Genomic DNA, 57671 nt, shown 5'->3' on the forward strand with positions numbered 1-57671 from the left:
GACGGTGTCGATCCGGTCGCCAGATGCTGGTCGTCGACGGTAAGGCTGATCGGGGCACCGGCTGTCGGCTCTGCCCCGTCCGCAAGGCGGATCTGCTGCAGCGCCGAGGACTGGTCGCCATCGCCATCGGTGATCGTGTAAGTGAAATCGGCCGCGATGGGGAACTGGCTCGTCCGGGTAACGGGATCGAAAGTCCACGCGCCATCGGCCTTGAACGTATAGGTGCCGTTCGCGTTGGTATAGCTCGTCGTTCCGCTCGCCGCGACTGTCACCGCCACGCCGCCGATCGTCACTCCGGTCACCACCGCGCCGTCAGCGCCCCGCGTGTCGTTCGCGAGCAGATTGCCCGAAATCGGCGGCGCATCCTCGGCGACCGTGATCGACGGCGCCGACCGCGCGACCGGATTGTCGTCGAGCACGCGAACGTCGAGGCTGGCCGTCGACGTCGTTCCGTCGCTGTCGGTGATCGCCACCGCGAAGCTATCGGTCAGCGATGCCCCGTTGGCGCCGCTGTGCAGCAGGCTGTTGTCGACCAGTTCGTAACTGTAGCCGATCGTCCCGCCGATGATGTCGCCGGCATTGTCATAGACGGGTTCGAAATCGGTGATCGTCAGGATACCGAGCGCAGTGCCGATCGACGTGCCGACGATGATGTCGCCGTCGAAGAGCGGCTCGCCGCCGACGGTCAGCCCCGCGATGCCGTCGGGCGCGTCGAAGCTGAAGCTGCCGGTGCGGACCAGGGCATCGCCGTTCGGGTCAGACCCGTCGGCGAGATTGGCCTCCGACACGGTGACTTCGCCGCCATCGGCATTCAGGCCGGTGAAGCTGATCCCGTCGTCGCGGCCGCGGATCGTGATCGTCAGCGTCGCGGTCGCTTCGTCGCCATCGCTGTCGGTGATGACATAGTCGAAGGTTTCGGTAAGTTCTTCGTTTCCGCCCAGCCCCGCGACATCGGCGTTTTCGGGATCGACGACATAAAGGTAGCTGCCGTCGGACGCGATCTCGAGCGTGCCATAGGCGCCAAGGGTCTGGCCGTCGACCGCGCCGGTCTCGCCGCCGAACGATACCGCCGTGACGGTCGCACCATCGGCGCCCTGCACGTCGGCGGCGCCATCGGTGGTATTCGCATCGTCGCCGCCGAAGCCCGTGAGCACATTGCCGTCGGCACCCTGTTCGCTGCCCGCATCGACCGCATCGACATCGTCGATCGCGGTCGGGACATCGTCGACGATCGCGATTTCGAGCGACGCATTCGCGCTGTCGCCGTCGCTGTCGCTGACGGTGATGCCGAAGCTGTCGGTCGCATCGTCGCCATAGCTCGCCGTGGTCAGCGCATAGGTATAGCCGATCGCCGTCGGGCTCAGGCTCGTGATGGTGAGCGTCCCGAAACTGCCCTCGATCGCCTGCCCGACTGCCGTGACCTCGATCCCGTTGATCCGGATCGTCCCGAGCCCGTCGGGGGCCGAGATCGCGATCGAACCGCTGGTCGCGGCACCGCCGCTTTCGGGGGCCGATCCGCCGGGCAGCCCCGCCTCGGCAACCGTCAGGCCGTCGTCCGAGCCGCTCGGCACCCGAACCCGGACCCCGCTGTCGGCGATGTTGATCGTCAGCGTTGCGGTCGTGCTGTCGCCATCGCCATCGGTCAGACGATAGGTGAAGACATCGGCGACGCCGCCCGGCGCCTCGGGATCGCGGGCATAGCTGTAGCTGCCATCGGCATTGAGCGTCAGGATACCATAGAGGCCCGCCACGGGCGTTCCCGCGGGCACCGGATCGCCGGTGCCGGTCACGAACGACACCAGCGCGCCATCGGCGCCGACGGTGTCCCGGCCGCCGTCATTTTCGACGTCGGTGATCACATTGCCCGTCGCCGTGTCGCTGCCGCTGACGATCGTGTCGAAATCGGCGATCGCGATCGGCGCATCGTCGATGATGTCGATTTCGAAACTGGCCGAGACCGCATCGCCATCGATGTCGGTGATTCCGACCGTAATCGTCTGCGACGCCGGATCGCCGATCACATTGTCCTCGAGCGCGAAGGCATATTCGATCGAATCGGGGTTGATCGCGACAATGTAGAAGGTGCCCGTAGGCAGCGCGATCGCCTGTCCCTCTTCGATCACTGCAATCCCGTTGATCGTGATCGCCGCCGGCCCGTCGGCCGCCCCGAACTGGATCGTGCCGAAGCTGAAATAGGAATCGTCGCCGGTGCTCGATCCGGCCGGCTCGCCGGGCCGCTCGGGTAGCCCCGCCTCGTTAACGAAGGTGCCTTCACCCCCCGCGCCCGGAACCGCCAGCGTCGGCGTGCTGTCGGCGATGTTGATCGTCAACGTCGCGGTCGATGTGTCGCCGTCGCCGTCGGTCAGGCGATAGACGAATGTGTCGGAGACGCCACCCGGCGTCCCCGGATTTCGGACATAGACATAGCGGCCGTCGGTGGTGATCAACAGTCGGCCATATTGGCCCTCGATCGGTGCCCCGGGCGCCAGGAAGTCCGTCGCCGCCTCGGTCCGGATACCGGTGACGAGCCCCCCGTCGGCGCCCAGCGTGTCGGCGCCGGCCACGCCGCTGGTCGTGCCCTCGCCGGTGATGACATTACCGGCGGCCGGATTGCGGGTGCCGGCTTCGGTATCGTCGACGTCGGGACGCGCGATCGCCGCATCGTCGGCGATCGTCAGCGTCAGCGTTGCCGTGTCGACGTCGCCGTCGGCATCGGTCACCGTCACCGTCACGACATCACGCGCGTCGGGAACGGTCGCATTGTCGGTCAGCACGTAGCTGTAGCCGATCGCATCGGGCGTGATGCTGGTGATGGTGATCTGGCCGTAGGTCGTGGCGACGGTCTGGCCTACCGCGGTGATCACCGTACCGTTGACCGATACACTGCTCGGCTGGTCGAGGGCGGTGATCTGGATCGTGCCGGTGATAGTTTCCTGCCCCGACGCCTCGTCCGATCCCGGCGGTTCGGTGCCGCGCGCAGGCAGCGCAGCCTCCGACACCGTCGCGGTCGCGTCGGCGGCACCGGCCGGCTGATCGGGGGTAATGATGACGATATCGGGCTTGTTGTCGATCGCGTCGGGAATGATTTCGCGCGCCTGTCGATCGGGCAGGCCGAAGTCGGTGGGCGGCAGCAGGTTGCCGATCGCGAAGGGGTCGCCGATGTCACCAGGCGTCTGGGCGAAATTTCCGCCCGAGCTTTGCAGCGTTCCCGCCGCGGGCTCGGGCTCCTGCGTCGCGATCAGCGCCGCGATCGTCGGCGCGGGAATATTGATCGGTCCGATCCGGAACTGCGGGATATGCAGCGCGCCGTCGACGATCAGCAGAACCTGCCCGTCGGGCAGGGTGATCACAAGGTCGTTGCCCGAAAGCCTGATGGCGTCGAGCCGCGTTCCGGGTGGGAGCTGGACAACGTCATTGGCGGGCACAATACGCATCGCGCCCGCCGGAACGGCTCTTGCGGTACCAGCCACCTCCTCGGGTCGCTGAATTGCCTGTCGCTCCATCGCCTTTCGGCCCCCCTGCACTTCATCCCCCGCCCCGACGTCCGGCGAAGACCTGTACGGAGGTCACACCGGACTAAGGCGAGCGGCATCGCGTTCGCGCCAGATGGCCGTCCGAATGCGCAATGTTCGCTTTTGTGATCTGCTAGGTTCTCTTTGGCGACCGATGCCCGTGCGTCATCACTGACCCGGGAAATACAGACCCAGGTCACTGATTCTGCAATGGCAATTTCCGGTATGCGGCCCTATACTTTCGGATAGATCGAATAACTTAAGGGTTAAAACTTCCTTAAATTTCACAGATATGAGAATCAGGAAAAGTCAAAATCGGGACACGTCGTCTTCAAACCAAAATTTCTTGGACAATCTAAATCAAATTGGCGAAATGGATATGGTTTATTCTCCAATTCAATGAAGAAGATACTTGAATTTTCAAGTACGCCTCCACTTTATTCGATCACGCCTTCAACGTCGAACTCCGCGACGATATCCGGCCCGCGCCGCAGGATATAGCGCCCGCTATACTGCCCTGCCGGCCAGCCGCCGGGCGGTGCGCGCTTGCCGCTATAGGCGAACCAACTGAGGCCGCCCCCGGCCACGACGCTTTCCTGGCTGTGCACGATCCCGCGGTCGGGGCCCGCGATGGCGAACGTCTGGCGGTCGCCCGACTTCGCACCCATCGCGTCGACCCACAGGATCAGCGGCGCGTCGCGGCCCGCGAGCCGCGGGGACGGATCCCGGCCGGTGACGGCCTTTGCGGGCACGGCGGAGGCAAGGCCTGCGGCGATCACGGCCGTCGGCCGGTAACCGAGCTGCAGCGCGGCAGCGGGGGTCCAGAGGCCCGATGACGCGCCGGCAGCGGCGCAGGATGCGTCCGCGGCCCCGCCGGTGAAGGGGTCGATCGGCTGCCCGCGATGCCGGATCGCGAAATGCAGGTGCGGAAACTCGCTGTTCCCCGACAGCCCGATCAGGCCGATGCGTTCGCCCGCCGCGACGCGCTGCCCCGGGCGGACGGCGACGCTGCCGCGCTGCAAATGGCTGTACTGCGTTTCCCATCCGTTGCCATGGTCGATCACCAAGCCATTGCCCGCCTGTTTGTCGGCGGGCGCGGTACGTTCGGTCACGCTGATGTCGGACTCCCCGTCGCGGGTGCGGAGCACCAGCCCGTCGCGCGCCGCAAGCACCGCATAGCCCGCCCGCATGTCGGCCATCGTCCGAAGCCGGATATCGATCCCGTCGTGCCCATCGGTCGTCAGCGTCCCGCAGCGATAGTCGCTCCGCCCCGGCCCCGGATCATGATCGACCAGCTTCTGGATCAGGCAGGATTCGCCGATGCGGCAGTCGACGGGAAAGGCGAAGGCCGGCTGGTCGCCGGACGCCGACACCGCGAACAAAGCCATGGCGAAAGGAAAGGAGAGAATGGTCGCGATCATCGGTATGACATCTGCGTTGCGGCAGGGTGCCGAACCCCGCCTGCGGACGGCACGGAGGCCCGACGCCGGCCGCCGCCCGGGGGGTCTGGGCGGCGGACACGGCTAGCCGGCCGAGGGACCGACTGAACTCGGGAACCTGCCAGAAGCCAGAGAATAGTACGGAATTCCCTCGATTTGCCGGCAGAAATGCCGTTGACGTTTGCTCTGCAAACTCGCTTGGCCAAAGCGAGCATCTTGTGGATGATTCTGTCCGCCACCCTGCAACCGGAATGGCGGAAACCCACGTTTCCCGCCATTCCCAGATGGGGACATCAGGAAATTCGATGAAAAAAAGATGGCGCCGACGCCGCGCAAGAGGGGCCGGCGCCGCGCATAAAAAGGAGGGCAGGCCGCGGCCTGCCCTCCAGTCTGCAGAGGTCCGTCGAGGAAACGGGCTCCCCGTACGAAGCCTTGTCCTCAGACGAACGTGATCATGTCATAGGACGCATTGCCCTGGCTGTACGCGTTGATCGCGGCAACCGAGTCATAGGCACCGAGCGCCGCGAGGGCCTGGATCGGAGCCGAAGCGCCTTCCCAGAAATCCTCGAGAACGACCACGCCGGCCGCCGTGAAGACGAGCACGTCGAGGCCATCACCCTGGCCGTCCCAGTCGGTGGTGAAGACGCCCATGTCGTTCGCCGGGTCGAAGCCCGCATCGACGTCGAACACCAGCGTGTCACGGTTCGCGAGGTTGAAGTCGCGGCCGTCACCAAGGTTGAACGGCGCCCCGATCACGTCGAAGCCGAAGCCCGGCGAGCTGTCGGTCGAGTCGAACTTGAACAGGTCCTTGCCTGCGCCGCCCGACATATGATCGTCGCCTTCGCCACCGGTGATGGTGTCGTTGCCCGATTCACCTTCGAGGTTGTCATCGCCCACGCCACCATTGATGGTGTCGTTGCCGGTGTCGCCGCGAATGGTGTCGTCGCCTTCATCGCCGTTCATGTTGTCGTTGCCGAAGCCGCCCGACATATAGTCGTTGCCTTCGCCACCGAACATGGTGTCGTTGCCGCCACCCGGGTTGCCCAGGTTTTCGTACAGCGTGTCACCATACATGATGTCGTCACCGTCACCACCGTACATGGTGTCGTTGCCGGCATCGCCAGCGAGCTGGTCATCCCCGTCGTTGCCGCTGACGACATCGTTTCCGGCACCACCATAGATCAGGTCGTTGCCGTCATCGCCCGACAGATTGTCGGCACCGTTGTTGCCCTGGATCAGGTCGTCGTCGTCGCCACCCGAAACAACGTCGTTGCCGTTGCCGCCGGTGATGTTGTCGAAGCCCGAGCCACCCGAGATGACGTCGTTGCCGTCGTCGCCCGACAGGGTGTCGTTGTCGTCATTACCTTCGATGACGTCGTCGCCTTCGTCACCGTTGATGATGTCGTCGCCGTTGCCGCCCGAGATGAAGTCGGCATCGGTGTTCGACGGATCGAGCGGATCGAAGAAGGGATCCCCGTTGCCGCGGATCACGTCGTCGCCGTCGTCGCCATACAGGTCGTCGTCGCCACCTTCGCCCCAGATCACGTCGTTGCCGCCGTCACCATGGACCAGGTCGTTGCCGTCGTTGCCGTTCAGCGTGTCATCCTCGGCACCGCCGCCGATGTCGTCGTCGTCGGCGCCGCCCTGGACGAAGTCGAGACCCGCGCCACCACGGATGTAGTCGGCCCCGGCATCGCCGTCGATTTCATCGTCGCCGTCTTCACCGAGCAAGACGTCGTCGCCTTCACCGCCGTCGAGCTGGTCGAAGCCGGTGCCGCCGAGAACAACGTCGTTGCCGTCATCGCCCCAGAGCAGGTCGTCGCCCGTGCCGCCGAGGATGGTGTCGCCGCCGCCCTGGCCAAAGACCTGGTCATCGCCATCACCGCCCTCGATGTAATCGGCGTGGCCGTTACCCGGATTGTAGCCACTCTGGTTGTAGGCATAGTCGGGGTCGGCCTTGCGGTTGACACCATTGTCGCCGAAAATGACGTCGTTGCCGTCGCCACCGTACAGCTGGTCGACACCGTTGCTGTTGGTGCCGCCTTCAATATAGTCGTCGCCCGTCCCACCGAGGACCACGTCGGTTTCGGTGCCGCCATAGAGGTTGTCCTGGCCGCTGCCGCCGTCGATATAGTCGTTGCCGGCATTGCCTTCGACGCGGTCATCGCCCGACTGACCATAGAGCGTGTCGTTGCCGGCATCGCCACGGATGTAGTCGTTGCCGCCACCGCCGTAGCCGGTGTCGTCACCCGCGCCGCCGAGCAGCGTGTCATTGCCGTCGGCCACACCATTGTCGATGCCGACATATTGGACGTTTCCGGGGCCGATGACGACGAAATCGGCCTGGTCACCGATCAGCGTGTCGTTGCCGGTACCGCCGTCGATACGGTCGTTGCCATAACGGCCGATGACAGCGTCATTGCCGGCGTCGCCATAAAGGTCGTTGTCGAGGTTGTTGCCGTAGACGGTGTCGTTGCCGCCGTTGCCACGTGCGTTGTACGGCAGCGTGGCGGTCGAGACGATCGCGTTCAGATCGATGAAGTCGACCGCATTGGTGCCCAGAACCTGACCGCGGGCGGTCGGATTCTTGGCCGCAGTCGGTGCGTTCGAAGGAGTCACAGTTGGCATTTCGCTATCCTCTTCATTGTTGGGTCGCAAAGATGCGGTCTCACCGACTCGGGCGAAATCACACCCCCATGGCCCGATCCAAAGCCGAGCCATGAAGCTTGGATATGGCGGGGGCGGAGGGGGGCATATTCCTGCTTGGGGACATGGCCGAAGATTTTCCGAACTGCTTCATTTTGGGGCAGTTCTTGTGGCTGAAGTGTCACGGGCACAGCACGCTCCGCGCCGTCCCGAAGGGCGGCCCGCCGCGCTGTTTCGACGCGATCCGGTACTATTTGACGCGGCGTCCGAGTGCGGATGCCGACGGCCTGCCGCCAAGCGACGCGGCCGGCGTCGCCGCCTCGCCGCCAGAAGATGGAACAGCGGGCGCCGACGCGACGGGCGCACTGCCAAGCGTCGACTGTCCAGGCCGCACAGGAGTGGCGGAGGCCTTGGCGGACGCGTCCCCGCTGGCGATGCTTTCGCCCGCAGCCGGACGCCCCAGCGCCGATGCGCCCGGCCGCGACACGGTGCCCGCCGCGCCAGCCGTGCAGCACCGCCCCTCGAGGATCGCATCGCCGTCGAGCCGGCCGATCGCCGCCAGCAACCCTGCGCGCGCGACGAATTCGTTCCGGTTGGCGCGTTCGAGCGTCACCCGCGCGGTCAGCAACTCGTTCTGCGCATCGAGCACGTCGGTGAGCGTCCGGTTGCCGCCGAGCGCCTCCTTCTTGAGGCCCTCGGCCGCTTGTTCGATCGCGGCGACCGCGGCGGTTGCGGTGACGATCGTGCTCTTCGCCGACTGCCACCGCGTCCAATAGCTCGCCACTTCCTCCGCGGCCGCACGGGTCGCGATGTCGGTCTGCGACAGGCGCTGGTCGCGGACAGCGCGTGCGCGGCCGATTTCGGCATGGTCGCGCGGCACGAAGATCGGCACCCGAACCTCGAGTCCGCCATAGAGCGAGGAGCGATCGTCGGGCAGCTTGCCGGTGAACAGGTTCGCGACCCCGCCGGCCAGATACTCATAGCCGCCGACCGCGTCGACCTGCGGAAACAGCGCTCCCGCCGCGAACTGGACGCCGGCCTTTCCGGCCTCCGCATTAAGTCGCGCGGCGCGCAGTCGCGGCGCGTTCTCGAGCGCGATCTTCTGGGCCAAGGCAAGCGAGTCGGGCACGGGCGCGAGCGCCGGAAGCGCCGGAAGCGTCGTCGCCGACTGCCCGCTCACGGTCCGGAACTCATAGCCGTTCACGTTGAGCTCCTCGGTCGCGGCGAGGACGCCGGCCTGCGCCGTTGCGAGCCGGGCCTTCGCCAGCTCTTCATCGGTACGCGTCGCCTCTCCGAATTCCAGCTTGCGCGACGTCGCGCGCAGCTGCTCGCCGATCGCGTCGCTTTGCTGCTGCGAATATTCGAGCACCTTGCGCTGGAGATGGACGTCGGCGGCGGAGGTGAGCAGGTCGAGCAGCGTGTCCGAAATGGTCGCATCGAGCCCAGCTTCGGCCGCCGCCATCTCGGCGGTCGCGATCTGCACCGAATTATAGGTGCGATTGCCGTCGTAGAAGCGCAGGCGCGCCTCGATCGCTCCGTTGGCCGACGTATATTTCGAATCGCCGCGGCCGCCATTCTTGACGTCGATCTCGCGCCGCTGGACGGTTCCGTTCGCCTCGACCGTCGGGAAGTAGCCCGCCTCGGCGGTGGCGAGTCGCGCCTTGGTGATTCGCACCTGCTGACGCTGCGCTTCGATGTCGGGATTGGTTTCGATGACAGTCTTGGCGAGCGAGGCCATCGTGCTCGACGGCGCGCGTCCCGGTGCCGGGGCCTGGGCCTGCAAAAGCGCGGGAATCGCCGCGATCGCGAGTGCGCAGGACGCGCATAGCAGGCGCGCGCTTTTGGTCGATGGTCCCTGCATTTGCCCCCTCCTGAGACATCGTCGATGCGAGCGGCGACCCCGGCTATCTCGATGGCGTGAGGATAGGCTGCGGCGGAAGGGCGGGAAACTACCCATACGGATATGTCCGAGTGGGTAATAGACTCGATCCGCCGAATCGAAATAGACAAACCCCGCTTCCTGCAGCCGTCACGGCAGGAGCGCTGTCGGCGGGTGTCCGTCCACCGACAGCCGCTGAGTAAGATGCCCAAGGCATACCGGCAAGGCGCGCGGTCCCATCCGTACGGGGCCGGCGTGCCGGACAATATGGTCGCGCGTGCATGTCCTGTTGCGGGATTTTCAACCCCCGCTCCGGGTCCAATGTCTCATGGGGGGCCATAATGTCTTCGGATGCCGAACTTTCGACTCTCTATGCCGATGCAGGCGGCGACGCTTTCCATTCCTGCGATCTCCCGTTCGAACCCGACCATGGAGAGACGATTTCGGGGCTCCGGCATGGCGTCGACGCGATGGCGAACACGCGCAAGGTCTGGCACGACTTCCTCGGCCAGTTCGACATCAGTTCGGCGATCCTGACGGTCACGCTTTCGGGTAGCGGCGCACAGCGGCACGCCTATCTGCTCGGCTTCGACCATGTCCGCGACGACGCCGATGCGACGCAGCGGCTCCTCGCTATGATGGACGACCTCTGGTCGCGCATCGGCGAGCAGCCCGTCCACCATTTCCAGATCGCGGGAACCGGCTTCGGCGCCGAACTCGGTGCGCACGGCGACCCGGCGACGGGGCTCTACGACTGCGGCGTCGCGCTCCAGATGAAGCGCGGCGGCACCTGTATCCACGCGCTGTTTTTCCGGCAGGGCGGATCGGCCCGCTTCAGCGACCGCGACATCGCCTCGCTGCAGATGGTCGCGCCATTGCTCGCCGATTCGGCGACGCATGCTGCGCAGCTCGCACGCCAGTCGCAGCGGTCGGCGATGCTCGAAGGGATGTTCGACCGCGTCTCGCTGGCGATGGCGCTGCTCTCGGCCGACGGACGCCCGCTGTTCATCAACAGCGCCGCGACCGCGCTTCTCGGCCAGCGCAAATGGCTGATCCGGGCCGCCGACGGCGCGATCGTCGCCGCGAACCCGCAGCAGGCGAAGGAATTGCGCGAAAGCATCCGCCGCGCTGCGACCGCGTCGCAGCCGGTCGAGGATGTGTTCCGGCTCGATTGCAGCAACGGCGACTGGCGCCTCGCCTATGTCGTTTCGGCGAAATCGCGGTCGGGCGACGTCACCGCGCGCTGCGCGATGCTGATCCTCATGGGCCCGGGAAAGGTCGACGCACCGACGTCGCTGCTCGAGGCGCTGGGGCTGCTCCCGTCCGAACAGCGTTTCCTCGGCCAGTTCCTGAAATCGAGCAGCCTCGGCAACGCCGCCGAAGGGTGCGGGCTGTCGGAAGAGACCGCGCGCACCTACTTGAAGCGCGTCCGCGCCAAGCTGGGCGTGCATCGCCAGATGGAGCTTGCGGGTCTGATCTCGGGGCTCGTCCTGCCTCTTCACGCGGGCGACGGCCCGGCGCTCCGGGACTTCTGACGTGGCCTTCAATGCCCTGACCGCCGCGTTCGGCCGCGAACGCTCCGGCAACCTGTTGACCGACAGCCTGCTTCCGCAGCGCGCGATCGCCGGCAAGCTCATCTTCTTCTCGATGATCACCAACCTGGCGGCGCTCGCCATGTCGTTGTTCATGATGCAGATTTTCGATCGCGTGCTGTCGAGCCAGAGCAAGGATACCCTGTTCTTCCTCGTCCTCGCGGTGACGATGGTGATCGGGCTCGGTTCGATGCTCGACGGCATCCGCCAGCAGGTCGCGAACAGGGTCGGAACCTGGCTCGCGCAGCGGCTCGGCCCATCGCTCCTCGTCCGCTCGCTCGAACAGCGGCTGATCGCGCCGAACACGCGGCTCGAGGCGCTCCGCGAACTGGCGCAGGTCAAGAATTTCATCTCGACCCCGACGGTCTTCAGCGTCGTCGATATGCTGTGGGTGCCGCTCTACCTGTTCATCGTCTTTTTGCTGCACCCGCTTTTCGGCCTGATCTCGGCGGTGGGCGCGATCACGCTGTTCGGGCTGACCTGGTACAACGAGCGCATGACCCGAAACGCGATCAGCGAGGCGCAGGCGCTTGGCGCGCGCAACATGCAATATGCCGAATCGCTCGTCCGCAACAGCGAAGCGATCGACGCCATGGGGATGGCCGACGACACCGTCGCCCACTGGGCGCACCGCTATCATGAAGAGACCAATTCGGTCGATCGCACCCAATTCCAGTCGAGCAAGATCCTCGCCTGGATGAAGTTCATCCGCAATTTCGTGCAGATCGCGCTGCTCGCCACCGGCGCGCTGCTCGTCCTCGACCAGCAGATCACCGGCGGCGCGATGATCGCCGGCTCGATCCTCATCGCACGCCTGCTCGCGCCGATCGAAGCCGCGATGAGCTATTGGAAGCAGTTCGTGCTCGCGCGCGAAAGCCTGCGCCGCCTGTCGCGCTTTTGCGACCTGCCGCGCCCGCGCCCCTCGCAAATGTCGCTTCCCAAGCCGACCGGGGCGATGGCGGTCGAACGGCTGAGCTATGCCGCGCCGGGGATGAAGGGCGCGATCCTCAAGAATGTCAGCTTCGCGATCGATGCGGGCACCGCGCTGGCGATCGTCGGTCCGTCGGCGTCGGGCAAGACGACGCTGTCGCGGCTGCTCGTCGGGGTCCTCAAGCCGAGCGCGGGGCATGTCCGCCTCGACGGGGCCGACACGTTCGACTGGATGCGCAGCGACTTCGGTCCGAACGTCGGCTACCTCCCGCAGGACGTCGAGCTGCTGCCTGGAAGCATCCGCCAGAACATCGGCCGCTTCCGTCCCGGCGCGAGTGACGCCGACGTGATCGCGGCAGCGAAGCTCGCCGATTGCCACGACATGATCCTGCAACTCGATGGCGGCTATGACTGCGTGCTGACCGACGGCGGCTACCAGCTTTCGGGCGGCCAGCGCCAGCGCGTCGGCCTGGCCCGCGCGCTGTTCGGCATGCCGCCGCTCGTCGTGCTCGACGAACCCAACGCCAGCCTCGACGCGCGCGGCGACGCGGCGCTGCTCGGCACGATCAAGAAACTGAAGGCGATGAACGTGACGACGATCATCGTCTCGCACCGATCGAACCTGCTCGAGCTTGCCGACAAGATCCTGCTGATGATCGACGGGCAGGCCGCGAAATTCGGCGACGCGCGCACCGTCGTCGAGGAAATGGCCGGGAAGCGGCGGGTGATCCAGCCGGGCGGCGCACCGGGCGGTCCGAAGGCGCCGCCGGCGATGGCAAACGAAAAGGGGATGGGGGCGTGAACATTCCGGTACGTCTCGAGGCCGGCAGCGAGGCCGGACCGCTCGCCCTCCCTGCACCGGCGGCGGATTTCAGCGCGCCGAAGGTCGGGCGGTCGATGCGCCTTGCGATGATCGCGATCGGGCTGTTCGTCGCCGCCTTCGGCATCTGGAGCTGGGCGGCACCGCTCAACAGCGCCGCCATCGCCTCGGGCTTCCTCGAAGCGGCGGGCGGCGGGCGCCGCACCGTGCAGCATCTGGAAGGCGGCATCGTCAGCAAATTCCTGGTCGTCGAGGGGCAGCAGGTCCGCGCCGGCCAGCCGCTGGTGCTGCTCGACGCGACGCAGAACGACGCGTCCGACGCCGCGCTGCGTTCGGGCTACTACGGCCTCCTCGCGCAGGACGCGCGGCTTACCGCCGAACGGCTGCGGCTCGACCGGATCAGTTACCCGGCCGAACTGCTCGCGGCCGCAAGCGATCCCGAGGTCAAGGAAATCATTGCGGCGTCGAACGCCGAATTCATTTCGCGCCGCCGCGGGCTGGCCGAGCAGTCGGCCATCCTGTCGCAGCGGATCAGCCAGGCGAACGCCGACATTCGCAGTTCGGGCGCGCAGATCGTGGCGCTTGGCGACCAGGCCAAATTGCTCGAAGAAGAGGAAATGGGCGTGAACATGCTCGTCGACGAAGGGCTGGAGCGCAAATCGCGCCTGCTCGCGCTGCAACGCCAGAAATCGGCGGTTGCCGGCGAACGCGGCAAACTGACCAACAATATGGACCGGCTGCGCGATGCTATCGGCGAAACGCAGGCGCAGATGACGTCGCTGCGCGGGCAGATGGTACTCGACGCGGCGCAGCAGCAGCGCGAGGTTCAGCTCAAGATCGCCGAGGCGCGAGAGCAGCTCAAGGTCAGCACCGACGTCCGCAGCCGCAAGCAGATCCTCGCCCCGATCGACGGACGGGTGGCGAACCTGCGGCTGATCACGCCAGGCGGCGTGCTGGGATCGGGGCAACCGATCCTCGACATCGTTCCATCGTCGGAAAAAATCGTCGTCTCGGCGCGGCTGCGCCCGACCGACATCGACATGGTTCATTCGGGGCTGAAGGCCGAGGTCCGGCTGACCCCCTATAAGGCGCGGGTTATCCCGAACCTGATCGGCACGGTGCGCGAGGTGAGCCCCGATGCGATCTACGACCAGGACGCGCACCAGCTATATTACAAGGTGATCGTCGAAATCTCTCCCGAGCAGCTTAAACGCTATCCCGACGTGCGGCTCATGTCGGGGATGCCTGCCGAAGTCTTCATCGATCTCGGGTCCAGTTCGCTGCTGCAATATCTCTTCCAGCCGATGATCGACAGCTTCAACCGATCGTTCCGGGAATCATGACCGGGGCGGCGGCAGCGGCCGGTGACTAGCCGGCCGCGAGAGGGGGGAAAAACAGTTGTGCGGTTACGGAATACTGTTCCGGGGCGTCGGCTACGCCGTGCAGGGGACTGCACTGGGAGTCGCGGCCGCGATCGGGATCGGCGATTCCGCACCGCTGGACCCGCCGCCGCGGTTCACGCCCGACCTTCCGCGTCCGTCGCCGGCGATCGATCGGCCTTCTGTCGATCCGCCCGATATCGGTGGGCTGGACGCGATTGCGCTATCGGCGACACCGACGCGCGTCGGCGCCTTCCTTTTCGAACCGGTCGGCGACCTGCAGCCGCCGCATCGCTGGCGTACTTCGGCCCCGGCCAGCCCGTCGGCGGATGCCCCGGCCGCGATAGCACCGGCGCCCGAATCCTTGGTCGACGCCTCGCGTCACGCCGCCCCGGCCTTGGTAGCACGCGATCTGCCGCTGCCTCCGGCCCCGGCCGCCACTTCCCCCGAACTCCCTGCCACGGCTTTTCTCCCCGCTGCTCTCCCTCTTCCCGCCGACATCGTCCTTGCCGCTCCGGCGGCGGCGGACAGCGTGCCTCCGGGCGCGGTGCCACCGGCCGATGCCCCCTTTGCAGCCGAACAGGAAGCGCACGCCATGGACGCGGGATTTCCGGCTTTTGACGCCGATATATCCGCCGTGTCCTGGCTCGGAGATCAGGGGGCACAGCGACAGGCGCTCGCCGCGCCACCCGACCTGGAGCGGCCCGGCGGCGAAGCCTGCCCTGAAACAGCCTGCGGGCCCGACGGCGGCCATGGCCCAAGCTCGCTGACCCCCGACAGCGCGGGCGGCGTCTCCCCGATGCATGCGCCGCTTCTCGATCTGCCGGCGGGGCATGGCGAGGGGGGCGTGACGCTCGCCGCCGCAGCGCCGCGGCCCGAGGCGTCCGAACTCGGTCAAAGCGCCCCTGCCGCCGACGCGCCGCCGCCCGAAATCGGCCCCGAGGGCAGCACGGTAGAAGGCGAGGCACAGGCCAAGGAAGTCGACCTGCTGAGCCCCGAACCGCTACCGCGTGGCGGGCTGGCGCTGTCGGGCGGCTATTCGTCGATCGAGGGGCCGGTCGGATCGATCAAGCTGTCGCGCACCAATATCAGCGGCCCCGGCCGCGACATCACCGCGCTGTTCCGCTATTCGGACATCCAGACACAGGCCGAGGTCGGTTATTCCGATGCCAATTTCATGGGCAGCCGCTTCGCCTTCGCGCCGACCCTGTTCTGGTCGCGCTCGTCGGCGATCGGTTTCGGCAGCGACAAGCAATCCTCCGAATTCCGGCAGGATGCGCGCGGCGCCAATATATTGATCGGCAAGGCGATCAAGGGCGGCTTTCGCGCGACCGCCAACTATCGATTCGCGAAAGAGAATTTCCGCATCAAGGACAAGGATACCGTCTGCGATCCGGCGCTGCTCGGCGGCGCTTTCTGCAACGCGCTCGGCCGCTCGCGCAGCTCGATCCTCAGCCTCGCGCTCAGCCTCGACCGGCGCAACAGCGCGGTCGACCCGACGCGCGGTTTCCAGGTCCGCATCGTACAGGATTTCGCCGGTCCGGGCGGCACATCGCGCTATGCCAAATGGCGCATTGGCGGCACCGCCTACGCGGGTTTGGGCAGCGATCTCGTCCTCTCGCTCGGGGTCGAGGGCGGGTTCCTGACCTCGCTGGGCGGGCGCGAGGTGCCGCTGTTCGACCGCTTCTACATCGGCGGCAACGCGATGCGCGGATTCGATCTGCGCGGTCTCGGGCCCAAGGTCGTGCCGACCGCCGCGGCGCCGGGCGAAACCACCGCGATCGGCGGCCGCGCCTATTATGTCGCGCGTTTCGAGGTGTCGGTCCGGCCGGGCGCGGGGACGAACCGCTTCGGAATCACCCCCAGCCTGTTCGTCGACGCGGGATCGGTGTTCGGCGCGCGCAAGTCCGACCTCGCGCCCGGCGAGGTGCTGATCGGCAATTCGGCGAAACCGCGCGTCGCGGTCGGCATCGGCGTGTCGCTCAACACGCCGGGCGGCAAGTTTCGCATCAATTTCGCCGAACCGGTCGTGCGGCAGGACGGCGACCGCTCGAAGCGCTTCTCGATTTCCTTCGGTACGGCTTTTTAGCGTCGCGACGACCAAAGGGGCGGCTACTAGCCCAGAGCGAGGGCGTTGCGCCAGGCCACCGGTATCATTAGCAAGGCGACCGCAACGGACAGGAGACGGAGATGCCTATCGCCAAACTTGCCGCGATGCTGCTGCTGACGCTGCAGGCCGGATCGACGCCCGCCCCGCCCGCGGCGGTACCCGACCCCCGCCGCCCGGCGCCGACCTTCGACACCGTCGCGCCGACCCTGCCCGAACTGAAACACCCCGCGGTGCTGATCGTCAGCAAGACCAACGGCTATCGCCACGACAGCATCGCCCAGGCGGTGCCCGCGATCGAAAAACTGGTGAAGGCGCGCGGCTGGAGCAGCTTCGCGACCGAGAACGCCGCGGTGTTCAATCCCGAGAGCCTTGCGAAGTTCGACGTTATCGTCTTCGCCAACGCCAGCGGCGACATCTATACCCCCGAGCAGCGCGCCGCCTTTCGGGCGTTCATCGCGCGCGGCGGCGGTTTCGTCGGCCTCCACAGCGCAGGCGACGGCAGCCACCCCGACTGGTTCGTACGGATGCGCGGCAACGGCAATTTCATCGGCCACCCAAGCGGCGCCGACCAGTTCCAGACGGCGTGGCTGAGCGTCAAGGGGCGCGGCCATCCCGCGACCTGGCACCTGCCCGAACGCTGGCGCTGGACCGACGAATATTACAGCTGGGACGCCCCGCCCGCCGCCGACGCGCATGTCGTGGCATGGCTCGACGAGGGCACGCTGCGGCTCGAGCAGAAGCTGCGGATGGGTGATGGTCATGCGCTGATCTGGTGGCGCTGCGAGGGCCGCGCGCGCATCTTCTACTCGGCGCTCGGCCACCGCGCCGAGGCATGGCGCGACCCGACGCACCTGCAGATGGTGAACGGCGCGATCGGCTGGGCGGCGCGCAAGGAAGGAACGGGCTGCAGCTAGGCTACGACCTCCGCCGTCGCCGCGCGCTCGATAACCCGGCGCCAGCCGGGTTCGGGGGTCAGCAGAAAGATCTCGCGCAGCGCCGCCTCGATCGCATCGGCCGACAGGTAGCGTTGATCGATGCCACCGTCCGCACGGCGGATCGTCAGCCGGTTGTCGCGCAGGCCGTACCGGGCCTCGTCCGTCGTCCGAGCCGCGATAAGCTGGTGGCGGAAGTGCGAGGCGGGATGCTGCGATGTGTACCAGTTGCCGACCTCGTAATCGATCGCGGGCGCCGGCGCATCTTCGAGGTCGTACAGCACGCGCCACTCGCCCGCGACTGCGGCCTCGACGCGGTGGCCGCCTCCGCGCGGCGTGAGGCGATAGGTTTCGTGCCGTGTCGGCTGCGCCGCGCCGGGCTGGTCCATTGCGAGCGGCTGCGGCGGTACCGTCGCGCCGAAACCGACGTCGACCAGCCAGGGCCGTCCGCCGAGCCGGACGCGGATGGTCATGTGGGTGCGCGGCGTCGCCGGAGCGTCGTCGGGCAGCATCCAGCGCACGCGCCCGATCAGCCCCTCGGCGTCGAAACCCAGTTCGGAGAGGACGCGAAGGAACAGCGCATTCTGCTCGAAGCAATAGCCGCCGCGCCCACGGTCGACCAGCTTCGCCTCGATCGCTTCCGGGGCAATATCGACCCCCGCGCCGGTGAGCGCGTCGAAGGATTCGAACGGAATCGCGGCCTGGTGCGCCGCCTGCAGCAGTGCGAGCCCCTCCAGCGTCGGCGCAGGCCGGCTGGCGAGCCCGATGCGTGCCAGATAGCGCGACAGGAAGGATGGCCGTCCCGCACCGTCTTCGGGGCGATCGTCGGCCGAAAGCGGCGGCTGGCTGTGGTGCAACATCGGCAAAGGCTCCTCGAAACGAATCATCTGCCGACGCTTATGAAAGCTCAACCAAAGTTGAGATCAAGACAAAGAGGACAAGTCCTAAAATCACCTAATCCGTCATTATATGAGGGGCTTACTCATTGCCATCGCGCATCGGCTGGGGCACAATATGCCCTACAACATAATCGTCAGGAGACCCCATGACCGCCCTACGCTTTGCCGCTGCGTTCGCCCCCGTTGCCCTGCTGTTCACCGCCACGCCCGCGAAGGCCGCGACCTGCGAGGAAGCCTTTGTGAAAAAGGGCAATGCAATCACCGGGCTCCGATTCACGGCCGCGGTAACCGTCGCCGACCTGCCGCCCGCGGTCGCGATCGGCCAGATGCGCGGGATCGCTGCGGGCAAGGGCTATGACATCATGGCCGATGAGGCCGAGTTCGGGTCGATGCTTATCGAACAGCCGATGACCGGCGGCGCGCGCGCCTTTCCGATCCAGATCACCGCCACGCAGACCGGCGGTGTCGGCACGGTCGTGATGGAGGCCAAGCTGCGCGCCGGCCAGTCGACGAAGACCGAGCTTGCGATGGCCGAAATGTGCGGCATGCTGAACGCGATCAAGGGCGGCAAGGCGGGTGCAGCCGCCGCGAAGAAGGGCGCGACCGCGACGACCGTCGCCGCCGCCCCGGTCAAGATCAGCGCGCTCGGCCTGTCGCAGCAAGTGTCGAAGGACACCGAGCGCAACGCCGCGGGCGTGCTGACGCGGTACAAGGGCAAGCAATTCACCGTCGACGGCACCGTCGCCTATGTCACCAAGGACGGCAATGCCTTTCGCATCGGCTACAAAGTTCCAGACCCCTGGGATCAGGCGATCCGCCTGCCCAACCAGGCGCCGTTCAAGACCGACATCGTCTGCTATATGGCACCGGGTCAGGCCGCCTATTCGCTCCAGCTCAAGCCCGACAAGGCGATCAAGCTGACGGGTACAGTCGAAGATTTCGACGAGTATAAGCATGTCCTCTGGCTCAAGGATTGCCGACCGGCGCAATAGCCGGCCGAAGGGGCGTTCGATGCCGATCTCCCCGCGGTGGCGCAGGGCGATGCTTCGCGCTGATCCCTACTTACGCCTTGGTGCGTGCAGGCTTCGCAAGATTCGCTTCGACCGCTCCGCGAACAAGCGCCCTGAACGCCGCTGCATCGACCCCGTCGCCTTCGAACAGATCGATCGCGCGGCGGACATTGCCGTCGAGGCTCGAATTGAACAGGCGCGCCGGATCGTCGATCGCCGCCCCCTTGGCGAAGGTCAGCTTGACCTTGTCCTTGTAGGTTTCGCCGGTGCACAGCACCCCCGCATGCTCCCATGTCGGCACCCCGCCGGGATTGGTCGGCTTGCGCCACTTGACCGTTTCGACGACGTCGGGATCGACCTCGCGGATCAGCGCGCGGAGCTTCGCCAGCGTCGCACTGCGCCAGTCGCCGAGCGACGCGATCTTGGCATCGATCAGCGCCGAGGGATCTTCGTCAGACACCCACATCTCTCCTCACATCTGCTCGCCCGACAGCAATGCCACCTTTTCCGTCATCGCCTCGGCCCGATAGCGTCCGAGCCGACGATGACATGGCGGGCGCAACGATGCTAGGCTGCGATTAGCGTACCGCCGTGTCCGCTCTCGGAAATTCGTGTTTCAGGGAGAAAGCCATGACCATCCGCCGTTCGACGATATGCCTGCCCGCCGTGGCGCTGATGCTGGGCGCCTGCGGCGAAAAGGCCGGGGAGACCCCCGCCGGCGCCGCCACGACGACAGCTCCGGCCGCGGAGGGAGCAACCCCCGCACCCGCCGCCGCTGCAAAGCCGGCCGAAGCGCCCTCGCCGCTGCCACCGACGGCCGGGTCGAAGCTCGCCTCTTATGTGGGCAAATATCCGTTCGACAAGGTCGACGGCGTCGCATGGAACGACCATGCGCTCGTCAAGGCGGGCATCGCCGCGAGCGTCAGGGACAAGGCCGCGCTGAAAGCAATCACGACGCTCGAAGGGCCCGCGGGCCCGATCGAGATGCGCGGCGACAAGGTCATGTCGTGGGCGTGCGAGGCGCATAATTGCGGCGCCCACCAATGGGCGGTGCTGGTCGACCCGCGCACCGGCGCGACCGACGTCTGCTATTATGACGAGGAAGCCGACGCCGCGAAATCGCGCTGGTTCCTGTCGACCGGCAAGGAAGAAAAACGCGACGGTAACTGCCAGTAGCGCGCGGTTCCTCGGGATGATTCGACTCGCGCGCCGATTGAGAACATAATAGGAACATTATCCGATTCGGAGGAAGACCGATGACGCCGATGTTCCGCTATTTTCTGGGCTTTCAGGTTCCGGCCGACCGCGCCGGCTGGCTGGCACGCCAATTGCCGCCCGTTTCGGGCGATCTGTTCGCGGGGCTGAAGCCGCAGAATTACCACGTGACGCTTTGCACGATCGACGAGGCGTCCGCCCCGCACCCGTTTCTGCGGCAACGGGTCGCGAAGGCGTTCGCAGCGGGATTGCCCGGCGCAGCCTGCATCCCGTTCGGCCGGATCGTCAGCAAGGGCGCGGGCGCCGAACTCGTCACCGCCGGGAGCGTCGCCGCCATTCGCCAACTCTATGAGGCGATCGTTGCGCTTCTCGCGCCGCATGGGATCGAACCCCTGTATCGCCATTCGGGCCTCCGCCCGCATGTGACGCTGGGGCATGGCAGGCATCCCTTCGATCCGGTGCCGGTCATGTGGAACTGGATCCCGCGCGATCTTGCCCTGATCGAAAGTCACGTCGGACACGGCCGCTACCGCGTCCTCCAAAGCTGGCGGCTGCTTGCTCCGGCGCAGGGCGCGTTCGACTTCATGGCCGACGAACTGCCGTCGCCGCTTCGCCGCGCGGCTTAGCCTTCCAGACTATGTTCGAGCGTGATCTCGCAGTTGAGCAGCTTCGACACCGGGCAATTCTTCTCGGCCTCCGCGGCGATCGCGGCGAACTCCTCGGCCGAAATCCCCGGCACCTTGCCCGTCAGCGTCAGCGCCGACTTGGTAATGGTGAAACCCCCATCCTGCTGCTCGAGCGTCACCGCCGCGCCGGTTTCGAGCGTGTCGCCCGAATAGCCCGCCCGCGCCAGCCCGAAGGACAGCGCCATGGTAAAGCAGGCGGCATGCGCCGCTGCGATCAGTTCCTCGGGATTCGTCCCGGGCTGACCTTCGAAGCGCGTCCCGAAGCCATAGGGCTGTGCATTCAGCACCCCCGATTTGGTCGTGATCGATCCCTTGCCTTCCTTGCCGAAGCCTTCGTAGCGGGCGGATGCGCGGTTGACGGTCATGTTGGTCTCCTTCGGTTGGGTCGGTAGGACTCGATGATGATCGGGGAGCGATCAGGCCGAAAGCAGCTTACGCCCTGACCCCAGTCGCTTCCACGCCTTTTCATGGAAGAAGAATGCGACGGCATTGATACAGGGCTCGATGATAGCGATCCCGCCGGCGAGCGTCGCCGAGCCCGTCATCACATAGGCGACGCTGAACCCGATGGTCAGATGGATCGACAAATAGGTGAAGGTCTTGATCAGGTCGGTCGGCATCGTCCGTCTCCAGTAACTGCGAACATCAAGAATTTAAGAATGATTCGCAATAACGGCCAGCGATGGCTTTCGGTCAGTCTGATCGAGTTTTGCGTTCTACCCCCGCGCGATCGAGCTCGGGGCCGAGCCGGCCGGTCAACCAGAGCCCCCACATCCGGAAATCGGCGGCGAGGCTCCACAGCGGATAGGTGAAGGTCGCCGGCCGGTTCTTCTCGACCCCGAAATGCGCGACCCACGCGAAGAAATAGCCCGCGACCGGCAAAGCGACGAGCCAGCCCCACCGCGCCGTCAGCAGCGCCGCCGCCGCGATCAGCACGACAAGGCTGGTCCCGACATAGTGGAGCGCCCGCGTCCGCGGCTTGCTATGCTCGCGCAGGTAAAAGGGCCAGAATTCGGCGAAGTTCGTGTAGAGCCGTGACATGGCGCCGAGGATGCGCTGCGGATGGCGGCTGGTCAAACGAAAGACACCCTGCCGTCGCAGCGCCAAATATTTCGGCATTCTGTGACAATGTGATAGGATCGCGGCCGGGTCGGACAGGGGAGGCGGTCATGAAGAAATCGGTTCGCGCGCTCATGGGGCTGGTCCTGCTCGACGCGATCATCATCGGCGGCGCCTGGTGGATGATCGGGCAGACGCAAAGCGGTGCCTGGAATTCGAACGACCCGGCCGAATCGATCCGGCTGGTCACGACCTCCGCAGGCGCGATGGTCGGCATCGTCACCGTCGTGTTGCTGCTGGCCTTCTTCCGTCATCGCAGCGCCGGCAACTGAACGAAGCCGCCCGACCGTCACCTTTCGGGAGGTCGGGCGGCGCCGGCGGTTCCGCCCGGTCCCCCTTCGGATAAACCGCCGCAACCCCGTGCCGGGAAATTGTGCCCTCCCGCCGGGGTCCTGCGTGGCGGGAGGGCTGGCCCCGTGCCGGCGTACGGGCCAGCACGGAACGGGAGGCTTATTAGCGCGCCGCCTCGCGGACCTTCTGCACCGCGGGAAGAAGAAGGCCGATCAGGATCTGGATCGGGCCGCTGCTGATCGTCATGCTCCCCTGCGCGGGCTGCGCCGACTGCGCCATCGCGGGGGTCGCCGACAGCGCGATCGTCAGGGCCATCACGGGGGCGATCATCTTGCTGGTCATCGTCTCTTCCTCTCGATCTGTCCGCCGGGGGGCGGTTGATGTTTCGATGAAAAGCTTTTGCCGCATGACGTCACATCTCGCGGTGATCGCGGTCACTCGCGCGAAGAAAAATGACAAGAGACTGAAAAGAAAGCGAAGAAACTTATCCTGCTCGCTTCAGCCGCACCAAAGCCGTGTCGAGCGCCTGCAGGAATTGCGACCGGTCGGCCTTGGAGAAGGGCGGCGGCCCGCCGAGTCCTTCGCCCATGCCGGCGCGCAGGTCGGCCATGATCGCGCGCGTCGCGATCGCCGGACCGATCGATGCGGCGGTGAAAGGCTTGCCGGTCGGCGCGAGCACCGTCGCCCCGGCCTTCAGCGCGCGATCGGCCAGCAATATGTCCGCAGTGATCACGACGCTCGTCGCACTGGCAGCCTCGGCAATCCAGTCGTCGGCGGCGTCGAAGCCGTCGGAGACCACGATGCGCTCGATCAATGGATGATCTGGCACGCGCAGCCGGCTGTTGCTGACGACTTTCACCGCAACCTCGTGCCGCCACGCGACCTTGTAGATCTCGTCCTTTACCGGACAGGCATCGGCATCGACGAGGATCTGGATGGTCACGGGCATCTATGGACGAAGTCAGCCGACCTCGACGCCCTTCCAGAAGGCGATGCGGCCCGCGATCGCCGCCGCCGCTTCCTTGGGTTCCGGATAATACCAGGCCGCGTCTTCGTTCACCCGCCCGTCGACCGTAACATGATGATAATGCGCGACGCCCTTCCACGGGCAAAAGCTCGTCGTCGCGCTGTCCGACAACAGCGCCGCATCGACCGCGGCGCGCGGGAAATAGGGATTGCCCTCGACGACGACGATGTCGTCGCTGTCGGCGATCACCGCACCGTTCCACACGGCCTTCACCATGACGGCCTCATGCTTTCCACCGCGGCATGCGCGGTTATTTCTTCATATTGTCGAGCCCGGCGACGACGCCCGGCTTGGTCGACGGATTGCTCGCGTTCGGCTTCTTTGGCTTTTCGGCCTTGGGTTTGCGGGCTTCCCGGCTCGATTTCTTCTGGCCTTTGGCCATGGTCATTACCTTTGCGGCGGCGAGCATGAACACCCGTCGCCGGACAGCCTAGGCGCTTTGCACGCCCGCGTCGCCCTATTCCGGCAATCATCCGTGCAGCCCGTCCCAGAGCAGCTTTGCGCCGAGGAAGACCATCAAGAGATAGATGAGGACATAGAAACGTTCGGGATTCATCCGCTTCATCCAGCGCACCGTCAGCAAGGTCGAGACGATCGCGAGCGGCATCAGCAGCAGCGCCGCGACGATCACCTCGTGCGGAAAGGCGCCGAGCGCGAGATAGGCGGGCACTTTCATCCAGTTGACGATCGCAAACAGGATCGCGCTCGTCCCGATGAAGGTCAGGTGCGGCAGCTTGCGCGGCGTCACCCACATCTGGAAAGGCGGTCCGCCCGCATGCGCGATCTGGCTCGTCAACCCCATGATCCCGCCGAAGATCGTCCCGACCCAGCCGGGCGAGGTCGACGCCGCGACGACGCGTCCGCCGCGCTCGACCCACAGGCGATAGACGCCGAACGCCAGCGTGATCGCGCCCAGCGCCATCATCAACTGCGCCTCGTTGACCCGCTCGGCATAGAACCAGCCCGCCGCGACACCGACGGCGGCGCCGGGCAGCATCCAGCCGATGATCCAGCCGTCCCATGTGTGACGAAAAGCCCAGACGCTGATTACGTCCTGCACGATCAGGATCGGCAGCAGCACCGCCGCGGCGGTCGCGGGCGGCAGGACGAGCGCCGCGAGCGGGGTTGCAAGTGCGCCGACTCCGGCCAGCCCGCCCTTCGCCATGCCGACGAGGATCACCGCCGCGACGAGCACCGCGAGCGTTACCGGGTCGGCCAACAGGCTCATGCGGCGGGCGCCTCTGGATTGTCGGGCAGGCGCCAGTCGATCGACCCGCGCCCGTGCGCCTCGAGGAACGCGTTCGCCTGGCTGAAGGGCTTCGACCCGAAAAAGCCGTTATGCGCCGACAGCGGCGACGGGTGCGGCGCGCGCAGGATCAGGTGCGGACTTCCCGCGCCCAGCCCCGGCACATTCGCCGCCTTGCGCTGCGCATGGCTGCCCCACAGGATGAACACTTTCGGCGCCGGATCGGCCGCGACCGCGGCAACTGCGGCGTCGGTGAATTTCTCCCACCCCTTGCCTTGGTGCGACGCCGCCATTCCGGCTTCGACCGTCAGGCAATTGTTGAGCAGCAGCACGCCCTGCTCGGCCCAATGCTTGAGGTATCCGTGCGACGCGGGCGCGATGCCGAGATCGGCCTTCATTTCCTTGTAGATGTTGACGAGGCTCGGCGGCGTTCGCACCCCCGGCTGGACCGAGAAACACAGCCCATGCGCCTGCCCGGGCCCGTGATACGGGTCCTGCCCCAATATCACGACGCGCACATCCTGCGGCGGCGTCGCATCAAGCGCGGCGAACCAGTCGCGCGGACGCGGATAGATCGCCTTTCCCTTGTCGCGCTCGCCCGCGAGAAACGCCTTCAGCGCCGCCATATAGGGCTGCTCGAACTCGCCGCCGATCGCTGCGAGCCAGTCGGGATGCAATTTGACCTCGGCCATGTCCGCGCTTCACCAGAGGCATCGCGGCTTGTCCAGCGCCTTTCCCGCCGCTAGGCACGGCGACGAACGAAAGGGCGGCTCCTATGGCGATCGGCGAGACATTGACGCAGCTCGAAGCGGTGGTGAACGACCGGCTCGCCGCCGGCGACGCGGGCGCATCCTATGTCGCGAGCCTCGCCGCGAAGGGCCGCGGCAAGATCGCGCAGAAGCTCGGCGAGGAAGCGACCGAAACCATCATCGCCGCGCTCACCGAGGACGATGCGGCGCTGACCGGGGAAGCGGCCGACCTTATCTTCCACCTCACCATCCTGCTCGCCGACCGCGGCCTTGGCTGGGACGCCGTCGCTGCCGAACTCGGTCGACGCCACGGCACCTCGGGCCACGCCGAAAAAGCCAGCCGCCCCCAATAGGAGCCTTCCATGCCGATCGACGCGACGCTTCCCTATGACGACGGCAATATCTTCGCGCGCATTCTGCGCGGCGAACTGCCGTCGAAGACCGTCTATGAGGACGAGTTCGCACTCGCCTTCCACGACATCAATCCGCAGGCCCCGCTGCATATCCTCGTGATCCCCAAGGGCCCTTACGTCAGCTGGGACGATTTTTCGGAGCACGGCAGCGACGCCGAAATCGCCGGCTTCGTCCGCGCCGTCGGCAAGGTCGCGCGCGATCAGGGCATCGTCGCCCCGGGTTATCGGCTGCTCGCCAACGTCGGCTTCGACAGTCATCAGGAGGTGCCGCACCTCCATGTCCATATCTTCGCGGGGCAGAAGCTGGGGCCGATGCTCGCAAGGTAAGGGGGCAACCGTCCAACCTCGTCATCCCGGACTTGATCCGGGATCCCAGCAACGTCGGCCGGATGGATCCCGGATCAAGTCCGGGATGACGAATGAAGTTAGGGTCAGGACCCATTTTCGAGTCTGTCTATGACGGCCGTCACAGCGCTTTCCCGCTTTGCGATTAACCGTGCGCGCTGCGCGGCGACGGGTGGACTCATGCACCCGTTTCCAGCAGGATAGCATTTCGGGTCAGACCGGGGAGACAAGGCATGCGGCACGGGTGGCGGGCGCTGGCGAAGCGCTATGCCGGCAGGATCAAGCTGGCGCTGATCGTTCCCCTCGGCCTCGCGCTCGTCGCCGCGGGCGGCGACACCGTCCCGCAGGTCACGCTCGCGACCCCCGGCTCGTCGGGCACCGGCGACGGCACGATCAGCCGCTTCACGCTGCGCTTCTCCGAGGACATGGTCCCGCTCGGCGATCCGCGTGCCAGGGCGCCCGCGACCCATGACTGCAAGGTCGATGCAACGAGCCGTTGGGTCGACACGCGCACCTGGGTGCTCGAATTCGAAAAATCGCTCCCCGGCGGCGTCAGCTGCCACGTCGAGCTCCGCAGCGACCTGACGACCGCGCGCGGTGTCGGTGTCGTCGGAAACAGCCGGTTCGAGATCGACACCGGAGGCCCCTCGGCGCGCGCGGTGCTGGCAGGCGGCACCTATGACGGGATCGAGGAGGACCAGATTTTCCTCGTCGCGACCAACGTCGCCGCCGACCGCGCCTCGGTCGGCCGTTTCGCCTATTGCGCGGTCGACGGCATCGGCGAGAAGATTCCCGTCGACGTGCTGCCGCGCGACACCGCGGTGAAGATCCTCGAAGGCCTTGGCAGCGACTGGTCGGCGCAGTCCTTCGCCTATGACGCCGGCCTGCCGCTGCGCCTGCCCGCCGCGGGCAGCGACCGCGATGCGCTGCTCGAGCGTGTCGTTCCGGTCAAATGCCGCCGTCCGCTGCCACCGGGCCGCGAGATGGCGCTCGTATGGGACGCGCGTATTTCACAGGCCGGCGTGCCCGGCCGCACCGCGGGCCGCGACCAGCGGTTCGACCATGACGTGCGCCCTGCCTTCACCGCGAAAATGTCGTGCAGCCGCGTCAATCCACAGGCAGGCTGCAACCCGCTGAAGGACGTCAATGTCATCTTCGCCGCGCCGGTGCCGCGCGAAACCGCGCTCGCCGCGACGCTCAGGACCGCCGATGGCAAGAGCTATGCTGCCAAATTCGACGACGACGACAAGAATGACAAATATCTCGAGCGCGTCCATTTCTCGGGCCCGCTGTCGCAGAATGTCGACGCGACACTCGTCCTGCCCGCCGACATCACCGACCAGAGCGGCCGGCGCTTGCAGAACCAGTCGAACTTCCCGCTGAAATTCCACATCGACCGCGCCCCGCCGCTGGTCAAATTCGCCGCCGAATTCGGCATCCTCGAGGCGTCCGAGGGCGGCATCCTGCCCGTCACCGTGCGCGGGGTCGAGGCGTCGATGGTCCAGTCGAACCTGAAAATGCCCGCGACGACGCTGAAGGTCGGCGACGACGATGCTGCGATCGCGCGCTGGCTGAAGCGCGTCGCCGATGCCGACGACACCGACTATCGCGAGGAAAAGAACGCGAAAGGCGAGGACGTCACGGTCAACTACACCGGCACCAAATCGGTGTTCGAGGACGCGCCCGCAGGCGGCGAACGCCGCGACATGCAGCTTTCGCCTGCCGCCGGCGGCAAGGAATTCGAGGTCGTCGGCATTCCGCTGACCGAAAAGGGATTCCATGTCGTCGAGATCGCGAGCCCCGAACTCGGCGCGGTGCTGCTCGGCCGCAAGGCGACGCGTTATGTCGCGACCGCAGCGCTCGTCACCAACATGGCGGTGCATTTCAAATGGGGCCGCGAAAGCTCGCTCGCCTGGGTGACGGCGCTCGACACCGGCCTGCCCGTCGCGGGCGCCGAGATCCGCGTCATCGACAGCTGCACCGGCCGCCTGCTCGCGCGCGGCACCGCCGACAAGTCGGGCCGCCTTGCCTTCGCGTCGACCCTGCCGCAGCCCGAAACCTATGCGAGCTGCGAGGACGACCCCGATCCCGCGAACAGCGAGGGCCACGCGCTGATGGTCAGCGCCCGCAGCGGCGACGATTTCAGCTTCACGCTCACCGACTGGGGCAATGGCATCCGTCCCTATGATTTCGACCTTCCCTATGGATGGTCCGAACGCGGCGATATCCTCCACACGCTCTTCGACCGCGCGCTCGTCAAGGCGGGCGAGACGGTCCACATGAAGCATATCCTGCGCCGTCCCGTCGGGACCGGGTTCTCGACGCCGGGGCCGCTCGCGGGCAAGCTCCGCCTCGTCCATCGCGGTTCGGATACCGAATTCGAAATGCCGTTCAGCATCGACGCGAACGGCGCCGGCGAGACGACATGGAACGTCCCCGCGTCCGCCCCGATGGGCGACTATGAACTCGTTTTCGTGACCAAGGACAAGAAGGGCGAGGACAAGACGATCTGGTCGGGCCAGACGGTCAAGGTCGACGAATATCGCCTGCCGACGATGAAGGCGACCGTGACCGGGCCAAAGACGCCCCCGGTGCGCCCGACGACGGTGCCGCTCTCCTTTTTCGTCGGCTATCTCTCGGGTGGCCCGGCACCGAATATTCCGGTCGAGATCCGCACCAATTTCCGCGCCAGCTGGAACGCGCCCGAGGATTATCGGGACTGGGATTTCGACGGCCAGCCGGTCAGGGAAGGCGTGATCCAGCTCGACGACAGCGGCGAAGAACCCGAGGCCGACCTTCCGCTCGCGCGCTCGGTTCCGCTGCGGCTCGACGCGAACGGAAGCGCCGCGACCAATATCACCGTCGATCAGCCGATCACCCAGCCGACGCAGATGGCGGTCGAGATGGACTATGAGGATGCCAACGGCGAGACGCTGACGTCGAGCCGCCGCATCATGCTCTTCCCCTCGGCGGTGCGCCTCGGCGTCAAGACCGACGGCTGGCTGATGCGCGACAACGACCTGCGCCTCAACTTCGTCGCGCTCGATTTGGATGGCCGCCCGATCGCGGGCCAGCGCGTCCAGGTCGCGCTCTACAATCGCGAGATCATCACCGCACGGCGCCGCCTGATCGGTGGCTTCTACGCCTATGACAACCAGATGCGCACGACCAGGCTCGACGCGACATGCAGCGCGACGACCGACAAGCTCGGCCGCGCGAGCTGCGCGATGGCGCCCGGCGTCTCGGGCGAAGTCACCGTCGTCGCGACCACGGTCGACGCCGACGGCAACGAGGCGCGCGCGGTGCGCTCGGTCTGGCTCGCGGGCGACGACGACTGGTGGTTCGGCGGCGACAATGGCGACCGAATGGACGTGATCGCCGAAAAGCCGCGCTATGCCGCAGGCGATACCGCGCGCTTCCAGGTCCGCATGCCGTTCCGCGAAGCGACCGCACTCGTCACCGTCGAGCGCGAGGGCGTACTCTCGAGCTTCGTCGTGCCGCTGAAGGGGACGAACCCCGTGGTGCAGGTCAAACTGCCGGCGACCTATGCGCCCGACGTCTATGTCTCGGTCATGGCGGTACGCGGCCGCGTCACCGGCAACGAAAGCTGGTTCCGCCAGATGAAGCGCGCGGTCGGCTTCAAGATCGAGAATAGCGAGGGCGCGCCGCCGACGGCGCTCGTCGACCTCGCCAAGCCGAGCTATCGCCTCGGCATCGCGAAGATCAAGGTCGGCTGGGAGGGCCATCAGCTCGGCGTCAAGGTCAAGGCCGACAAGGCGAAATATGCGATCCGCGAGACCGCGAAGGTCGGGATCGAGGTGAAGAACCCGTCGGGCAAGCCCGCAAGCGGCGCCGACGTCGCCTTCGTCGCGGTCGACGAGGCGCTGCTCCAGCTCGCGCCGAACGAAAGCTGGAAGCTGATCGACGCGATGATGGGCGAGCGCACGCTCGACGTCCTCACCTCGACCGCGCAGATGCAGGTCGTCGGCAAGCGCCATTATGGTCGCAAGGCGCTCGAACCCGGTGGCGGCGGCGGTGGCGATCTGTCGGGGCTGACCCGCGAGGACTTCCGCCCCGTGCTGCTGTGGCAGGGGCATGTCCCGCTCGACGGCAAGGGCCGCGCGAACGTCGACGTCCCGCTCAGCGACAATCTTTCGGGCTTCCGCCTCGTCGCGATCGCGACCGACGGCTCGCAATATTTCGGGACCGGCGAGGCCAGTATCCGCACCGTGCAGGATCTCGGCGTCTATGCGGGCCTGCCCGAACTCGTCCGCACCGGCGACGTCTTCGACGCGCGCTTCACGCTCCGCAACGGCACCGACAAAGCGATGACGGTCACCGCGACCCCGACGCTGTCGCCTGCGACCCTCACCGCGCCGCCGCTCACCGTGACGATCCCCGCAGGCGGCGCGGTGCCGGTCAGCTGGCAGGTGACCGCACCCGAGGCGACCGCGCCGATCCAGTGGACTGTCGATGCGGTGTCGAAGGACGGCAAGGCGCGCGACCGCCTCGTCTTCGATCAGGTCGTCGAGCCCGCGATCCCGGTCGAGACCTGGGCCGCCAGCCTGTTCCGCGTCGGCCCGAACACGACGCTGCCGATCGCGATCCCCGCGGGCGCGCTGCCCGGCGGCTATGTCGACGTCGCGCTCGCCGGCACGCTCGCGCCGCCGCTTTCGGGCGTCCGCGACTATATGGCGATCTACCCGTACAACTGCTTCGAACAGTCGACCTCGCGCGCGATCGCGCTCGGCGATCTCGGCCGCTGGCAGGCGCTCGCGGGCGCGATGCCGACCTATCTCGATAAGGACGGCCTGCTGCGCTACTGGCCGAACGAGCGGATGGAGGGCTCGATCGAGCTTACCGCCTATGTGATGGCGGTGACCGCCGCGAACGGCTTCGCGGTCCCCGAGTCGTCGAAAGCGAAGATGGTGAAGGCGCTGCAGGCGGTCGTCGAAGGGCGCCTGACCCGCAAGGGCTACGGCCCCTACGATCTCCGCCCGATCCGCATCGCCGCGCTCGCCGCGCTCGCGCGCAACAATGCGTCGAGCCCCGCGCTCGTCGCGTCGATCGACACCAAGCCGATCGACATGGCGACCGGCACGCTCGCCGACTGGCTCGTCGCGATCGAGCGCACCCCGGGCGTCCGCAACGCCGCGGCGCTTCGTACCGCAGCCGAAGCCGAGCTGCGCAAGCGGCTCGTCTATGAAGGCACGCGCCTCGACCTTGTCGATGACGCCCGCGCACCTTGGTGGATGATGACGAGCGGCGACGAGATGGCGATCAAGGCGCTCGAAGCCGTGCTCGGCCGCAAGGGCTGGGAGGATGACGCGGGCAAGCTGATGGTCGGCGTCGCGCAGCGTCAGCGCAAGGGCCATTGGGACACGACCCCGGCGAACGCTTGGGGCGCGGTCACCGTCCGCCGCTTCGCCGAGCTGTATCCGGCGAGCGCGATCACAGGCGTCACGAACATCAGCCTTGCGGGCGAAACCGCTTCGCAAAGCTGGCCGCTGCCCGCCGAAACACCCTCGCCGCTTCGCGTTGCGCTCGCCGCCGCGACGATGAGCCTCAAGCATGAAGGCACCGGTGCGCCTTGGGCGACGGTCAGCGTCAAGGCAGCCGTGCCCCTGAAAGAGCCGCTCAACGCGGGCTATCGCATCAAGCGCTCGGTCAGTGTCGTCAAGGCGGCGAACAAGGATCGTCTGACGCGCGGCGACGTAATCAAGGTCCGGATCGAGGTCATCGCCGCCGCCGGCCGGACGTGGGTCGTGATCAACGACCCGGTCCCGCCGGGCGCGACGATCGTCGGCAACCTCGGCGGCCAGTCGGAGATGCTCGGTGCGCAGGCGGGCGGGTCGAACTGGCAGCCAAGCTACGTCGAACGCGGCAAGGACAGCTGGCGCGGCTATTACGGCTGGATGCCCGCGGGCACCCACGCGGTCGAATATGTCGTGCGCTTGGGCGGCTCGGGCAAATTCACCCTGCCTCCGACGCGCGTCGAGGCGATGTACTCCCCCGCGATCCGCGGCCAGTGGCCGAACGCGCCGGTGACGGTCGCGGCATCGGCGGAGTGATGGAAAACGCGCTTGAACTTGCGCCCCTGCGAAGGCAGGGGCCCATCTCCGGACGGCTCGATTTTGAACCGGCCGGAGATGGGCTCCCGCCTTCGCGGGAGCGCGTGCTGAATTAGATGATGAAGCAAGCCCGCAAGTGGCGCTGGCAGGATGCGCTGGGCTGGCTCGCGCTCGCCACCCTCATCCTCGCCACCGCCGCGCATCTCCTCACCCGCCCTCCAACCATGCCCGCCTACGAAACGGTCCGCGCCGACTGGAAGCCGAGCGAAGCCTGGCTCTACGACCGAGACGGCCGGCTCCTCGACAGCGAGCGCGTCGATTTCGAGCGCCGCCGCCTCGCGTGGGTGCCGCTGAAGGACATCAGCCCCGATGTCCGCGACATGGTCGTCGCGGCCGAGGATCATCGCTTCTGGTCGCACGGCGGGGTCGACTGGCTCGCCATGGCGAGCGCGATCCGGACGCGCTGGACCGGGGGGCGTTCGCGCGGCGCCTCGACCCTGCCGATGCAGCTCGCCGCCTTCCTCGCGCCCGAACTCGCGCGACCGGGCCAGCGCGGCTGGCTCGCCAAGATCCGCCAGATGCGCGCGGCGCAGGACCTCGCGTCAAACTGGACGCACGAGCAGATGCTCGAGGCCTATTTCAACCTACTGCCGCTGCGCGGCGAGGCGCAGGGTATCGGCGCGGGCGCGCAAAGCCTGTTCGGCAAGACCCCCGCCGAGATGAACCGCACCGACGCCGCACTCTTCGCCGGCCTGCTCCCCAATCCCGCTGCCAGGGCGGAGGCGTTGGGCAAGCGCGCATGCCGCATAGCGAAGGCGGCCGACTGCGGCGCGATCGACGCCGCCGCCGCGACGCTCGCCTCGGGCGAGCGCGCGACGCGCTTCGACCCCGGCCTGGCACCGCACCTCGCCGCGCGGCTGCTCGACAAACCCGGCAAGCGCGTCACGACCACCATCGACCGCCGCATCCAGACCGCGGCGATCGTCGCGCTGCGCCGCCAGCTCGCGGGCCTCGGCTCCGATCGCGTCCGCGACGGCGCCGTCGTCGTGCTCGACAATGCGACGGGCGACGTCCTCGCCTATGTCGGCGGCGTCGGCCTCAAATCGACCGCGGCCGCGGTCGACGGCGCCAACGCGCCGCGGCAGGCGGGCTCGACCTTGAAGCCGCATCTCTATGCACAGGTGATCGAACATGGCTGGCTCACCGCCGCCTCGATCCTCGACGACAGCCCGGTCCAGCTCGACACCGCCTCCGGCCTCTACGTCCCCAAAAACTACGACCACAGCTTCAAGGGGCCGGTCAGCGTCCGCCACGCGCTCGCCAGCTCGCTCAACGTCCCCGCGGTGCGCGCGCTCGTCATCGACGACGTCCAGGAATTTCGCGACCGCCTCTGGGCGCTGGGCTACCACAGCCTCGTCGAGGACGGCGAATATTACGGCTTCAGCCTCGCGCTCGGTTCGGCCGAGGTCAGCTTGGTCGAGCAGGCCAATGCGTTCCGTACCCTCGCCAATCAGGGTCGCTGGTCGCCGGTGCGCTTCCGTGAAGGCGAAAAGCCCCAAGAATCCCGCCGGATCGTCAGCGCCCCCGCCGCCTTCATCGTCGGTGATATCCTTGCCGACGCCTCCGCGCGCGCCGACGCTTTCGGCGCCGATAGCGCGCTCCGCCTGCCCTTCTGGGCGGCGGCCAAGACCGGCACCTCGAAGGGCATGCGCGACAATTGGTGCATCGGCTTCACCGACCGCTACACCGTCGCGGTCTGGGTCGGCAATCTCGAGGGCGATTCGATGCGCGCCGTTTCGGGCACTTCGGGCGCCGCGCCCGTCTGGCGCGACGTGATGCTCGCGCTCCACGCGAGCAGCCCCGGCAAGGCCCCCGCAATGCCTGCGGGCGTCGAGGTGCGCCAGATCAGCCTCCCCGGCACCCGCGAGCCGCCGCGCCGCGAGTATTTCCTGACCGGCACCGCGCAGAGCGAACTGGCGGCCGCACCGCAGGCCGCGCGCCGTCCGCGCATCACCAGCCCGGTCAGCGGCAGCGTCTATGCGCTCGATCCTGACATCCCGCTGGATCGCCAGCGCCTCGCGGTGATCGTCAGCGGCGACGTTCCGGGCTACCGTCTGATTCTCGATAAGCAGGTGCTCGGCGATGCCGACGCGGGCCAGCAGATTCTCCCGCGCCCCGGCAGTCACATGCTGACCCTCGTCGATCCCGGCGGCAAGCCGATCGACCGCGTCCGCTTCACGGTGCGCTGAACTGCGACAAAGCCCCTGTCACACGCCTGAAATTAAGTTGCGCTGACGCGCAGAGCCTTTAGTCTGCCCCGCCAGGAGAAGGCCCGCACCCGGGCCCCAAAGGGGAATTTTGGATGATATTTGGTCGCGTCAAATCGCTCGACGCCATCTTGGCCACCGCCGAGAAAAAGTCGCTGCACCGATCGCTCGGTGCCTTCCAGCTCACCATGCTCGGCATTGGCGCCGTCATCGGCACCGGCATCTTCGTGCTGACCGCCGAGGCCGCCCAGAAAGCGGGCCCGGGCATGATGGTCAGCTTCATCATCGCCGGCCTCGTCTGCGCCTTTGCCGCGCTCTGTTACGCCGAGATGGCGGCCATGGTGCCCGTTTCGGGCTCGGCCTACACCTACAGCTACGCCGTGATGGGCGAACTGATCGCGTGGATGGTCGGCTGGGCCTTGATCCTCGAATATGCGGTCGCCGCAGGCGCGGTCTCGGTTGGCTGGTCCGGATATGTCGTTGGCCTGCTCGAGAATCTTCTCAGCATAGACATACCCGACACCCTCGTTGCCGGCCCCTTCGACGGGGGCGCGATCAACCTGCCCGCGATGTTCATCGCCGGGCTCGTGACGTGGCTGCTCGTCATCGGCACCAAGGAAAGCGCGACCGTCAACGCGATCCTCGTCGCGATCAAGGTCACCGCGCTCACCGTCTTCATCATCCTCGCCGTGCCGGTCATGAACAGCGAGCAATTCTCGCCGTTTGCACCGACCGGCTTCATCGGCATCTCGATGGCCGCGGCGTCGATCTTCTTCGCCTATGTCGGCTTCGACGCGGTCTCGACCGCTGCCGAGGAAACCAAGAATCCGCAGCGCAACATGCCGATCGGCCTGATCGGCAGCCTTGCGATCTGCACCATATTCTATCTGCTCGTCGCCGCTGGCGTGATCGGCGCTCCGGGTCTCAGCTCGCAGCCGGTGACCGGCGCAGCGGGCGCAGTGCTCGATCCCGGCAGCCGCGAACTCGCCGCACAATGCGCAACGCGCGCCGCCGAGGGTTTCAAGGATGTCGTCTGCTCGAAGGAAGCGCTGGCGTTCACGCTCCGCGAAATCGGCTGGCCGCAGATCGGCAACCTGCTCGGTCTCGCCGCCGGCCTCGCGCTGCCGTCGGTCATCCTGATGATGATGTTCGGCCAGACCCGCATCTTCTTCGTGATGAGCCGCGACGGCCTGCTCCCCGCCGCCTTCTCGAAGATCCACCCGAAGTTCAATACGCCGCACGTGATCACGATCATCACCGGCATCGCGGTCGCGCTCTTCGCCGCCTTCTTCCCGGTCGGCCAGCTCGCGAACATCTCGAACTCGGGGACGCTCTTCGCCTTCGCGGCGGTGTCGATCGCGGTGATGGTGATCCGCAAGACCGAACCCAACCGCCACCGGCCGTTCCGCACCCCCTTGGTGTGGATCACCGCGCCGATCGCGATCGGCGGCTGCATCTATCTGTTCGCCAGCCTCGATCACAAGAGCATCATCCTCTTCCTGATCTGGGCTGCCATCGGTCTGCTGGTCTATTTCGGCTACAGCCGCTCGCGCAGCCACGTCGGGCTCGGCCATGTCGAGGTGCATGAAGAGGATCCCGACGCGCCGCCGCCGCCGGTGCCGCCGGCCCCGTCGTTCAACGGATAAGGGAAAGGGGGCTTCGGCCCCCTTTCTTTTGCGCCTTCAGTAGGGCGTCTTCGGCGCCGTTCCCGGCCGGGTGAACAGCTTGCCGCGCTCGGCCCAGAACACCAATATCAGACCCACGACGCCCGAGATCAGGAAGGCATAGGCAAGTGGCAGCGTCGTGCCGTCATATTGCTGCCCGATCAGCGCCCCGACGGTCGCCGCGAGCAAGGTCTTGGCGAAGCTCTGATACGACGACGCGACCCCGGCCATATGGCCGAAGTCCTCCATCGCGATCGATCCGAAATTGCTCCCGATGAAGCCGATCAGCCCGACGTTGACCATCATCAGCACGGTGAACATCCAGAGCGTCTCGGCGCCGCTCAGCGCGACGCCGATCTGAACGATCGAGGTCACCATGAAGGCGAAGGTCGCGCTCTGCGACACGCGCCGCGCGCCGAAGCGCTCGACGATCGCGGCGTTCGAGAAATTGGCGGTCGCAATGCCGAGCGCGACGCACGCAAACACCAGCGGGAACCAGCTGCGCGCATCGAAGATATCGGCGATGATCTGCTCGCTGCTGTTGAGATAGCCGTAGAGCGCGCCCTGCATCATCCCCGAGGCGATCATATAGCCCGCAGCGCGGCGGTGCCGCGTGACGGTCGCCCAGCCCGCAATCATCGTCTTGAGATCGAGCGGGCGCACGTCGTCGGGATGCAGCGTCTCGGGCAGGCGGCGCAGCCACAGGATCATCACCACACCCATCACCGCGAGGACGATGAAGATCGATCGCCACCCGGCGACGGCGGCAACACCTGCGCCCATCGTCGGGGCGATCGCGGGGACGATCATGAAGACGAGGAAGATCATCGACAGCCGCTTCGCCATCGCATCGCCCGAGAAGAGGTCGCGGATGACCGCGACGACGATGACGCCGAGCGCGGCGCTGATGAGGCCATGGCCGAAGCGCAGCGCAAGCAGCATCGGGAAGCTCGTCGCGAGCCCGCAGCCGATCGAGAAGGCGACATAGGCGAACAGCGCCGGGACGAGCACGCCCTTGCGCCCGAAGCGGTCCGACAGCGGGCCATAAACGAGCGACCCCGCGCCGATGCCAAAGAGATAGGTCGAGATGACATATTGCCGGTCGTTCGGCGTCAGGACGCCCAGCCCCTCGCCGATCGCGGGCAGCGCGGGCAGCATCGAATCGATGGCGAGCGCATTCAGCGCCATGACCATCGCCATCATGAACACCATTTCGCGGTCACCGGGCATGCGGGACCGCTGGGGGGATTCGGTCATTTTGTGCATTGCGGGAGGCCTATGCGCCCAAGCCGCCGCTTTGGATAGCCCCCGACCGAGGAAAAGCTATGCAAAGCAAAAGGGCCGCCCCATCCGGGACGGCCCTTTCCGTCTCCGTGCGACCCGAAAATCAGGCCTGGCGCGTGCCGGTCATCGCCATCGAACCGAAGGCGCCCGCCTTGATCGTGCCGGTCAGCGCGTCGCCGTCGATCGTCGCTTCGCATTCGAGCGTCATCGGCATCGGCACCTTCATGTTCATGGTCCAGGTCAGCTTGTTGCCGTCGACCTTGCCATTCTCGACATCGAGCGAACCCATCGCGCCGGCGTTCTGACCGGTAAAACTGTCGCCGTCGCTCTTGACGGTGAAAACCGACTTCTGGTCGCCCATCGGCGACTTGGTTACGCACTCATAGCTGCCATCGACACCGGACATAGACTCTCTCCTACTGAAACTGATGTTAGTTAGCGGGTGTCGCTATTTCCACCGGCAGGCCCAGCCCGTCAAGCTGCGGTTTGACCACCGCGGCGTCGCCGACGACGACATAGACGAGATCGCCGGTGCTGAGCGCCTTGCGCGCCGCGGCGTCGATTTCCGCGGTCGTCATTGCCTCATAGGTCGCGGGCAGCTTCTCGTAATAATCGTCGGGCCGCTGGAACTTCACGATCTGGCGAATCCCGCCGAGCACGTCGCCCGAGGTTTCGAAGCTGCCGGGCAGTTCGCGGACGCTGCCGTTGACGGTGCGCTCCAACTCTTCCTTGGTCGTACCCTTGTTGCCGAGATAGGCTTGGATGTCGCTCTGGAACTCCCTGATCGAATCGCCGGTGCGGTCGGCCTGCACCGGCGCGATCGCGACCCAGGTCAACCGGTCGCTGTCGTTCGAGATCCGCGAGCGCACGCCATAGGACCAGCCCTTGGTCTCGCGCAGGTTCATGTTGAAGCGCGACAGGAAATTGCCGCCGAAGATATCGTTCGCGGCGCGCAGCGGTTCGATCTCGTCGCTGCCCTTCACGGTCAGTACCTTGCCCGCCATGATCACCGACTGCGGTGACTTCGGCCGGTCGAAGAGCAGGATGCGCGGCTTCGGTGTCGGCACCGGGGTTTCGAAATGCTTGGCACCCTTGGCCGATGCGGGCGCCTTCCAGTTGCCGAAAGCGGCATCGAGCTGCTTCGTCACCTCTTTCAGCGTGGTGTCGCCGACGACGAAAATGCGCGCATTGTCGGGCCGGATCCATGCCGAATGGAAGGCCGCGAGCTGGTCGCGCGTCGCCGCGGTCACCGCCGCCGTCGTCCCGAGCCCCGACGGCGGAATGCCATAGGGATGATCAGCGCCGTACAGCACCGGCATCAGCACGCGGCTCGCGATCGCGTTGGGGTTGTTGAGTTCGGCCTTGAGGCGATTGAGCTGCTGCGCACGGACGCGGTCGAGTTCCCGCGCGTCGAACGCCGGATTGCGGATATAGTCGGCAAGCAGGCCAAGCGAGGCGCTGAGATTGGGCTTCAGCGCGAACAGGCTGAACACCGTCTCGTCGGCGGTCGCCGATCCGTCGATCTGGGCGCCGAGGCGCTCCTTCGCTTCGGCGAAGGCGATCGAATCGCGGGTCGTCGTCCCCTCGTCCATCAGGCTGAGCATCAGCGACTGAGTGCCGAGCGCACCCCGCGGATCGGCGGCATAACCGGCGTCGAAACTGACCGCGACATTGACCGTCGGCACGGTCGCGCGGCGCGCGAAGACGACTTCGATCCCGTTCTTGAGCTTCGCGCGCTCGATTGCCGGGAAGTCGAGCGCTTTGAGGTCGGCGACCGCCGGAAGCTGCGAGCGGTCGGCGAACGAAGTCGCCGGACCCACATCGCCGAGATCGGGGTTCCAGTAGCGGTCGGGCGCAACCGCGCTGACCTTGCCTGCCGTGACCGCGCCGCCGCGGTTTTCGCCGCCCTCGGTGCGCTCACCGGGCGTATAGGTAAGCGAGAAGGCCGGGCGCGACATCCATTTGCGCGCGACCGCGGCGGTCTGCTCGGGGGTCGCCTTCGCCAGCCGGTCGAGCTCGACCTTGTAATAGGCAGGATCGTTCGAATAGAGCGCGCCTTCGGCCAGCGTCACCGCCTTGCCACCGAAACCGCCGACCGATTCGAGCCCCGCGATCGTCCCGCCGAGATAGCTCGCGGCGGCGCGCTGCAGTTCGTCGGCGGTCGGCCCGGTTGCGAGGAATTTCGCGATCTCGGCGTCGAGCTTGTCGCCGACCACCTTCGGATCGACGCCGGGCTTCACATCGGCCTGGACGATCAAGATGCCGGCATCCTCGAAGGTTTGCGCGCCCGCGCCGACGCTGACCGCGACCGGATCCTTGCGTACCATCGCATTGTCGAGCCGCGACGAGGAAAGCCCGCCGAGTACAGCCGCGGCCATCTGTAGCGGCACCGCCTCGGCATCGTTCAGCCCCGGGATCGCCCACATGCGATAGATGCGCGTGGTGGGCACCAGATCCTTGACCTCCTTCGCGAGCGGCGCGGGCAGGGTCGGCACCGATGCCGGCGGCGCCTTCACCTCGGGTCCGCGCGCGATGTCGCCGAACCATTCCTGCACTTTGGCCTTTGCCGTGGCGACATCGACGTCGCCCGCGAGCACCAGCACCGCATTGTTCGGGCCGTAATTGTCGGTGAACCATTTCTTCACATCGGCAAGGCTCGCCGAATTGAGGTCGGCCATCGAGCCGATCGTGCTGTGGTGATAGGGATGCCCCTTGGGAAAGAGATTCTCGAAAATCTCGTAGCGCAGCAGGCCATAGGGGTTGTTGTCGCCCTGCCTTTTCTCGTTCTGGACGACGCCGCGCTGGTTATCGAGCTTCTCCTGCGTCACTGCGCCGAGCAGATGCCCCATGCGGTCGCTTTCGAGGAACAGCGCGCGGTCGAGCGCGCCGGTCGGCACCGTCTCGAAATAATTGGTGCGGTCGAAGCTGGTCGTGCCGTTGCTGTCGGTCGCGCCGACCTGCTGCAGCGGTTCGAAGAAATCGCCCGGTGCATTTTCCGAACCGTTGAACATCAGATGCTCGAACAGATGCGCGAAGCCCGTCTTGCCCGCGGGCTCGTGCTTCGACCCGACGCGGTACCAGACCGACACCGCGACGACGGGCGCCTTGCGATCCTCGTGGACGATGACGCGCAGGCCATTGTCGAGCGTGAAGCTCTGATACGGAATGTCGACCGCCTTCACGAGGTCGGCGACGGGCGCGGGTTTCGCCTCCTTTGCCTTCGCGAGCGCGGGGCCCGCGGCGACGAGCGAGGTCGACAGGGCGAGGACGAGGGCGGCACGGGGAAAACGGGGCATGAACTTCCTCTTGAAGCAAGGCCGCGCGAACGCGCGATCGGGGTGCCGGACGGCACTGTATCAGCGGTTTAGGACGGCGCTTCGCGGCTTTCAAGGCCGATAGAAGCGCGCTCCGCTGGCTTTCAGCGCCGCCGGATCGAACAGCACCGGCTTGAGCTTGTGCTGGACGAACAGCTTTGCCTGGTCGTTATAGTGCGGGCTATCGGGCCGCGTCGTCGCCGCGCCGAAGGGCTGGACCGATTCCGACCGCACCTTGCCCGCCGCGTCCCACGTCACGAACATGATGAAGCTGTCGCCGTGGCGCACCTTCAGCCGCCCGTCGGGTTCGACATCCCACAAGGTCGAGGCGCGCACCGTATCGTTGCCGCCGTCGAGCGGCAGGTCGATGCGATGCGCGCCCTCGCCATGCCGTAGCCGGAGCACGGTGCCGAGCTTGGGATCGAGTCCGGCAAAATGCTCCTGCAGGTGATTCACCGTTTCGGTCAGAACCTGACGCGGATCGGGGTCGGGCTTGCGCTGATAATGGCTGCCGTTGGCGGGGCGCAGCACCATCAGCGCGAGCGCATCGCCCTTGCCCTTGCCGTCGAGGTTCCAGTCCCACTGGCGGAGCAGGCCCTGCGCCTCGGCCAGCGCCCGATCACCCTTGGTATCGAGCGCAAGCAACCGGTCCATCCACGCCTTGGCGTAGCCGGTCTTCGCATAGGCGGTGTCATACTTGATCGCCTTCAGCCGCGCCTCGTCGATCTCGCCCGATTGCTCGAACAGGGTGATCAGCCGCGTCGCGCGGTTGGTCATGTCGTCCTCAACCCCGAGCAGCGGCGAGAAGGCGGCGGCATCGAGCTCGTCGCCCGGCCCCGCCGCGACCCACGGCGTGTTGTTCGCGTTCATCACATAGCCCGAGCGCGGATTGACCAGCGCGGGGACGCGGTCGAACGGCAACGTCTTGGTCCAGACGTCTGCCGAGGTGTCGCCCGGCAGGATACCGCGCCAATTGTAACCGGCGGGCCGATCGGGGAACATCGCGTTGTAGAAAAGCCCGATATTGCCCTTCGCATCGGCGTAGATGAAATTGGTCGCGGGTACGCCCTGCCCCGCCATCGCCGCGCGCCATTCGGCGAAATTCTTCGCCTTGTTCAACCGGTAATATTGGGTGACCATCGCCGACTGATCCATGCCGGCATAGCGGATCGCGAAGGCACCCTTGTCGTTCTTGATCACGGGCCCCTGCACCGAGCGATAGATCGTCCGCGGCACCGGGATCACCAGCGGTCCATATCTGACGCGCAGCCATATGCGCTCTTCCTCGAGCGGCAGCCATTTGCCGTCGAAGCGATATTTCTCGCCGCTTTCGTCGAGCGCCAGCTTGTAGATATCGATCAGGTCGGGCCGGTTCACGGTGTTGGTCCAGCCGAGATATTTATTGTGCCCGAGGAAGGGATAGGGCGAGCCGGGGAAGTTCGCGCCCGCGAAATCCCAGCCCTCCTGACTGTGGACGACCAGTTCGTACCAAGCGACCCCGCCGGTCCACGGCTGGTGCGAGTTGGAGACGAGCCGCGTTGCGCCGTCGGTCGCGCGCGACGGCGCCACCGCGATGCCGTTCGAGCCGTTCGCTTCGGGATCGCGGCCGACCGGAGTCAGCTCGCGCGGCACCAGCTTGCCCTTCGCATCGAGCGACGGCCCGCCCTCGCGGCCCATCGGCTTGTCGCCGGTCAGTCCGCCGAGCACCGAATCGAGCCCGAAGAAGAAGGGCGATCGCAGCACGAAGCCCGCGACGACGTCTTCGCCGGTCACCGGGAACAGCCCCGACAGCCGCACCTCATCGGGATGCTTGTCGGCATAATGGTTGAGCCCCGCCGCATAAGCGGTGAACAGCGCCTGCACATCCTTCGGCAGCCGCGGCCAGTCGCGCGCGGTCGTCGCCCGCACATCGAGCAGCGCCGCGGCATAATCGACCTTCGCGCCATCCTCGCCAAGCATCGCGCCGGCGCGCCCGCGCGTCATCGCCAGCACTTCCTGCAGCGTCGAAAAATCATCCTCGGCGTGGGCGTAAGCGACGCCATAGGCGACGTCGGCGTCGGTCTTTCCGAAGATGTGCGGCACGCCATATCTGTCGCGCGCAATCTGTACGTCGGCCGGCCGGAACTCGGTCGCCGTCGGCGCCTGTGCCGTCAGCGGCTCCCAAAGCGCAAGACCGGCGAGGATCGCCACGAACAGGATCAGGACGCCGACGAAAAACTTGCGCATCCGCTTTTCTGCTCCATTCGATATCGATGATGCCGACCTCATGGCCTAAATTTCACGGCGCGAAAAGCCATGGCCTTGTGTTGCAAAATGGCAACACTATCTTGGTGGCGAGAAAGGGGCTTAATCCACATGAACCTCGAAAAATTCACCGATCGCGCCAAGGGCTTTTTGCAGGCGGCGCAGACGATTGCGATCCGCATGAACCACCAGCGGATCAGTCCCGAGCATATCGCCAAGGCGCTGCTCGAAGATAACGAAGGCATGGCCGCCGGCCTGATCCAGCGCGCCGGCGGCGATGTGCCGCGCGCGGTGCAGGGTATCGACGCGCTGCTTGCCAAGGTGCCCGCCGTTTCGGGCTCGGGCGCGCAAGCGACGCCGGGGCTCGACAATGACGCGGTGCGCCTGCTCGACCAGGCCGAACAGCTCGCGGCCAAGGCCGGCGACGGCTATGTCACCGTCGAGCGGTTGCTTCTGGCGATGGCGCTCGCTCCGTCCAGCCCGGTCGGCAAGGCGTTCGCCGATGCCGGCGTGACGGCCGACGCGCTCAACAACGTCATCAACGAACTGCGCCGCGGCCGCACCGCCGACAGCGCGGGCGCCGAGGACAGTTTCGAGGCGCTCAAGAAATATGCGCGCGACCTCACCGAAGTCGCGCGCGACGGCAAGCTCGACCCCGTGATCGGCCGCGACGAGGAAATCCGCCGCACCGTCCAGATCCTTGCGCGCCGGACCAAGAACAATCCCGTCCTCATCGGTGAACCCGGCGTCGGCAAGACCGCGATCGCCGAAGGCCTTGCGCTGCGGATCGCCAACGGCGACGTCCCCGACAGCCTCAAGGACCGCCGTCTGCTCGCGCTCGACATGGGCGCGCTGATCGCGGGCGCCAAATATCGCGGCGAGTTCGAGGAGCGCCTCAAGGGCGTGCTCGACGAAGTGAAGTCGGCCGAGGGCGAGATTATCCTGTTCATCGACGAGATGCACACGCTGGTCGGCGCGGGCAAGTCGGACGGCGCGATGGACGCGTCGAACCTGCTCAAGCCCGCGCTCGCGCGCGGCGAGCTCCACTGCATCGGCGCGACGACCCTCGACGAATATCGCAAATATGTCGAAAAGGATCCCGCGTTGCAGCGGCGTTTCCAGCCGGTGTTCGTCGGCGAGCCGACGGTCGAGGATTCGATCTCGATCCTGCGCGGACTCAAGGAAAAATACGAGCTGCACCACGGCGTACGGATCACCGACGGCGCGATCGTCGCCGCCGCGACGCTGTCGAACCGCTATATCTCCGACCGCTTCCTGCCCGACAAGGCGATCGACCTGATGGACGAGGCCGCGAGCCGCATCCGCATGGAGGTCGAATCGAAGCCCGAGGAGATCGAAAATCTCGATCGCCGCATCATCCAGATGAAGATCGAGGAAGCGGCGCTGTCGAAGGAAAGCGATGCGGCGTCGAAGGACCGACTCGACAAGCTGCGCGCCGAACTCGCGAACCTCGAAGAACAGTCGGCGGCGCTCACGCAGAAATGGCAGGCCGAAAAGGACAAGATCCACGCCGAGGCGAAGATCAAGGAGCAGCTCGACGCCGCCCGCTCGGCGCTCGATCAGGCGCAGCGCGCCGGCGACCTCGCGAAGGCAGGCGAGCTGTCATACGGCACCATCCCGAGCCTCGAAAAACAGCTCGAGGAGGCACAGGCCGTCGTCGGCAACGCGATGCTGCGCGAGGAAGTCACCGCCGACGACATTGCCGCCGTCGTCAGCCGCTGGACCGGCATCCCGGTCGACCGGATGATGGAGGGCGAGCGCGAAAAGCTGCTGGGCATGGAGGAGACGCTGGGCAAGCGCGTCATCGGCCAGGACGAGGCGGTGCGCGCCGTCTCGACGGCGGTGCGCCGCGCGCGCGCCGGGCTGCAGGATCCGAACCGGCCGCTGGGCTCGTTCCTCTTCCTCGGCCCGACGGGCGTCGGCAAGACCGAGCTCACCAAGGCGCTCGCGCGCTTCCTGTTCGACGACGACAATGCGATGGTCCGCATCGACATGTCCGAATTCATGGAAAAGCACGCCGTGTCGCGGCTGATCGGCGCCCCTCCCGGCTATGTCGGCTATGAGGAAGGCGGAGTGCTCACCGAAGCCGTCCGCCGCCGCCCCTATCAGGTCGTGCTCTTCGACGAGGTCGAAAAGGCGCATGGCGACGTGTTCAACATCCTGCTCCAGGTGCTCGACGACGGGCGCCTGACCGACGGACAGGGACGCACGGTCGATTTCACCAACACGCTGATCATTCTGACGTCGAACCTCGGCAGTCAGGCGATCGCGGCGCTGCCCGACGATGCGCCGGTCGAGCAGGCCGAACCCGCGGTGATGGAGGTGGTGCGCGCGCATTTCCGGCCCGAGTTCCTGAACCGGCTCGACGAGATCGTGCTGTTCCACCGCCTCGCGCAGCAGCATATGGGCGGGATCGTCGATATCCAGGTTGCGCGCGTCCAGAAGCTGCTCGACGACCGCAAAGTCACGCTCGAGCTCACCGACGCCGCGCGCGCGTGGCTCGGGCGGGTCGGCTATGATCCCGTCTATGGCGCACGGCCGCTGAAACGCGCGGTGCAGAAATATCTGCAAGACCCGCTCGCCGACCTGATCCTGAAAGGTGACGTCCGGGACGGCTCGACGATCAGGGTCGACGAGGGTGACGGCGCGCTGAAACTGACACCGGCATAAGGTAGAGGGCGTCCCTCCGGGAGGAGGGGCGCCCTTTTTTACTGGCCGATGGCGCCGCGCTGAACCTGCACGCGCTCGATTTCGCCGCGCGTCTCGTTGCGGGCATCGGCCCATTCCGCGCGCGTCCGGCAGACGCGGACCGACTTCAGGCGGCTGCCCAGCACCTCTTGCTTGCGACAAACGACCTCATTGGGGTCGAGCGCCTTCTTGCCCTTGCTGGCGGTCGTCGACGATTCGGCGGCACCGGCCGCGGCGGGGATCGCGAGCGCAGCACCGAGCAGCGCGGCACCGAGCGACAATGATCGAACGTGGGACATGGGCTGAACCTTTTTCATCGTTCCGCCGCGCAGCTTATGCGCGGATTGCCGTCCGGCCAAGCCATTTGCGACGGGTGCCTGTGCCATTTTCCGTACCGTTTCAGCGCGGCGGCGCCACATCGAAGGCGACAGTGAGCCGTTCCCCTTCGACGAACGGCCTGGTCCCGTGCCACATCCATGAGGGAAACAGCACCAGCCGCCCCGCGACGGGCTCGACCATCCGGGTCGGTGGCAGGTCGAGCCCCAGCGCCGCCTGCGGCTCGCCCAGCGTCAGCCAGCCCGCCTCGGGCGCATCGCCGGGGCGTTTTTCGGGCAAGGCGACATAGAGCGCCGAACTGATCCACCCCTGCGGATGGACATGGTTTTCGTGATATCCCGCGCCGCGCAGCCGCACCGACCAGCTTCCGGCAAAGCGCCGCCGCCGGTCGCGCCGGACCCCAAGCAGAGGATGCGCAGGATCGGCTGCGGGCAAGGCGGCTAGGTAGGCGTTGACCGCCCCGACCACCGCGGCGCGGAGCGCCTGCGTCACGGGATCGATCCGGCTGAACAGCGGACCGTCGGTCTGCGTCCCACCGCGCACCGACTGGTCAAGATATTCGCTCCGCGCGACGTGCAGCGTCCGCAGGTGCGCCGCCAGCGCGTCCAGCGGCGGCAGCCGGTCGCGAAAGTCGAAGGTCCGCACGAAGCCTGGATCGCCCCCAAGCCACGCGTATCTCGGATCGTCGGTCAGCCGCCAGAGCAGCAGCGCATAGGGCCAGACTGCCGCGCGCCGCGCACCGCCTGCCTCGATCTCGGCGTCGACGATCGGCCCGGCTTGCGTGAACCGCCCGCTGCGCAGCAGGTGACGCACCTGCCATATCCGCGTCCCGATCCGCATCGCTTCGTCCGGTAGCGCCTCGAACAGCCGGTCGGCGCGATCGGCCTGCCCCAGCTCGGCGGCGGCGATCGCGGCGTGGTCGGCAACATCGGCTTCGGCGACGCCCGCCGCCACGGCGCGCGCGACGACCTCGACTTGCGCGATATGATCCTCGCGCTGGAGGTGTAGGTCGAGCAGGCCGCGCCACAGCGCCGCCGCGCCCGGCTCCTGCGCCAGCGCGCGCTCGAAAGATGCGGTCGCCGCCTCGCGCCGCCCCATCAGCGCGCGCAGCTGCGCGAGCTGCATATGGCCTTGCAGCCACAGCGGCACCTGCGCCACGATCGCGTCGAGCGCCGCCTCGGCCGCCTCGCCCTGACCCGCCGCCCAGCGCGCCGCGGCAAGGCCGATCAGGACATCGCCGTTCGGCGGCCCCAGCCGCTCGGCCGCCTCGAACAGTGCCACAGCGTCGAGCCCGGCTTCGAAGGCAACCCGCGCGCGGCCGTGCGCAATGCTCGCATCGTCCGGCGCCAGTCGCGCCGCCTTCGCGAAACTGTCGATCGCATCGGCGTGCGCGTCGAGCCCGCGCTGCAACAGCCCCGCCCATTGCCACAGCCGCGCGGTATCGGCCCGCGACGCGGCAGCGAGGACGAGCGGCAACGCCTGTTCCTCCTCGCCCTCGTCGAGCGCCAGCCGTGCAAGATCGGCGATGTCATCGGCGTCGGCCTGCCCGCGCCGCGCCGCGGCGAGCCGCGCGGCAAAGCTCACAGGCTCTCCGGCACGGCGTCGGGCGCACTGCCGATCATCGCCGCGACCGCCGCGCGCTCCGCAGGGCGGAGATCGGGGTGCCAGAGGTCGAAGATGAAAACGACGCGCAACTGCTCGCTCGGGTTCATCGCCTCATGCTCGATCGTGTCGTCGAAGACGAACGCCTGCCCGCGCTCCCAGTCGCGCGTCTCGGCGCCGACGCGGAACCAGCAGCCATCCGGTACGACGAGCGGCAGGTGGCAGACAAGGCGCGTGTTGTTGTAGCCGACGTGCGGCGGGATCGCGGTGCCCGGCGCGAGCAGCGAAAACAGCGCGTTGGGCGACGCCCCCGCGATCTCGGGCTGGTCGACCAGCCCCAGCAGTTCCATCGTCCGCGGGCAGTGGCGCGCGTTCGCCTCGATCCGGCGGCCGTTCCGCCACAGGTGGATCGCCGTCCAGTCGGGATTGTGGTTGAGCGCCCGCCACTGCGCGAGCGGCTGGTGCGCCGCATATTGGACATAGGGGACGAGCTCGGCGCGCTCGGCCGCCATCACCGCGGCCAGTTCCGCCGCGATCGTGTCGGTCGCGGCCTCGATCTCGGCGAGCCAGGGGAAAAGGCTGCGCGGATGAAATTCGCGCTCGGCAAGCCCCGGAAAATGGAAATGCGTCGGTTCGCTGTGATAGACGCGCGTCCGGCGCAGCGCATTGCTGCGAAAGCGCGCGATCCGCGCACGCTCTTCGGCATCGGCACGGCTTTCGGCCTCCGTCGTCCGCGCCGCCCAATGCGCCTCCTTGGTGTCGAGCCACGCCGCATGTTTGCGCTCGCCCTCGGCCAGCACGGCAGCGAGCTGCGGCGGCAAGGCATCCGCGGGCTTCTGCGCGATCGCATGCCCCCACGCCTCGCCCGCGCCGGGATCGCCGATCCGGTCGAGCAGGCTCGCACGCATCATCAGCGCGGTGAAGTCGAGCGGCGCGAGCGTCAGCGCGCGATGCACCGCATCGAGCGCGACGCGCGGACGTCCGGCCGCGCGGTGCGTCCCTGCGAGCCGGAGCAACACCGGAAAATCCTCGCCCATCGCGAGCGATTGTTCGAGCAGCGCGGCGGCGCGCGCGAAATCCTGTGCCGCGAGCGCGCGATCGGCTTCGGCGACCAGCGCGGCGCGGTCGGCGCTCACAGGCTGTATCCGAATTTTCGGACCCACGGCTCGAGGATCGGGAAGATCGGCTCCAGATGCTTGCGATAGCCCTCCCATCGCCCGGCGGCGCGCTTGTAGATCGGCTCGACGACCTGCGCATAGCTTGCGGTGGTGATCAGCCCGCGCTTCTTCGCGGTCGCCTGGTGGTCGAGCACCTCGTCGCGCCATTCGAGCCCGAGGAAGTCGAACAGCGGCCGCACTTCGGCGCCGACATCCTCGACCAGCCGCTCATAGACGATCGTGTGGACCTTGAGCGGGAACAGCGCGTTCGCGCGCTCCCAGTGCGAAAAGGTGAGGTCGTAGAATTCGGCCGCATCCTCCAGCCGCAGAAAGTTCGACATCGCGTTGTTGAGCCGGAAATTGCTCATGAAGCAGCTCAGCAGCACGTCACACGGATGCCTGAGCGCGAGGATGAAGCGCGCGTTCGGGAACAGGCGCTGGATCAGCACCGCCTTGGTCAGGAACAGCGGCGACTTGTCGATCAGCATCTTGCCCGGCGCGATCGGCTCGGGTGCGACTTTGGCGATCTCGTCCCAATAGAAACGCCGTGCGTCGGCCACAGCAGCCGCGTCGAGCCCCGGGATCGCGGCCGTCCCGCCGACATGTTTTTCGGTGAGGTTCAGCGGCGGCTGTTCCTCGAGCACCACGGTGTCCGGATGTCCCATCAGGATGGTGTCGAGCAGGGTGGTCCCCGAGCGCGGGAAGCCGAGCAGGAAGACCGGATCGGGCCGTTCGTCCCCGCCCTCGACAGCGGGCCAGCTTGCCGCCCATTCGTGGGTCATGAAAGCCAGGTCGTCGCGCACCTGCGCGCGAAGCTCGGCCGAGCGCTCGAGCGGATTGGTCTGCGATTCCTGATGCAGGCGGTTCGTCTCGCTGAACGCCTCAAAGGCTTCGTCGACGCGGCCCAGCCGGTCGAGAAGCTGTCCGCGCAAATGCGTCGTGCGCTCGCGCTGAAGGTCGGGCGGCACCAGCGCGAGACTGGCCAGCGCCTCGTCGAAACGCTTCGCACGGCGAAATTCAAACGCGCGCATGAAGGCGAGCGTGCCTTCGTCGATGCCATGCGCCTCGGCGCGCGCAATCAGCGGCGCGAACTCCTCCTCGCGGTTGCTGTGCTCGAACTGGACGGTCAGCCCGACATAGGCATCGACCACCGTCGGGTCGAGATCGAGCACCTTGCGAAACGCCTGTTCGGCCTCGTCGACGCGATTGATCAATCCGCATTCGACGCCAAACTTGAGCTGGAGATTGGCATTCTCGGGATCGCGGACAATTGCGGCTTCGAGCGCCGCCATCGCCTCGTCCTGCTTCCCCTCCTTCTTGTACTGCACATACAGCTCGTGCAGCGCGCGCGCGTCGTCGGGAAATTCCTCCGACGTCCGGCGCAGCAGCGCTTCGGCCTCTTCTACGCGGCCGACCGAGCGCAGCGCGACGGCGAGATTCAGGCGCGTCGGCGGGGCGTGCGGGTTGAGCGCCATCGCCTTTTCGAGCGCGGTCACGCTGCCCTCAAGGTCGCCGATCGCCGACCGCGCATTGCCGAGATTGTTCCAGCTTTCGAAATCGCCGGGCTCGCCCGCGACGACATGCTCATAGGCCTCGACCGCGGTCGGAAAATCCTCGAGCGATTGCGCGACGAAGCCGCGATAGCGCGCGATGCGCAAGGTCGGATCGGTCTTGGCAAGGTCGGCCGTCGCGACCGCCAGCGCCGCGGCAAGGTCGCCCTTCTCGATCAGCACCGCGATCAGGTTGCATGCGATCGTCGTGTCGGTCGGGCGGGCTTCGTGCGCCGCCTGCAAATGGCGCGCCGCCGCGGCGAGGTCGCCCGAGCGCGCTTGCAACATGCCGAGAAAGGCGTTGAGCGCGGCCTTGTCGCCGCCTTCGGACAAGGCGTCCTCGGCAAGCAGTTTCGCGCGCGCGACGTCGCCGGAACGGGCGGCGCCCACGGCTTGTCGCAGCGCGTCGGCAGTTCTGGAATCGAGCATCTCGTCTTGGTCCACCGGTTCGAATCAAAAAAAGGGGCGGCCGGTCCTGCGACCCGCCGCCCCCTATCTTAGGACGAATTCCGGACCTTAAAAGTCCAGCGTCACGCCCGCGTAGAGATACCGACCGAGGGCATCGTAGGTGCCCGGGTAGGTGTTGCCGTTACAAGGCCCGGTCGGGCAAAGGTTCGAACCGTCACGGATAGCGCTACCCGAGGTGACGAACGGCGGCTGCTTGTCGAAGATGTTGTTCACACCAAGACGGAACGTATAGCTGTCGCCGATCGCGAAGGTGCCCGCGAGGTCGAAGTAGCTGTACGACTTGATGTGCAGACCCGGATCGAAGTTGAAATCGCCGGCCAGCGACTGGCTGTCGTCCAACGTTTCGGCCTTGACCTTGCCGATGAAGCGCCACTGGAGCGAAACGCCGATGCCGCCTGCGGTCTGCAGCGTCGTGCGCAGCTTGTGGCGCCACTTCGGCAGCATCGAACCGCCGGCGGTCGTGCCGCCGCCCGAGCACACCGGACCATAGAGGCCGGCGCAGTCATAGGCTTCGGTGATGCCGTTATCGACGCGATACTTGTCGAGATAGGTACCGATGAAGCTCATCGACAGCGTGCCGAAATCGCCAATTTCATGGCTGTACGCGCTGTTGATTTCGATGCCCTTGGTGCGGACCTTACCGAGGTTCGACGGCGTGTTGTCGACATAGCCGCCCGGGGTCAGCCACAGCGAACCCGCCGCGTCGCGGTTGATCAGGCTGCACGAGAAGGGCGTGAACGTCGCGGTGGCGTTCAGCGTACAATCCTTCAGGATCGCATCCTGTGCCGGCGGCTGGATCGCATCCTTCAGCTTGATGTCGAAATAGTCGACGGTCAGCGAGAAGCGCGGCAGGAAGCTCGGCTGCAGGACGACGCCGAAGGTCTTCGTCGTCGCCTTTTCCGGCGTCAGGTCGGGGTTGCCGCCAAGCAGGCCGTTATACTGGCCGGCCGGGTTCGGCGTGGTGCCCTGACCCACCGCGAGACCCTGCGCGATACAGCCATAGTCGGTCGCGGTGACCGGCGTACCGGCGCACGGATCGCTCGAACCGGCAAGGCCGACGGTCGGGGTGGCGAACAGCTCCTGGATGTTCGGCGCACGCACCGCACGGTTGTACTGGCCGCGGAGACGAATGTCGCGGATCGGCGCGAATTCGAGCTGCAGCTTGTACGTGTCGGTGTCATACTTGCGGTCGGCGCTCGTCTTGTACCACGACTTGCGATAACCGCCGCTGAAGGTCAGCTCATAGATGAAGCTGTCCTGGATGATCGGCATCTGGGTCTCGGCAAAGAATTCATAGACCCGGAAGCTGCCCGACAGCGGCAGCGTCGCGCCGCCCTGGCCGGTGAGATCGCCGGTCTGGAAAGCATTGTCGGTCTGCAGGTCGAGCGATTCCTTGCGCCACTCGAAGCCCAGGTTGACGCCGACGCCATCGGTCGCCCACGGCGAGGTGATGCCATATTCGCCAAGCTGGCCGGTCAGCGACGCGTTGGCGACTTGTTCGGACGTATAGCCCTTCTGGAAGCCGGTCGCCGACAGATAGTTGACCGAAGCCGCGCTTGCCCCGCCTGCACCGTTGAAGATGTTGTAGGGGACGCAGTTCGGATCGCTGCCGTCGATGACCGAGCGGCAGACGGGGTCGAACGCCGCGGTGCGCGGATCGTCGATCACGTTCAGCGCGCGGCCGAGACGGGCAACCGAGAATTCGTTCGAATAGACCTGCGTGTAGTTCGAACGGCCATATTGGTAATAGGTGTCGTACGACCAGGCCTTGCCGAGGTCGCCCTTCGTCCCGATCACCGCACGATAGTTGGTGTGCTGCAGGTCGTTCTGGCGCGGACCGCCTTCGACGTTGCGGCGAAGCACCTGCAGGAACGCCTGGTTGTAGGTGTTGCCGAGCGTGTCGGTGAACACCAGCGGAGCCGCACCCGGGGTCGGGTTGTACGGCGCCGCAACCGCGGTCGGGAAGTTGCCGATATAACCGTTGATCAGGTTGGGATTGGCGCAGATGATGGCGCGCTGGGCGGCCGACATCAGCGCGTTGTCGCAGTTGATCGTCAGCGTGTTGCCGAAGTTGCCCGACGGGGCGATCTGGGCGACCGTGCGGTCGTCCATGAACATGAACTCGAGATACGGCTTGATCGACTCGTTGATCTCATAGTTCGCGAACAGGCCCGCGGTATAGCGTTCGTCGGGGCGCTGATAGTGGTTCGTCGGCGCGAAGTTGTACCGCGACGTGGTGTTTTCGAACCCGCCGCCCGGCAGGAAGCTGTACACCGTCGACGACGCCGTGTTGAGCGTCGGGTCGAACAGGATCGCCGTACCCGCCGAGTTGGTCAGCGAGCCGCCGCACTGCGGGGCACCGCCGCCGCTGTTCTGCAGCACGCACGAGCTGTAGTCGCGCTTGGCCTGCGTGATTTCGTTCGCCTTGCGATAGCCGGCATAGGCGACGATGTGGCCGCGGCCGTCGTCGAACGCCGCACCGAAGGTCGCGGTGACGTCGATCGTGCCGCCATCGGCGGTGCTGCCGCGCGGATAGCCGAAGCCGCGGCGATCGAGCAGCGGGGGCAGGAACTTGTTGCGGTTGTTGTGCTGGAACAGGCTGTACTGCGCGTCGACGCGGAAGCCCGTGAAGTCGGTGTCCATCACGAAGTTGACGACGCCGGCAACAGCGTCCGCACCGTAGGTCGCCGAGGCGCCGCCGGTCAGGACCTGGACGTTCTTCAGCAGCGCGGCCGGGATGATGTTGATGTCGGCGGCCGAACCGCTCGACGGGCTCGGGTCGCCCGGAAGCAGGCGGCGGCCGTTGACGAGGCTGAGGGTACGGGTGGTGCCGAGGCCGCGAAGGTCGACCGACGCGGTGCCGTCCGAACCGTTGGCGGTCGTCGAGTTCTGGCTCGCGAACACCGACGGCAGCGAGTTCAGCAGGTCTTCGACGCGGGTCGTGCCCTGCAACTTGATGTCTTCGCTGCTGACGACGGTGATGGGAGCGGCCGATTCGAGATTGGCCTGGGGAATACGCGTACCGGTGACGATGATTTCGTCACCCGAGGTTGCGCTGTCTTCGCTTCCCTGCGCGTCCTGCGCCATCGCCGGCGCAGCGGCCAGCAGGCCGACGCCGAGAACGAGCGGGGCAGCGCCCAGCCGCAGTGCGGAAAAATGGGTTTTCTTCACAGTTGCAGTCCCTTGCTACTGAGTTGGTTACGATACCCGAATGCGAAAAATCGGCGTCAAAAACGCATGACGAACGCACCCTGATCGGAGCGGGATGATCTTTCGTTCATCTGGAGTAAAGGGAATTCCCGGCGCGCGTGGCCGTTTCGCCGGCCATTGTGACGAATTTGCAACATGGCACCCGGCAGTGCGGAAAGATCGAATAAAGCTGCGCCAAGAAGCGCAATAAAATTACAACGAACCCTCGCGAACGGCGGTCAGGGCCGCATCGGGCCAGCCAGCTTGCCAGGGTCGAGCCGCGCATCTCGCCATTTCAGGCCCCAGTGCATATGCGGCCCCGTCGCGCGTCCGGTCTGCCCGACCGTGCCGAGCTGTTGCCCCTGCACCACATGGTCGCCGACCTTCACGTCGAGCCGCTGGCAGTGAAGAAAGGCGCTCGACAGGCCCATGCCATGATCGACGATCAGCAGATTGCCCTCGAGCGTGAAGGGCGAGGACGCGGCGAGCGTCACCACGCCGTCGGCGGGCGCGACGAAGGGCGTACCCGCGGGCACCGCGACGTCGGTGCCGCTGTGATAGGCGCCGGGCTTGCCCTGATATACGCGCTGCGACCCGAAAAAGCCCGACATGCGCCCGGTCACCGGCCAGCGGAACGCCTGCCGCCAGCCATCGGAACTCACCGGCGTCGCGCGCGCGGCGGCGATCTGCGCCAGTTCGGCGGGGCGGCGGCGTTCGAATTCGGCATCGCTCGACGCGCTGCCGCGATAGGGCGCGTTGATCGTCTCGATCCGCCAGCTTCCCGGCGCGATGCCCAGCGTGCGTTCAACCGTGCTGCCACTCGCCAGCCTCGCGACGAGGCGCGCCGAGGGCCCAGCGTCGCGGTCGAAGGCGATCAGGAAGCCGCCGTCAGGCGCCAGCGGCACCGGCGCGCCGTCCAGCGTCAACGCCTGCGTCGCGCTCGGCGCCCGCCCGACGATGACCGCCCCCTGTTCGGGAACGCCCCGCAGCGTGAAATCGGCGCGAACCGGTTCGGCGGGCGGCGGCGGCGCGGCTGCGACCGGAGCGCTCGTGACGGGCGACGGCGCGGGCCTTGCGGGCGCCTCGGATGAAGGAACACAGCCTGCGGCAATGACAAGCAGCGGCACCGCGACCATCGGCCACGGTCCAAATCTCGACGGCCTCATGCCTTATGGTCGAGCGCGGCCTGGACCGAAAGGGCGGCGGTCGCATAGGCCTCCTGCCGCGCGACCGACCAGTAACGCAGTTCGTCGAGCGCGATCGGTACGCCGCTCACCGCGCAGAGCACATGGTCGCCGGGCGACAGGACGCGAAACCCGTTCGGTCCATAGTGCAGGCGGGCGAGGCGGTTGCTGCTGGCGATCAACATGGGTCCATTCCGTAAATCTTCTCGTATCACCGTCGATATAGCATCGATGCGGCGTTCGGCCACCCCCGCGCCCGATCAGAACAGCTCGCCCTGCCCCCGCCCCGGCGACGCTCCGTGCGGAGGCGCGGGTTTTCGCGCAGGCTTCGGCGGTGGCGGCGCATCGCCATCGATTGCCGCGACCGGCACTTCGCCATCGGCGAAGATCAGGCGCAGATGGCCCGCATCGCGCGCCTTGGTCGCGGTGGTCACGATCGCACCCCCGGTATCGCGCACCATGGCATAGCCGCGCGACAGGAGCGCGCGCGGATCGAGCGAGGTCAGCAGCCGTCCGAGCCCTTCGAGCTTCGCGCGCTCGCGGTCCCATGTCCGCGTCAGCAGTGCGGGCCGCAGCGCCCCCGCGCGCGTCGCGAGCCGCTCGCCGGTCACCGCGAGCCGGTGCCGCTGCGCGCGGTCGAGCCGGTCGCCATTGTCGTCGAGCCGCTGACGCTGCGGCGCATAAAGCGCCTCGCGCTTCGGCAAATGCCGCGCCAGCGCCGCGAGCCGTTCGCCGCGCAGCGCGTGCTGGCGGTTCGCCGCGCCGATGATCCGCCCGTTCCAAGTCGCAAGCTGCGCCTGCAGTTCGGCGCGGACAGGCACCGCCATTTCGGCGGCCGCGGTCGGCGTCGGCGCGCGGACGTCGGCGACATAGTCGGCGAGCGTCACGTCGGTCTCGTGCCCCACGGCACTGATCGTCGCGATGCGGCAATCGGCGATCGCGCGCACGACGACCTCTTCGTTGAACGCCCACAGATCCTCGATCGACCCGCCGCCGCGCGCGACGATCACGAGGTCGGGGCGCGGCACCGGCCCGCCGGGGGCAAGTGCGTCGAACCCGCGCACCGCATTCGCGACCTGCGCGGCCGCGCCCTCGCCCTGCACCAGTACCGGCCACACGATCACGCGCGTCGGGCAGCGATCGGCGAGGCGGTGGAGAATGTCGCGGATCACCGCGCCGGTCGGCGAGGTCACGACCCCGATCACCTCTGGCAGATAGGGGAGCAGCTGCTTGCGCTCGCGGTCGAACAGCCCCTCACCGCCGAGCCGCGCCTTCAATTTCTCGAAGAGCAGCATCAGCGCGCCCTCGCCCGCAATTTCCAGCGTGTCGACGACGAGCTGATATTTCGAGCGCCCCGGGTAAGTGGTGAGCTTGCCGGTCGCGATCACCTCGATCCCGTCTTCGGGGCGAAAAGCAAGGCGCGCCGCCTGCCCCTTCCACATCACCATGTCGATCAGCGCATTTTCGTCCTTCAGCGCCGCGTAGAAGTGCCCCGATGCGGCGCGTTTCGCGCCCGACAGTTCGCCGCGGACGCGGACACGGGAAAAACCATCCTCGACTGTCCGCTTGATCGCTGCCGACAATTGGCTGACGGTCATATCGGGCGCATTGTCCCCCGGCGAAGCCTCGGCTAACAGCCGCGCTTCGGTGCCATCGTCGGACGCCGGATCGGGAAAAGGGACTGACATGAATATCCTGCTGGTGGGCTCTGGGGGCCGCGAACATGCGTTAGCGTGGCAACTGGCACAATCGCCGAGTTGCGCCAAGCTCTATGCCGCGCCCGGCAACCCCGGAATCGAACTCCACGCCGAATGCGTGCCGATTGCCGCCGATGACCTCGATGGGCTGATCGCCTTCGTGAAGGCGCATGCGATCGACTTCGTCGTCGTCGGGCCCGAAGCGCCGCTCGTCGCGGGGCTTGCCGATCGCCTCCGCGAGATCGGCATTCCCGCTTTCGGCCCCGGTGCCGCCGCCGCGCGCCTCGAAGGATCGAAGGGCTTTACCAAGGATCTGTGCGCGCGCGCCGGCATCCCGACCGCGGGCTATGTCCGCTGCACATCGGCCGAGGAAGCGCTCGCGGCGCTCGAAGGCTTCGCGATCCCCGTCGTGATCAAGGCCGACGGCCTCGCCGCGGGCAAGGGCGTGATCATCGCCGAAACGCGCGAAGATGCCGAAGCCGCGATCGAGGAGATGTTCGACGGCGCCTTCGGCAGCGCCGGCGCCGAGGTGGTGATCGAGGAGTATATGATCGGCGAGGAAGCGAGCTTCTTCGCGCTCTCCGACGGCAAGGACGTGATCGCCTTCGGCAGCGCGCAGGACCACAAGCGCGTCGGCGACGGCGATGTTGGCCCGAACACCGGCGGCATGGGCGCGTACAGCCCCGCGCCGGTGCT

General features: G+C 66.8%; 43 protein-coding genes (2 of these 43 cut by a window edge). 16 read left to right on the forward strand and 27 right to left on the reverse strand.

From position 1 onward, the window contains the following. The 4 genes from QOL79_RS16205 to QOL79_RS16220 form a co-directional block, all read right to left on the reverse strand. A protein-coding gene (locus tag QOL79_RS16205; RefSeq protein WP_283420144.1) for a DUF5801 repeats-in-toxin domain-containing protein crosses the window boundary here: on the reverse strand, window positions 1-3434 show its 5' end (the start). 5212 nt of this gene lie to the left of the window's left edge; only the first 3434 of its 8646 coding nucleotides appear in the window; it begins with the start codon at window positions 3432-3434; its stop codon lies off the left edge, out of view. 515 nt (window positions 3435-3949) lie between these two features. Continuing rightward, window positions 3950-4900, reverse strand: coding sequence for a M23 family metallopeptidase (locus QOL79_RS16210; protein WP_283420145.1), 951 nt, complete (start codon window positions 4898-4900; stop codon window positions 3950-3952). Between the two features lie 489 nt (window positions 4901-5389). Beyond that, window positions 5390-7579 carry a calcium-binding protein gene (locus QOL79_RS16215; protein ID WP_283420146.1) on the reverse strand — a complete coding sequence of 730 codons (2190 nt, stop codon included), beginning with the start codon at window positions 7577-7579 and terminating at the stop codon, window positions 5390-5392. Between the two features lie 268 nt (window positions 7580-7847). After that, on the reverse strand, window positions 7848-9458 hold the full coding sequence (locus QOL79_RS16220) for a TolC family protein (RefSeq protein WP_283420147.1): 1611 nt from the start codon (window positions 9456-9458) through the stop codon (window positions 7848-7850). 359 nt (window positions 9459-9817) lie between these two features. Between QOL79_RS16220 and QOL79_RS16225 the strand changes: the two genes are divergently transcribed. The 5 genes from QOL79_RS16225 (at window position 9818) to QOL79_RS16245 (ending at window position 17221) form a co-directional block, all read left to right on the forward strand. Beyond that, window positions 9818-11011: a helix-turn-helix transcriptional regulator gene (locus QOL79_RS16225; protein ID WP_283420148.1), complete on the forward strand. Its 1194-nt coding sequence runs from the start codon at window positions 9818-9820 to the stop codon at window positions 11009-11011. Between the two features lies 1 nt (window position 11012). Beyond that, window positions 11013-12800 (forward strand): type I secretion system permease/ATPase, encoded by a 1788-nt coding sequence (locus QOL79_RS16230; RefSeq protein WP_058457070.1) that lies wholly within the window; start codon window positions 11013-11015, stop codon window positions 12798-12800. After that, window positions 12797-14161 (forward strand): HlyD family type I secretion periplasmic adaptor subunit, encoded by a 1365-nt coding sequence (locus QOL79_RS16235; RefSeq protein WP_058457071.1) that lies wholly within the window; start codon window positions 12797-12799, stop codon window positions 14159-14161. The genes QOL79_RS16230 and QOL79_RS16235 overlap by 4 nt, the downstream gene beginning before the upstream one ends. Before the next feature lie 97 nt (window positions 14162-14258). Beyond that, window positions 14259-16286, forward strand: a complete 2028-nt coding sequence (locus QOL79_RS16240) for a BamA/OMP85 family outer membrane protein (RefSeq protein WP_283420149.1) — start codon at window positions 14259-14261, stop codon at window positions 16284-16286. Window positions 16287-16387: 101 nt separating this feature from the next. Then, a complete protein-coding gene (locus QOL79_RS16245) occupies window positions 16388-17221 on the forward strand; it encodes a ThuA domain-containing protein (protein ID WP_283420150.1) in 834 nt (277 codons plus the stop codon). Here the strand turns inward: QOL79_RS16245 and QOL79_RS16250 are convergent. After that, window positions 17218-18126: an arylamine N-acetyltransferase family protein gene (locus QOL79_RS16250; protein ID WP_283420151.1), complete on the reverse strand. Its 909-nt coding sequence runs from the start codon at window positions 18124-18126 to the stop codon at window positions 17218-17220. The genes QOL79_RS16245 and QOL79_RS16250 overlap by 4 nt on opposite strands. 158 nt (window positions 18127-18284) lie before the next feature. Between QOL79_RS16250 and QOL79_RS16255 the strand changes: the two genes are divergently transcribed. Next, the gene (locus QOL79_RS16255) at window positions 18285-19130 is read left to right on the forward strand and encodes a hypothetical protein (protein WP_282949016.1); all 846 of its coding nucleotides are present in this window, start codon (window positions 18285-18287) and stop codon (window positions 19128-19130) included. Window positions 19131-19200: 70 nt separating this feature from the next. On the opposite strand, the gene QOL79_RS16260 is transcribed toward QOL79_RS16255, so the two are convergent. Further along, window positions 19201-19608 (reverse strand): DUF1801 domain-containing protein, encoded by a 408-nt coding sequence (locus tag QOL79_RS16260; protein WP_058455153.1) that lies wholly within the window; start codon window positions 19606-19608, stop codon window positions 19201-19203. 170 nt (window positions 19609-19778) lie between these two features. On the opposite strand from QOL79_RS16260, the gene QOL79_RS16265 reads away from it, so the two are divergent. Then, window positions 19779-20324, forward strand: coding sequence for an Ivy family c-type lysozyme inhibitor (locus tag QOL79_RS16265; protein WP_282949020.1), 546 nt, complete (start codon window positions 19779-19781; stop codon window positions 20322-20324). An 80-nt stretch (window positions 20325-20404) separates the two neighbouring features. Then, window positions 20405-20989, forward strand: coding sequence for a 2'-5' RNA ligase family protein (locus QOL79_RS16270; RefSeq protein ID WP_282949022.1), 585 nt, complete (start codon window positions 20405-20407; stop codon window positions 20987-20989). Here the strand turns inward: QOL79_RS16270 and QOL79_RS16275 are convergent. From QOL79_RS16275 to QOL79_RS16285, 3 genes are all read right to left on the reverse strand, one after another. Then, window positions 20986-21414, reverse strand: coding sequence for an OsmC family protein (locus QOL79_RS16275; RefSeq protein WP_058455156.1), 429 nt, complete (start codon window positions 21412-21414; stop codon window positions 20986-20988). The genes QOL79_RS16270 and QOL79_RS16275 overlap by 4 nt on opposite strands. 51 nt (window positions 21415-21465) lie before the next feature. Further along, on the reverse strand, window positions 21466-21669 hold the full coding sequence (locus QOL79_RS16280; protein WP_204991962.1) for a DUF2061 domain-containing protein: 204 nt from the start codon (window positions 21667-21669) through the stop codon (window positions 21466-21468). A gap of 73 nt (window positions 21670-21742) precedes the next feature. Then, complete coding sequence (locus QOL79_RS16285; protein ID WP_282949258.1) at window positions 21743-22090, reverse strand: Mpo1-like protein; 348 nt, start codon at window positions 22088-22090, stop codon at window positions 21743-21745. A gap of 128 nt (window positions 22091-22218) precedes the next feature. On the opposite strand from QOL79_RS16285, the gene QOL79_RS16290 reads away from it, so the two are divergent. Then, window positions 22219-22440 carry a hypothetical protein gene (locus tag QOL79_RS16290; protein ID WP_204991963.1) on the forward strand — a complete coding sequence of 74 codons (222 nt, stop codon included), beginning with the start codon at window positions 22219-22221 and terminating at the stop codon, window positions 22438-22440. A 181-nt stretch (window positions 22441-22621) separates the two neighbouring features. Here the strand turns inward: QOL79_RS16290 and QOL79_RS16295 are convergent, their stop codons facing one another. The 6 genes from QOL79_RS16295 to ung form a co-directional block, all read right to left on the reverse strand. After that, on the reverse strand, window positions 22622-22801 hold the full coding sequence (locus QOL79_RS16295; protein ID WP_204991964.1) for a hypothetical protein: 180 nt from the start codon (window positions 22799-22801) through the stop codon (window positions 22622-22624). Window positions 22802-22943: 142 nt separating this feature from the next. Then, window positions 22944-23396 carry a YaiI/YqxD family protein gene (locus QOL79_RS16300; protein WP_502957496.1) on the reverse strand — a complete coding sequence of 151 codons (453 nt, stop codon included), beginning with the start codon at window positions 23394-23396 and terminating at the stop codon, window positions 22944-22946. Window positions 23397-23420: 24 nt separating this feature from the next. Next, window positions 23421-23702 (reverse strand): DUF427 domain-containing protein, encoded by a 282-nt coding sequence (locus QOL79_RS16305; protein WP_204991966.1) that lies wholly within the window; start codon window positions 23700-23702, stop codon window positions 23421-23423. Between the two features lie 34 nt (window positions 23703-23736). Further along, window positions 23737-23874 carry a hypothetical protein gene (locus QOL79_RS16310; protein WP_283420153.1) on the reverse strand — a complete coding sequence of 46 codons (138 nt, stop codon included), beginning with the start codon at window positions 23872-23874 and terminating at the stop codon, window positions 23737-23739. Between the two features lie 81 nt (window positions 23875-23955). Further along, entirely contained in the window at window positions 23956-24714 is a 759-nt protein-coding gene (locus QOL79_RS16315; RefSeq protein WP_058455162.1) for a sulfite exporter TauE/SafE family protein, read from the reverse strand. Beyond that, window positions 24711-25424, reverse strand: coding sequence for a uracil-DNA glycosylase (ung, locus tag QOL79_RS16320; RefSeq protein ID WP_283420154.1), 714 nt, complete (start codon window positions 25422-25424; stop codon window positions 24711-24713). The genes QOL79_RS16315 and ung overlap by 4 nt, the downstream gene beginning before the upstream one ends. A gap of 89 nt (window positions 25425-25513) precedes the next feature. On the opposite strand from ung, the gene QOL79_RS16325 reads away from it, so the two are divergent. The 5 genes from QOL79_RS16325 to QOL79_RS16345 all read left to right on the forward strand — a co-directional run bounded on the left by QOL79_RS16325 (window position 25514) and on the right by QOL79_RS16345 (window position 36223). Further along, window positions 25514-25834 (forward strand): phosphoribosyl-ATP diphosphatase, encoded by a 321-nt coding sequence (locus tag QOL79_RS16325; RefSeq protein ID WP_197410162.1) that lies wholly within the window; start codon window positions 25514-25516, stop codon window positions 25832-25834. Window positions 25835-25843: 9 nt separating this feature from the next. Next, window positions 25844-26221 (forward strand): histidine triad nucleotide-binding protein, encoded by a 378-nt coding sequence (locus QOL79_RS16330; RefSeq protein WP_283420155.1) that lies wholly within the window; start codon window positions 25844-25846, stop codon window positions 26219-26221. Window positions 26222-26472: 251 nt separating this feature from the next. Beyond that, the gene (locus tag QOL79_RS16335; RefSeq protein WP_283420156.1) at window positions 26473-32310 is read left to right on the forward strand and encodes an alpha-2-macroglobulin family protein; all 5838 of its coding nucleotides are present in this window, start codon (window positions 26473-26475) and stop codon (window positions 32308-32310) included. A gap of 119 nt (window positions 32311-32429) precedes the next feature. Further along, a complete protein-coding gene (pbpC, locus tag QOL79_RS16340; protein ID WP_502957497.1) occupies window positions 32430-34559 on the forward strand; it encodes a penicillin-binding protein 1C in 2130 nt (709 codons plus the stop codon). A 113-nt stretch (window positions 34560-34672) separates the two neighbouring features. Then, window positions 34673-36223, forward strand: a complete 1551-nt coding sequence (locus tag QOL79_RS16345) for an amino acid permease (protein WP_204991972.1) — start codon at window positions 34673-34675, stop codon at window positions 36221-36223. A gap of 36 nt (window positions 36224-36259) precedes the next feature. Here the strand turns inward: QOL79_RS16345 and QOL79_RS16350 are convergent, their stop codons facing one another. From QOL79_RS16350 to QOL79_RS16365, 4 genes are all read right to left on the reverse strand, one after another. Beyond that, window positions 36260-37471 (reverse strand): multidrug effflux MFS transporter, encoded by a 1212-nt coding sequence (locus QOL79_RS16350; protein WP_283420158.1) that lies wholly within the window; start codon window positions 37469-37471, stop codon window positions 36260-36262. A gap of 157 nt (window positions 37472-37628) precedes the next feature. Further along, window positions 37629-37931, reverse strand: a complete 303-nt coding sequence (locus QOL79_RS16355; RefSeq protein ID WP_204991974.1) for a hypothetical protein — start codon at window positions 37929-37931, stop codon at window positions 37629-37631. Window positions 37932-37956: 25 nt separating this feature from the next. Next, window positions 37957-40821, reverse strand: coding sequence for a M16 family metallopeptidase (locus QOL79_RS16360; protein ID WP_283420159.1), 2865 nt, complete (start codon window positions 40819-40821; stop codon window positions 37957-37959). 90 nt (window positions 40822-40911) lie between these two features. Continuing rightward, window positions 40912-43065: an acylase gene (locus tag QOL79_RS16365; protein WP_283420160.1), complete on the reverse strand. Its 2154-nt coding sequence runs from the start codon at window positions 43063-43065 to the stop codon at window positions 40912-40914. A gap of 129 nt (window positions 43066-43194) precedes the next feature. On the opposite strand from QOL79_RS16365, the gene clpB reads away from it, so the two are divergent. Continuing rightward, the gene (gene clpB / locus QOL79_RS16370; RefSeq protein WP_283420161.1) at window positions 43195-45774 is read left to right on the forward strand and encodes an ATP-dependent chaperone ClpB; all 2580 of its coding nucleotides are present in this window, start codon (window positions 43195-43197) and stop codon (window positions 45772-45774) included. 38 nt (window positions 45775-45812) lie between these two features. Here the strand turns inward: clpB and QOL79_RS16375 are convergent, their stop codons facing one another. The 8 genes from QOL79_RS16375 to xseA all read right to left on the reverse strand — a co-directional run bounded on the left by QOL79_RS16375 (window position 45813) and on the right by xseA (window position 56966). Further along, window positions 45813-46091, reverse strand: a complete 279-nt coding sequence (locus QOL79_RS16375; RefSeq protein ID WP_156418589.1) for a hypothetical protein — start codon at window positions 46089-46091, stop codon at window positions 45813-45815. 100 nt (window positions 46092-46191) lie between these two features. Continuing rightward, complete coding sequence (locus QOL79_RS16380; RefSeq protein ID WP_283420162.1) at window positions 46192-47712, reverse strand: putative 2OG-Fe(II) oxygenase; 1521 nt, start codon at window positions 47710-47712, stop codon at window positions 46192-46194. Beyond that, on the reverse strand, window positions 47709-48866 hold the full coding sequence (locus tag QOL79_RS16385; protein ID WP_282949052.1) for an aspartyl/asparaginyl beta-hydroxylase domain-containing protein: 1158 nt from the start codon (window positions 48864-48866) through the stop codon (window positions 47709-47711). The genes QOL79_RS16380 and QOL79_RS16385 overlap by 4 nt, the downstream gene beginning before the upstream one ends. Beyond that, entirely contained in the window at window positions 48863-50866 is a 2004-nt protein-coding gene (locus QOL79_RS16390) for a sulfotransferase (protein WP_282949054.1), read from the reverse strand. The genes QOL79_RS16385 and QOL79_RS16390 overlap by 4 nt, the downstream gene beginning before the upstream one ends. An 87-nt stretch (window positions 50867-50953) precedes the next feature. Further along, on the reverse strand, window positions 50954-54076 hold the full coding sequence (locus QOL79_RS16395; protein ID WP_058455176.1) for a TonB-dependent receptor domain-containing protein: 3123 nt from the start codon (window positions 54074-54076) through the stop codon (window positions 50954-50956). 257 nt (window positions 54077-54333) lie between these two features. Continuing rightward, window positions 54334-55260 carry a M23 family metallopeptidase gene (locus tag QOL79_RS16400; protein ID WP_283420163.1) on the reverse strand — a complete coding sequence of 309 codons (927 nt, stop codon included), beginning with the start codon at window positions 55258-55260 and terminating at the stop codon, window positions 54334-54336. Further along, window positions 55257-55463 (reverse strand): DUF2093 domain-containing protein, encoded by a 207-nt coding sequence (locus QOL79_RS16405; protein ID WP_283420164.1) that lies wholly within the window; start codon window positions 55461-55463, stop codon window positions 55257-55259. Before QOL79_RS16405 ends, QOL79_RS16400 begins: the two co-directional genes overlap by 4 nt. A gap of 75 nt (window positions 55464-55538) precedes the next feature. After that, window positions 55539-56966 (reverse strand): exodeoxyribonuclease VII large subunit, encoded by a 1428-nt coding sequence (gene xseA, locus QOL79_RS16410; protein WP_282949060.1) that lies wholly within the window; start codon window positions 56964-56966, stop codon window positions 55539-55541. Here xseA and purD point away from each other — a divergent pair. Beyond that, window positions 56965-57671, forward strand: partial view of a phosphoribosylamine--glycine ligase gene (gene purD, locus QOL79_RS16415; protein WP_282949061.1) — the 5' portion only. 571 nt of this gene lie beyond the right edge of the window; the window shows 707 of its 1278 coding nt (coding positions 1-707); its start codon is at window positions 56965-56967; the stop codon falls past the right edge of the window. The genes xseA and purD overlap by 2 nt on opposite strands.

Source organism: Sphingopyxis sp. Geo48 (genome assembly GCF_949769155.1).
In the GTDB taxonomy this organism is placed as follows: Bacteria; Pseudomonadota; Alphaproteobacteria; order Sphingomonadales; family Sphingomonadaceae; genus Sphingopyxis.

Excerpts from the sequence above, each read along its gene's own strand:
- QOL79_RS16210 (WP_283420145.1), bottom strand. The coding sequence starts at position 4,900 with ATGGCTTTGTTCGCGGTGTCGGCGTCCGGCGACCAGCCGGCCTTCGCC.
- QOL79_RS16215 (WP_283420146.1), bottom strand. The coding sequence starts at position 7,579 with ATGCCAACTGTGACTCCTTCGAACGCACCGACTGCGGCCAAGAATCCG.
- QOL79_RS16220 (WP_283420147.1), bottom strand. The coding sequence starts at position 9,458 with ATGCAGGGACCATCGACCAAAAGCGCGCGCCTGCTATGCGCGTCCTGC.
- QOL79_RS16225 (WP_283420148.1), top strand. The coding sequence starts at position 9,818 with ATGTCTTCGGATGCCGAACTTTCGACTCTCTATGCCGATGCAGGCGGC.
- QOL79_RS16245 (WP_283420150.1), top strand. The coding sequence starts at position 16,388 with ATGCCTATCGCCAAACTTGCCGCGATGCTGCTGCTGACGCTGCAGGCC.
- QOL79_RS16250 (WP_283420151.1), bottom strand. The coding sequence starts at position 18,126 with ATGATTCGTTTCGAGGAGCCTTTGCCGATGTTGCACCACAGCCAGCCG.
- QOL79_RS16255 (WP_282949016.1), top strand. The coding sequence starts at position 18,285 with ATGACCGCCCTACGCTTTGCCGCTGCGTTCGCCCCCGTTGCCCTGCTG.
- QOL79_RS16265 (WP_282949020.1), top strand. The coding sequence starts at position 19,779 with ATGACCATCCGCCGTTCGACGATATGCCTGCCCGCCGTGGCGCTGATG.
- QOL79_RS16270 (WP_282949022.1), top strand. The coding sequence starts at position 20,405 with ATGACGCCGATGTTCCGCTATTTTCTGGGCTTTCAGGTTCCGGCCGAC.
- QOL79_RS16275 (WP_058455156.1), bottom strand. The coding sequence starts at position 21,414 with ATGACCGTCAACCGCGCATCCGCCCGCTACGAAGGCTTCGGCAAGGAA.
- QOL79_RS16280 (WP_204991962.1), bottom strand. The coding sequence starts at position 21,669 with ATGCCGACCGACCTGATCAAGACCTTCACCTATTTGTCGATCCATCTG.
- QOL79_RS16285 (WP_282949258.1), bottom strand. The coding sequence starts at position 22,090 with ATGTCACGGCTCTACACGAACTTCGCCGAATTCTGGCCCTTTTACCTG.
- QOL79_RS16290 (WP_204991963.1), top strand. The coding sequence starts at position 22,219 with ATGAAGAAATCGGTTCGCGCGCTCATGGGGCTGGTCCTGCTCGACGCG.
- QOL79_RS16295 (WP_204991964.1), bottom strand. The coding sequence starts at position 22,801 with ATGACCAGCAAGATGATCGCCCCCGTGATGGCCCTGACGATCGCGCTG.
- QOL79_RS16305 (WP_204991966.1), bottom strand. The coding sequence starts at position 23,702 with ATGGTGAAGGCCGTGTGGAACGGTGCGGTGATCGCCGACAGCGACGAC.
- QOL79_RS16310 (WP_283420153.1), bottom strand. The coding sequence starts at position 23,874 with ATGACCATGGCCAAAGGCCAGAAGAAATCGAGCCGGGAAGCCCGCAAA.
- QOL79_RS16315 (WP_058455162.1), bottom strand. The coding sequence starts at position 24,714 with ATGAGCCTGTTGGCCGACCCGGTAACGCTCGCGGTGCTCGTCGCGGCG.
- ung (WP_283420154.1), bottom strand. The coding sequence starts at position 25,424 with ATGGCCGAGGTCAAATTGCATCCCGACTGGCTCGCAGCGATCGGCGGC.
- QOL79_RS16330 (WP_283420155.1), top strand. The coding sequence starts at position 25,844 with ATGCCGATCGACGCGACGCTTCCCTATGACGACGGCAATATCTTCGCG.
- QOL79_RS16335 (WP_283420156.1), top strand. The coding sequence starts at position 26,473 with ATGCGGCACGGGTGGCGGGCGCTGGCGAAGCGCTATGCCGGCAGGATC.
- pbpC (WP_502957497.1), top strand. The coding sequence starts at position 32,430 with ATGAAGCAAGCCCGCAAGTGGCGCTGGCAGGATGCGCTGGGCTGGCTC.
- QOL79_RS16345 (WP_204991972.1), top strand. The coding sequence starts at position 34,673 with ATGATATTTGGTCGCGTCAAATCGCTCGACGCCATCTTGGCCACCGCC.
- QOL79_RS16350 (WP_283420158.1), bottom strand. The coding sequence starts at position 37,471 with ATGCCCGGTGACCGCGAAATGGTGTTCATGATGGCGATGGTCATGGCG.
- QOL79_RS16355 (WP_204991974.1), bottom strand. The coding sequence starts at position 37,931 with ATGTCCGGTGTCGATGGCAGCTATGAGTGCGTAACCAAGTCGCCGATG.
- QOL79_RS16360 (WP_283420159.1), bottom strand. The coding sequence starts at position 40,821 with ATGCCCCGTTTTCCCCGTGCCGCCCTCGTCCTCGCCCTGTCGACCTCG.
- QOL79_RS16365 (WP_283420160.1), bottom strand. The coding sequence starts at position 43,065 with ATGCGCAAGTTTTTCGTCGGCGTCCTGATCCTGTTCGTGGCGATCCTC.
- clpB (WP_283420161.1), top strand. The coding sequence starts at position 43,195 with ATGAACCTCGAAAAATTCACCGATCGCGCCAAGGGCTTTTTGCAGGCG.
- QOL79_RS16375 (WP_156418589.1), bottom strand. The coding sequence starts at position 46,091 with ATGTCCCACGTTCGATCATTGTCGCTCGGTGCCGCGCTGCTCGGTGCT.
- QOL79_RS16390 (WP_282949054.1), bottom strand. The coding sequence starts at position 50,866 with ATGCTCGATTCCAGAACTGCCGACGCGCTGCGACAAGCCGTGGGCGCC.
- QOL79_RS16400 (WP_283420163.1), bottom strand. The coding sequence starts at position 55,260 with ATGAGGCCGTCGAGATTTGGACCGTGGCCGATGGTCGCGGTGCCGCTG.
- QOL79_RS16405 (WP_283420164.1), bottom strand. The coding sequence starts at position 55,463 with ATGTTGATCGCCAGCAGCAACCGCCTCGCCCGCCTGCACTATGGACCG.
- xseA (WP_282949060.1), bottom strand. The coding sequence starts at position 56,966 with ATGTCAGTCCCTTTTCCCGATCCGGCGTCCGACGATGGCACCGAAGCG.